The sequence below is a fragment of the Nostoc sp. genome, assembly GCF_036916575.1.
GTDB lineage: Bacteria > Cyanobacteriota > Cyanobacteriia > Cyanobacteriales > Nostocaceae > Nostoc.
Genome location: NZ_JBALGC010000086.1, coordinates 1 through 57,671, shown reverse-complemented (window position 1 = coordinate 57,671; position 57,671 = coordinate 1). Strand labels below are relative to the sequence as shown.

Sequence of the window (57,671 nt, the reverse complement as noted above, 5' to 3'; positions counted from 1 at the left end):
GCAGGTAAGTCCTCTATTCCGAATACGCTACCATCTCCAGTAATGTCGGCGAACTGGCCGTTGTAACGATTTTGAGGCTTGACTGTTGTTAACGAGAATAAAGGATTGACATATTTACTATTTGGATCATTATTGAATACCTGTTGAACGGTTCCCTTGGGAACCAACATGATTCCAAACTTATCCCCCGGATGCATGAATACAGGTTCCACACCATCATAAATACCAGAATTCAAATTGCTTTGTGCATTTAAATTCTCTTGAAATCTTGCGCCTTGATCGCGATCAAAGATCACAATATGTCCTAGTTCAGAATTACTCAAAGCTCTGCGGGTAGCTTCTTTGATAAACTCAGCAGACCCTACTTTATCGTTTAAACCAGATAAACTGAATATTGCCAGTTCGCCTTCATATCCGCCACCATCAAACAAATAATCGACGCTTACTTGGCCAGTCTTTCCAACGGTAAAGACTCCAGAAACAAAGCTTGCCGTTGGCGAATTATCGATTGTTACCTTGCCCAACTGAACCGACTTCAGCGTTGCCAGCAAATCATCGCCAGCTTTGAGCAGGGTATCGCCGTTTTGAATTTTAAAAGACAGCGCTTTGGAAGTTAGCCCTGTTCCCAAGCGAATTGTGTCGTTATTGCCAAAGCCAAAAATAGTAACCGCACCCTCACCCTTGACTAGCTCAAAGCGATCGCTACCACTACCGACATACACGGTGTCATCTCCAGTTCCAGCAGAGATAAAGTTGTTGCCTTCTAGAGCATAAATTATGTCGTTCCCTGCACCGCTATAAATCAGATCATCCGCAGCACCCGTATAAATCTGATCATTACCTGAACCTGTAAAAATTGTGTTCAATCCTTCCCCAGCATAGATGCGGTTATTACCATCTCCCGCTTTGATCACATCCCCTGCTGACCCAGTATAGATGAAGTCATCACCCAACCCAGTGATGGCAACGTTGACACCTTCTCCTAAATAAAGAGTGTTACTACCATCACCAGCAATCACATTATCATTTCCGGCTCCGGTATAAATCTGATCGTTTTCTGCTCCAGTCACAACAGTAGTATCAGCCTCACCGAGATAAAGAGTACTACCGCGTAGCAACAAAGGATCATTTGGGCTAACCTCTAACCCATACTGTGTTAAGGCATTAAGGCGACTGATGGCATCGGTCGCCCCAAATTGGCTAGCAGGGTCGAAACCTATAGCAGGATTGTCAAAACTCATAAATAATTTCTAGGGGTTAATTAACTTACAACAGTTTTCATTTATTTAACTCACACTGGTTGGCGTTGTTTTTTGCGCTTTTGCATGAGGTAAAAATGAGGTCTATTATGTTTGAAAATCGCTGTAAATTTACGTGCGATCGCAAAACATTGAAATGAGATTTATCAACGTCTTGCATAAATGTAGGATAGATATAACTTATACAAAAACTCTCGCTTCCAAATCACCTAATGTGCGTTAGCAACATCATTAGCAATTTCCCGCAACGTTAAACTTTTGCTATACTAGTACAGAAAATAACATTATATTACAAAAAAATACTTATCTTTACCGACAAACTGTAGTCAAGTTAACAGTCGTTAATTTTATCAAATTGTAAAGATTATATGTAGTATTATATTCGTATAAATACTGTGCTTAAAATAACTAATACTAAAGATAGAGTCTAACGATAACTGTAATGGCATTACACCCTCATCAACAGTGCGATGATCTCACGCAAAAGTTTGCTGAGGCAAACGAGCATTGGAACTTGGAGAAGTTGTATCAAAATATAGCGAATGCCAAGCAGCAAGAACGACGTAGGCAATGCAGACAAATAACTCCAACTGAGAAAGCTTGCTTGCGAGGTTTGTTGTGCGATTACAGTCCAACTGAGATTGCTACGGAACTTAATCGACAACCAAGTGGATTGAGGGTTGAACTTTCTAGCGGGACTTAAACATTTTTTCGGGACAAACAAGCCTCAAACCCATACAGGGTAAGAGAAATACACCAAATACTCAAAAATGGCTCAAACCCAGATATATCAAGAAACTAAGCCTAACGATGTCAAAGTCTTTGTGTATATAGATTTGAGGCTATTTTATGGATGTTTTTTGTTTAAGTCCCACTAGAGGTTTGTATCGATATATTGAAAGTTTGACGGGTGTATGTCTCAAAAGTTGGAGTAATGTTTCAAAACATTTGGAAAATGCCGGGTACAAACTTCACAATTACAGTAGGGAGGCTGTACATCAGGTTCCTACAATCCAAATAGATGCCGTAGTATCTACCCACACGGGAATCAAAAATAAAATCGATTGGGGAGAAGCAATTGATGTCTCTATTTTCTATGGTCGTACAGATGAACTAACTAAGCTGCAACGGTGGATTGAAAAAGATAAATGCTGCTTAGTTGCACTATTAGGGATGGGTGGAATTGATAAAACTGCTTTATCGGTGAAGTTGGCACAACTAGTGCAAGAGGAGTTTGAGTTTATAATTTGGCCCAGTTTGCGAGATGCTCCTCCCCTTGGTGAATTGTTAGAGATATTAATTAAATTTCAGTAGACCGAAAACTTTTGAAAGTTGACGAAATAATAAGAATTTTAGGCGATGCTTTTAGGCTTTCGATCACGACCACAAGCGAGTCATCACTCGTTGGGTTAGGAAGTATAAAGACGAAGGACGAAGGGGATTGCTTGAAGTCAAACATGCACCCGGAAAAGTTCCGCTCATCAGTGGAGAGGACTTAGAACGCTTGAAAAAGCGGTTGCAGGAGCCATCTGGGTTTCAAAGCTACGGTCAAATTCAACAATGGCTCAAGAGCGAATTAGGTCTATAAAGTTGTTCATAATGTCCAGATAACATTATCCCTATTTTTCAACCTCCTCACTCTCCTGAACTTAACCCAATTGAGCGGTTTTGGGAATTTCTCAAATCTAAACTCCAAGCTTGAAAATTGTAAAACCATCGCACAGCTACAGCAGAAGTTAACTGATACCCTCAAAGCAATTACACCTGAGATAATTGCTTCTCTTACTTCTTATGACTTTATCCTTGAAGCATTATTTAGCGCAGCTTCATAAATAATTGGTATGAGTTATATAGCCCTACTTAATCATTCGTGAAGAAGAAGATCCCCGACTTTTTAAAGAAGTCAGGGATCTGTAGGAAAGGGGCTTAATTGTCCTCCAAATCTACTAGCGAACCCCTACGAAACCAGCTTGCTCAATTGCCTTTTGCCCTTGGTCAGTTAATAAAAGTTTGGCATAGGCATCGCCAATCTGTTGTTCCCGACCTTTATTCTGCTTAATAATCACAAACAAGTTAGCGGGAATCGGATAGCTGCCATTTTTGATAGCCTGAGTATTTAGCTGGTTGCGCTGACGTGGACATTGCTCAGGCGACACCATCGGTTGGCGATAGGGGGAAATTAGCTGACTAAAAGTCCCACCCAATGGCAAAGCCTTTACACTACACTGAGGTACTACAGAACGGGCAGAAGCGTAATATACACCACCAGGGGTTTTCCTAAGTTGGCGCACTGCCTCTGTAGTTGAGTAGACATATTGCACATTAGAGCCAAGTGCTTGGTTTTTCAAGTCGCTGTTGCTAGGAAATATTACTGTATCTGCGTCCTTTGGCTGTTGGGAGAAAGGTGTGATGGGTAGGTTTGGCCCACCTACTTGATTCCAATTAGTAATTTGTCCCAAATAAATTTTCTGTAATTGATCAACAGTTAAACCTGACACATTGAGTGATGGGTTGACTACCACTGCTATCCCATCCTTACCCACCTGACGTTGCTCAAGGGTGAAGCCTCGCTCTTTTGCAATAGCTTGTTCTTCATCTGTAAAGGGACGGGAGGACTGAGCAAAGTCCAGTTGCCCATCAAGCAACATCCGAATGCCTGAGCTAGAACCAGGGCTACTATTAACAGGGTCTATGTAACGTAATTTTAGTTCAGGGCGATCGCTCTGGATCTGAGTATCTACCAATTGCCGGATAGATGCCCAAGCTGTACTGCCTCCGTAGTTAAATGAGTCAGTGGGGACATTAGCAACTGTCTGAAAAGTTGATCGATTATTTCCATTATTAGGGACGGTATTGGAATTTTGATTAGAGGAATCAACGCTGTTGCGGGACAATAAATTCGGCTTGAGTAACCACCAAAGAAGTCCGCCAATAACTATGAGTGTCAGCACTTTACCAATAATCAAACCTCTAAGAAAGAGGGCAATTTCGCTATGAATTATAGCTTTTTTTTGATTTGTATTGTCCATATTTTTTTATGTGGTTTCTTGGGTTTATATTACAGGAATTTCTAGGTATTTATCCTCTAAATAATGTCTAGATATTTAAGTTATAAGTAAATCTTTAATAAACCAGTTAATAGACAATTTTATGATTGCTAATACATGATTAATTCTTTCTCATGTAGTGAGATTCAATTTTCTTTTTGGTAGTTTTTGTAATGGTGGAATTGCTCTGATCAACTCCTCTATTAGCTGCTAATTTGGCTACTCGGCTATTCACATTAACATTAGTGAACCGTGGCTCAACCAATTTATCTAAAAAATTATTTAATTGAGTAGGTTGGTTTGAAGGCGATCTCCCTGTATTAATAAATGTATAGATTAAAACTATTACTATAAAACTAGTGATAGTACCAAGCCCTATTCCCAGCAGCAAAATAAAGTTTTTATAAGTTAGTAAATAGCTATCATCAGTGTTTTGGTTTATGGCAGCAGATTGTGAGGACTGTGACAACGCCAGAACAGAATTAAGCGCTTGCAAAGCTTCTGTGGCAGATTGGTAACGCTGGCTAAAGCGATCGCGAACCATTGTATCTAAAACATTTGCAAGAGCGTCACTTACCCGTGCCTGATCGCGCCAGATAACTTCTCCAGTATTGGGATCTTCTTGTAGTTGCTCAGGTATTAAACCCGTCAAAGCTTGAATGCCAATCATACCTACTGCATAGATATCGCTGCAAAGTTTTGGCTTTCCCTTAGCCTGTTCACTTGGCATATAGCCAGGAGTCCCAACAGCAATTGTTAAGCCTCCTCCCAAAGCACCAATTCTCTTAATACTCCCAAAGTCAATTAGCACAATCTTCTGATCGGAGTGCCGCCGCATTAAATTTTGAGGCTTAATATCTCGGTGAATAATATTGTGTTGGTGGACGAAAGCTAGCACTTCTAGGATGTCTTTTAATAAATTTAAGACTGCATTCTCGCTAAGACGTTGACCTAGTACAATTTCTTGAGTCAAGGCATCACCGTCAATAAATTCCTGGACTAAATAGAAATCCCCGTCTTCATTAAAATGGGCAAACAGTCTCGGAATTTGATTGTGGTCATTGCCTAGCTGGTATAAAACTTCTGCTTCCCGATCAAATAACTTTTTAGCGATAGGTAGAACAGCAGGATTAGAATCTTTTGGGTGGAAATGTTTGACGACACAATGGGGTTGTCCTGGTAAATCTCGGTCTACGGCTAAGTAGGTATCACCAGATCCTCCACTTCCTAAGTGTTTGACAATCTCAAAGCGATTCCGAAGTGTTTTTGTGACGAGAGAAGATTGCTCTTTGTTACGTATAGCACCTGCTAATAAGTAAGTGTTGCCAGAGCCTCGGCTTCGTAACAGTTTGACAGTCTCAAAGCGACTTCGGTGTGTTTTTCTGACTAGAGGGTTCTGGCTCATATGGCGTATACTATTTCCTAATTTCCTGACCATTCAGAGCTTGGGTGAGGTTATGAATGCCTGCCGCTAGATTTGTTGGTATTTGAGGCAGTCAGCTTCTCAGGCTTCATATGCTTTAGAGCAGTTTTATGGTTAGACGGTTAATTGCTTCATTTAATAGCTTTATAAATATCTTAATCTAAAATTTATTTTTGTAGTGCTTCAATAATATCACCTAAGTAAATTTAACACTAGTCCACAGTATTTAGAACTGCGGACAGAAGACTACATTCAAGAGTCAGGAGATTTATTTATTTTAACTGTTGGGTCTGATTACTGACAAAACCTTGAATAGGCGAATTAAAAGGTACAAATATTTTTACAATGTCCACTACAATTTTGTTACCAGATTTTAATCATTACTAACCGTGATCGCGTCGCCATATCAACGTGATTTCGACAAAACTAAAAAAGAGCAAGTAAGTTCTTGAGGTAAATATCGAGTAATAATTTTTGAGGCAAATAAGTGTTATTTGTCAATCACTAACATATCAAGTTACAGCATATTAACTAGTTATTCAATAGTTTCTACAAAACATCCAACTTTTCCCACCTTTCCCACCTTTTACTCGCGCCTGTATCACTTGCAATAACTTAGTTGAATTTAGCAAAACTCATAGTGGTAAAAGTCTATACTACTTTTAAGAGATTTTGTGTTACTGTTGCTAGGTAAAGGATAAAATTGTTTTATAGGAAATAAAAAACCGTTTAGATAACTTCCCAGATATTTAATCTTCTAGAAACTGTTCTAATTTAGGTTTTGCTGCCAGCCGATAGATAAAATAATCTGACATCAGGGCAGCTGCAACGGCAGCATTGTATAAAAAAAGCCCCCGACTGGGGGCCTATTAAGTTGTTCGCGTGGAGTGAACAACTAATAATTAATACTCACAGTAGATACAGTAATCCGAACAAAATAATCCAAATCACGTCAACGAAGTGCCAGTAGATTTCGGCTGCTTCAATGCCAAAGTGCTTTTCGTTACTGTAGTGACCCGGAAGGCGCGATCGCCATAACACGGCAATAATTGCCAAAACACCAATGGTAACGTGCAATCCGTGGAAACCAGTCAAAACGTAAAATGCACTGGCAAATAAATTGGTAGTTAAACCAAATTCTAAATGGGTATATTCATATACTTGACCTACCAAGAAAATAGCACCCATCGCAGCAGTAATTGCTAACCAGATTTGCGTACCCCGCGTATCGTTCTTTTTGATCGCAGTGTCAGCATTGTGCATGACAAAACTACTAGAAATTAGATTGATGGTGTTGACTCCAGGTAGCAATAGTTCTAACTCTGGGGTGCCTGCTGGGGGCCATGCAGGTAAGGTAGCACGGAAAGCCAAGTAGGCTCCGAACAGTCCCATAAAAATCATCCCTTCAGCAATCAGAAAGACAATTAGCCCAAATAGACGATGGTCTGGATGTTCTTCGTGATGACCGACGGACGCTTCTGCTGCGTGGTGATGATTCAGTTCGGTTTTAGCTGGGTCAATAGTTTGACTTTGCATGAATTTTTAATGCCTAGAGGAGAAGGGGGAGGAGGGGGGAGTTAGGAGCAAAGCCGGAGACTCCGAAGCTCCGGTTAGGAGTTAGAAATTTTGAACTAACAACTTTATTAAAGTCATAAATCATAACTTATAACTCATAACTTTATTTCCGGTCTTCGGGATTGGCAGCAACCACTGGGTCGGGTTCTGCTCTTAATACTGAGTTTGGGCCACCAGATAAGACTGGATTGGGATCAGATAAAGGTACGCCTTCTTTAGCGTTTTCCAAACCATAGTCGTAGGGGCCGGTAGCCAGTACTGGGGTTTGATCAAAATTCTCGATCGCTGGCGGTGAGGTTGTCATCCACTCTAAGGTAAGTGCCCTCCAAGGATTATTACTAGCTTTCTCGCCGTATAACCAACTCCAAATCGCATTGATGATGAAGGGGAATGTTGAAACTGCTAGTATGTAAGCGCCATAAGTGCAGATTTCGTTGATAAAGGTAAATTTGGGGTCATACTGGGCAACGCGGCGGTTCATACCCATTAATCCCAGTTTGTGCATTGGTAAGAAGGTCATGTTTAGACCAACTATTGTTAAGGCAAAGTGAACCTTACCCCAAAATTCGTTCAGCATCCGTCCCGTCATTTTGGGGAACCAGTGGTAAATCGCCGCATAAATGCCGAGAACACTACCACCAAACAGGACGTAGTGCAAGTGTGCCACGACAAAATAGGTGTCGTGAACGTGAATATCAAAGGGGACTGCTGCCAACATTACGCCACTGATACCACCAATCACAAAGGTGCCAACAAAGCCCATTGCGAATAGCATGGCGCTGTTGAGTTGGATTTTTCCACCCCACATGGTTGCTAACCAACTGAAAATTTTAATTCCCGTGGGTACGGCAATGATCATCGTAGTGATCATAAAAAACATCCGTAACCAACCGGGGATACCGCTGGTAAACATGTGGTGTGCCCAAACAATTAGCCCCAGAAAGCTAATGGCAAGAGAGGAATAGGCGATCGCTTTATAGCCAAAAATCGGCTTGCGGGAATGCACGGGGATAATTTCTGAAATTGCTCCAAAAAAGGGCAAAATCATGATATATACCGCCGGGTGAGAGTAAAACCAGAACATATGCTGGTACACTACTGGATCACCCCCCCCAGTCGGGTTAAAAAATGTTGTTCCGGCAATTAAGTCAAAGGAAAGCAGAATTAGACCTGCTGCTAACACTGGCGTAGATACCAAAGTCAGTGCCGAGGTAGCAAACATCGCCCAGCAGAACAAGGGCATTTGGTGAACCCCCATACCGGGGATACGCATCCTGAGCAATGTGACGAGGAAATTGATTGCCCCTAGAATCGATGACGTACCTAGTAGGAGGACGCTCATAATCCAAATTCCCTCACCTACTTGACCTGTTACCAAGCTCAGGGGAGGGTAGGAAGTCCAACCCGCATCCGGTGCATCGCCTACCACTAAACTAGTGATCAACAATAAACCCGCAGGGGGAATCATCCAAAAGGCAACAGCATTCAAGCGCGGGAATGCCATATCCTTGGCCCCAATCATCAAGGGGATCAAGAAGTTAGCAAAACCTGCACCAGCTGGCACAATCCACAAGAAAATCATGATTGTAGCGTGCAGCGTAAATAAGCTGTTGTAGACTTCAGGAGTAACAAAATCGACTTCTGGGGTTCGCAGTTCTGTACGAACCAAGTCAGCCATCACGCCACCAATGCAGTAGAAAATGAATGTAGTGACTAGGTATTGAATCCCAATCACCTTATGGTCGGTGTTGAAGCCAAAGTAGTCTTGCCATTTTCTCCTTGGTTCCTCAAGAAGGGCGGGGATATTGGCAGTTTCTTGCAATTGAGCTTGTGTCATAAGAGTTCTGAGTCTTGAGTCCTGTTAGCGATGGCGGGGCGTTTAGCCCCTTGCGAGTTATTACTTTTGACGTGGACTGTTGACTATTTGTGAATTTGATGTAACATTTCTGGCTGAATTCCCATGTCCTTGGTGTAAGGAGCAAGAAATTCATTTGGGGATAGATTCGCAGGGTTAACAGCAACAGCTTGATTTAGCATTTCTTTGCTGGCAACTAGCTGCTCTTGCTCCCATTTTTTAAAGGCTTCTTCTGTCTCAACGACTACTGATGCTCTCATCGCACCATGATATGGGCCACAAAGTTCAGCGCAGATCAAAGCATAATCGCCTGCTTTTTTGGGTGTGAAGCGAATCTCGCTTTGTCTACCAGGGATCGCATCTTGTTTCAGACGGAACTCGGGCACCCAGAAGGCGTGGATGACATCATTGGCTGTCATATTGATTTGCACTTCACGCCCGATGGGTACGTGCATTTCACCTGTAGTTATACCAGTTTCAGGATAAGTGAAAATCCAGGCATATTGTAGACCTGTAACGTTGACCCGCAATTCTGGTGGTTTGCCTGCTTTATCAGCACTGCCCCCAATTGTTGGAGCAACAACACCGACACCAGGGGCATTCCGCAGTTGGGGAATTTGGTCAGCATTGCGGACTTCTGCGGTAGCTGGGTCTTGCATTGCCTCTTCAGATTTTTCTTGATTGAGGTTGGGTTCAGTGCTGGGAGGAGTATCGTTTAAAGTTGCTGCTAGTGCGGTTCCATGCCCTGGCATTTTCATCGATTCCTGATTCGTCGGTGCTTCATGGATCGCATGGGGATCGAAGCCACCGATTTCGTTGTAGACATCAAAACTGTAAACAGAAATACCGATAACGATAATTGCTGGGATCGCCGTCCAGAGAATTTCTAAAGGTATATTGCCCTCAACTGGTGGGCCGTCTTCATTGTCACCTGCACGCCGACGGTATTTAAATGCAGAGTAAATTAAAACACCTTCGACAATTAGGAATATACCTGTAGAAACGATCATCATCGCGTTGAACAGACCATCCACCAATACAGCTTCATCCGTGGCTGCTGCTGGCAACAGTCCGTGATTTTGACCGTACCAAAGGCTGGCTAGCGTTAGCACGATGCCAATGAGTAATGTCCAGATTGAACTTGGAATCTTCACGGCTTACTTAATTGAATTTACTACGTTATCTCAAAGCTGCTCACTTACTAAGGTAGTCTAGGCTGTAAGACATGGAGTCCAAAGGTCTGAAATTTTTATTAATTTTTTTGACTATTTTACTAATTTTGAGTACAAGGTGACTATCAGCAAGCAGGAGGCAGCAGTAACTCACGTTTCAAAGCGTGGGATTGAAGCACTAGGTTTTATACCAGAACTAAAGTTTTCATTCATAATTCTTTCCTCCTGCCTTCTTTGATCAGCTACTGCCAAAAGTAGATATAAATCAGTCGAAAAATTTAAGGAAAAATTTAGAATGCTTAAATTAATTGTGATTAATCAATTTTTCACATGTTGAAAAATACCTAAAGCTTCAAGCAAAACCTTGCTGGAGTGATTCAAAGTATAAGTGAGTGCTAATCTGTAAACCCTTAGCCTATACGCTAGGGTGAAGATGGGACGCTAAAAGAAAATTGAAAATTTTAAGAGATCCACCAAGAGCGGGCAGAAGGTATCATTCATGAGCGAATTTGTCCTACAACAACAAAATGAAGCGGCACTTCAGCAGCAAAAGCCCAAGGAAATGATTCGTCGCTTGGTGTGGAAAATGTGCATAGCCACCTTAATTTTGATGGCAATAGGCTCTGCCACCCGCGTGATGAATGCTGGACTTGCTTGCCCAGACTGGCCCTTATGCTATGGCGAACTCGTGCCAGCCAAGCAAATGAATCTCCAGGTGTTCTTGGAGTGGTTTCACAGATTGGATGCAGCTTTAATTGGTGTAAGCGCGATCGCACTCTTCGGTTTGTCCTGGTGGCATCGTCGTTTCTTGCCCTCTTGGCTGCCTTGGGCATCCACATTCGCCCTGTTTTTAATCGTCTTCCAAGGCGTCTTAGGAGGACTCACCGTTACCGAATTGTTGCGGTTTGATATCGTTACCGCCCATTTAGGAACGGCGCTGTTGTTTTTTACTACCCTCCTGATTGTTGGCACGGCACTTACACCCTATCAGGGGAATGGAACCGTTGGTAAGTTGCCTTGGGTAGGTTTAACTGCCGCTGTTCTAGTTTACCTGCAAAGTCTCTTGGGTGCTTTGGTAGGGTCTCGCTGGGCGCTACACCAATGCCTCGGCGGTTCTCAACTTTGTACTGTGATGTACAGCCATATTGCTGGTTTGGTGCCGCCAACAGTGGCAACTTTGACAATGGTATTTATCTGTTGGCGTACACCAGCACTACATCCAGCTTTGCGACGACTGGCAAATATGGCTGGTGGGTTGTTGACCTTACAAATCTTGTTGGGATTCGCTACTTTCAAATTACATCTCCAAGTCGAGCCTCTCACCGTCTCTCACCAAGCTATAGGAGCTGCTTTGCTGGGTACTTTGGTGGCTTTCACAGCTCTGGCACTGCGTGACTCAGTTAGTGCTGAGTCACGTTAGCGATAGCGGGGCGTTTAGCCCGTGCTGAGTAAAGAATGAGGGACATAAGGGAGCACGGGGAGCAAGGGAAGAATTCCTAACTCTTAACTCTTAACTTCTAACTCAGTACTCAGCACTCATGAAAGCCGCAACGGCGAGTATTGCGACCCACGCAGGTGCAAAAAATCTGTGTTTTCGTTCGACCCAAAGAGCCAGCTTGAGCGGGGGCTGCATATAAGTTGTTGAAAAATAAGGAAGCAGAGCCAAAATGATTGAGACTAATGTCTCTCGCCACCACGAAACATTTTTACAAGTAATTCAAAGTTACTACCAGTTAACAAAGCCTCGGATTATTCCGTTGCTTTTGATTACCACGGCTGGGAGTATGTGGATTGCTGCTAAGGGAGAAGTAGATCCATTGCTGTTGCTAGTAACTCTGACTGGTGGCACTTTTGCGGCTGCAAGCGCCCAGACGATTAACTGTGTCTATGACCGGGATATTGATTATGACATGGAACGGACGCGCCATCGTCCGATGCCTTCCGGTAAGGTGCAGGCACGCGATGCTCTAATTTTTGCGATCGCTCTGGCGACGATTTCCTTTACACTCTTGGCAGTATTTGCCAACCTGTTAGCCGCCCTGCTAGCCTTCTCTGGTATCGTCTTTTATATTTTGGTTTATACCCACTGGCTGAAACGTCACAGCACCCAAAATATCGTCATTGGTGGGGCGGCTGGGGCAATTCCGGCGTTAGTGGGTTGGGCTGCTGTCACAGGCACATTAAGCTGGTCAGCATGGTTAATTTTTGGCATCGTCTTTTTATGGACACCGCCCCATTTCTGGGCGTTAGCTCTGATGATTAAAGATGACTACGCAAAAGTTGGGATACCAATGTTACCTGTGATTGAAGGTACTACGACAACCGTGAAGCAGATTTGGTATTATACCCTGCTTACCGTAGTTGCAACCGTGTTACTGGTTTATCCCTTGGGAGCGAGTGGAATTCTTTATGCTGCGATCGCCCTAAGTCTGGGAGGATTATTTATCCACAAATCTTGGCGTTTGTTGCAACATCCAGAGGATCGCACTATAGCTAGAGATTTGTTTCTCTATTCCATCTCTTACATGATGCTGTTGTGCTTGGGGATGGTGGTAGATAGTCTTCCCATTACTCATCATCTAATTAGTGCGGCGATCAATCAGCTGCATTTTATTGGTTAGGGGGAGAGAAGTTTTAGCGATCGCGTTGGTAAAAGGGCGCGATCGCGTTTTCAGAAATTAAAAAATATACATAATAATTAGAGTTTTGCGGATTTACGATGTCTACGACGGGCGTAGCTGCAGCAACTAAAGTTTTAGTCATAAGTGAATTTATTAAACATTAATTACACTCACTCATTTATCGCTATGGAAAAAGCAATACAAGTAATTCGTCACGAGTTAAACCAGCATGAGCAGCAACATCTCGCAGTATGGCGTTAAGTGTACCAATTTTAATCGGGTCATGAGCAGGAACCGTGATATGATGCTCACCATTCTGTTGAGTTGTTAACCGAATGTGGCTACCCTTTTGATGACTAATCTCATATCCTAGACCAGCTAAAGCGTTAACTAATTCTGAACCAGATAAGTCTCGTGGGAGTTTCAAGAAGCTATTACCTCATCACGGACTATATGTAACCGAATGATTTTAGGACGGTTATGTTCATTAGGAAAATGGCAGTGAACCGCATCACGGATCATTTCCCGTAGTGTTTCTATATCGTCAGCTTGAGTAAAAATTGACTCGCTTAAAGCTCTAGCCGTATAACCACCATCTGGATCATCTTCAACGAGAAATACAATTTCAGTCATGGCGAATCTTTCCATAACTACTAAATTTTATAATCTACAAGACCTGACAAGAGAGAAAAAATCCCCCAAGCGCCAGAATAACTAAAAATCAACTTCTTCCCTCTCCACCCCAGAAAGTGGTAAATGCTCCTTCTGGGGAATTTATAATAAATAGTAGTTCAGAATATTCTTTCCAGCAATTGTTTAGACGCCAACCGATGCGATCGCCTACTTTAATCCAATCACAGTCTAATTTTAACCAAATTTGTCTTTGAACACTAAAGCCAAAACGCCTGTTGCTATACTTTAGCCAAAGTTCATTAATCTTGCTGATATCTTGGCAATGTTGACAAATTACATTCGTACAGCAATGCACAAAGCAACCTACGAGTTGCTTGACGATGGAACTTTCTATGGCGAAATTCCAGAATGTCAAGGAATGTGGGCAAATGCTGCAACACTAAAAGCTTGCCGGGAGGATTTACAATATACTCTTGAAGGATGGATTGTACTAGGATTGCGTTTAGGTCATACTCTACCGATACTTGATGACGAAGTTACCTAATTATCGAAACTTGATCAAAAATGATTGCAATTACTCTCTGAGCAAAAATCAATTGAAGCCTAACAACTAGAAATGTTCAGATAACTTGTCTTCAGGACTGCGCTCATAGTCCATACCATTATTCATGTCATCATTGTAAACATCTCCTGAAGGTGATATTGTTCCCCTTATGTCCGCCTTCGGCTGTATCATACCATACTGGTCATTACCATAAAATTCAGTCCCAGTAAGGTTAGCGTCAGTTAAGTCAGCAGACTTCATATCTGTATCATCGAATTTGACATGACTAAGGTTCGTACCCTTTAAAGAGGAATTACTAAGATTAGCGCCTTTTAAATTAGCCCCACTTAAATTAATGCTATTGAGGTTAAAGCCGCTCAAGTTGGTGTAGCTCAAATCAGCACCAGTTAAAATGATATTACTTACATCAGTGTCTTTGAAGTTCGCTTGACTAAGATTGGCTTGAGTTAGGTTAGCTTGGCTAAGATTAGCTTCACTGAGATTTACTTTAGTTAGATTGGCATTAGTAAGGTCAGCATTGTTGAGATTGGCTCTGCTAAGATCAGCTTGACTAAGATTGGCTTTACTTAGATTGACTCTACTCAGATCAGTATCAGTTAGGCTGCTGGCTTCTAGCATCGCATCACTAAGATCAGCATTGATAAACTTAACTTCACGTAAGTCTACCCAACTTAGATTTGCCTGCCAGCACAGAATAATCCAGCAGAGCATATAAACCGGATTAAGTCAGCACCGTTAATGGAAATAACAAAAGAACAAGCGGCTGAAAGTGTGTGGATGATAACTGAGATGGCAAAAAAGGCGCAAGTTATTGTCGCACACAATGCTGAGTTTGATCAGAAGTGGTTTGGTTCTTCAAATAATGGAAAGAGTTTGTTACCTGTTTTGTCGAACTCTAACAATGAACCACTTCGTTGGCTTTGTACCTGTACTGAATTCAAATGGCCTCGTCAAATCCGATTTGGTCAATCTCTCATTGAATTAGCAGCAGCGCATGATGTTGGTATTTTTGGAAATCACAGGGCATTAACAGACTGCCAATTGATCGCATATCTTTTTGATCGGATGGAGAACCTAAACGCCATGTTTCAAATGGCGTTAAGACCCAAAGCTTGGTTTAAAGCTCTTGTAACCTATGACAATAGGGAACTTGCAAAAAAGGCAGGTTTTAAATGGATTCCTGAACGTCAGATATGGGTGATGAAAATGGCTGTAGAAGATACCAAAGAACTTCCTTTTATGGTAAGCCCAATTGAATTTTGTCAGTAATCTAGACGAAGTTCATGTATTTTCTCAAATAAAGTGATTGAGCCTATGTTATTCCAGCCGTTGGCTACAGCCACGAACAATTTTTAACCCTAAGTCTAGATACGGCTATCTTGCTTAAGATAGCCTGGTATCTATCCTTCAGGAGTCTACAGTCTCAACTCCCTTTTGCTAGCGTAGTGATATAGAGTTTATCGCTCCCCGGTAAGCGGCTGGAAGCAAAAGGATTAATATGGCTCATTTAAATCAACGTCGCTCCCAAAATGTCAACGGCGATTTTTATGTAGATACTACCTGTATTGATTGTGATACCTGTCGCTGGATGACTCCTGAAGTGTTTTCTCGTGTTGATGAACAGTCGGTGGTTTATCATCAACCAATCAATGATGCAGAAAGATTAGCAGCACTTGAAGCACTTTTGGCATGTCCTACTAGCTCTATTGGCACAGTTGAAAAACCAAAAGATATCAAAATTGCTCAACAACAGTTTCCAATATTAGTAGCGGAAAATGTTTACCACTGCGGCTATCATTCTGAAAAATCTTACGCTGCTGCTAGCTATTTAATTCAACTTCCAGAAGGTAACACATTGGTGGATTCTCCCCGCTTTACGCCGCCTTTAGTTAAGCGTTTAGAAGAGATGGGTGGAATTCGTTATATGTACCTAACTCATAAGGATGATGTGGCAGATCATCAAAAGTTTGCCGAGCATTTCCAGTGCGATCGCATCCTTCATGCTGATGATATTACTGCGGATACTCGCAATGTGGAAATACAGCTAACTGGTTCTGAACCATTTACTTTGACTCCAGATTTATTAATTATCCCAGTTCCTGGTCACACTAAAGGAGAAACTGTTCTACTTTATAAAAATAAGTTTCTGTTCACTGGCGACCATCTCGCTTGGTCAGAAAGCTTGCACCAACTGGCTGCATTCCACAGTGCCTGTTGGTATTCTTGGTCAGAACAGACTAAATCAATGCGTAACTTGGCTAATTACTCTTTTGAGTGGGTGCTACCAGGTCATGGGCGAAGGTTTCATGCTGATAGAGAAACCATGCGCCAGCAGATGCATAAGTGTATTGAATTAATGGAGTCTTTGGATTGACATTAGATAACTGACTTTTCTGACGCGATATGGAAAAACCTAACCCCCTAACCGACGCGGGCTACCGTGTATACACAAGTCGAATTACCCCTTTAATCCCACGCCACTTGCTACCCTGCGGGAACGCTAAGAGCGAACAAGTCGGCAGAGCCGCCCAACGCTGTGGCTCCCCGATATATTGGGGGGAAATAAGAAATCTTGTTCCCTCCCCAATCTTCGGGAGGGTTAGGCTGGGGTAAAACTGACGCGAAAAACCAGGTGAGTAAGCTATAAGAGACTTGTGTATACACCGTAGACCGACGCTCTAAGGGGGAAAATTCCAAGTCCTCTCCTTTTAGACTACGGTGTACACACAAGTATGACCAGTATAGGTTTCAACTCTTTTAGTAGTTTCGTAGGGTGCGTTATGGACACGCCGAAGTAACAAATGAGTTCCCCGAAATAACAAATGAGTTCCCCGAAATAACAAATCAGTACGCCGAAATAACAAATCAGTACGCCGAAATAACAAATGAGTATCCCGAAATAACAAATGAGTACGCCGAAATAACAAATCAGTACGCCGAAATAACAAATGAGTTGGCGTAGCCCGCACTTCTCTACGAGACCCTGCGCGTAGCTTGCTTCCCCAAAGGGGTACGCTTGGTGCAGTCGCCTGCGGAGGAGCCAGCGCGGGAACAGGGGGTTTCCCCCATGAGTGACTAGCGTTGTCAACCCTACCAAGAGCGCTGCTTCACCGCAAATCTTTGGTGGATGAAGTTTTTCCGACTTGTGTATACACCGTTGCTCCTTTTAAAAGAGAGATTTAGAGAGAGGTCAAACTATATTGCATAGAAACGAGAAGCGCTATAACCTGGAGTTTTAGCACCCTTTTAACCAAACACGGATTATGAAAAAGCTGATCAACAAGCCGGAAGACTTTGTGCAAGAAAGTCTAGAAGGTATGGCGGCGGCTCATTCCGATTTAATTAAACTCAACTACAATCCCGCCTTTGTCTATCGAGCTAATGCACCTATTCCGGGTAAAGTAGCAATTATTTCTGGTGGTGGCAGTGGACATGAACCAATGCACGCTGGTTTCGTGGGCAAAGGAATGCTGGATGCAGCTTGTCCTGGTGAGGTTTTTACTTCACCGACTCCTGACCAAATGCTAGAAGCAGCCAAGCAAGTAGATGGAGGCTCTGGTATCCTTTATATCGTCAAAAATTACAGTGGCGATGTGATGAACTTTGAAATGGCAACGGAGTTAGCCCGTAGTGAGGGTATTCGATCGCTAAATATTTTGATTGATGACGATGTAGCAGTGAAAGATAGCCTCTATACCCAAGGACGCCGGGGTGTGGGAACAACAATACTGGCAGAAAAAATTTGTGGTGCTGCGGCTGAGGTTGGGTATGATTTGCCACAACTAGCAGATTTATGTCGCCGAGTAAATCTGAATGGGCGGAGTATGGGAATTGCTCTAACATCTTGTACAGTGCCAGTTAATGGAACGCCGACATTTGAATTGAGTGCTCGCCAAATCGAATTAGGTATCGGTATTCACGGTGAGCCAGGAACAGAACGTACAGCAATCAAATCAGTAGATGAGATTACCGAAATTTTAACGCGATCGCTCATTGAGGATACACCATATAGCCGCATACTGCGCGAGTGGGATGAAGATAAAGGAGAATGGGTAGATGTAGAGCTAACAAGTCTACCATTTGCCAAAGGCGATCGCTTGTTAGCTTTTGTCAATAGTATGGGTGGAACTCCGGTTTCTGAACTATATATTGTTTACCGCAAACTTGCCCAAATCTGCGACCAGCAAGGATTGCAAATTGTGCGAAACTTGATTGGGCCTTATATTACATCTCTGGAAATGCAAGGTTGCTCCATTACCCTGCTGAAATTAGATGATGAAATGATCCGGCTATGGGATGCACCAGTCAAAACACCAAGTTGGCGCTGGGGAATTTCATAATTACGTTAGCGTAGCGTTAGCGAGTCTTCGAGTGTCATTACGAATTATGTTGATATGGTGACTCAAGTGCAGATATTACAATGGTTGCAGGCTTATGCAACCGAGATAGAGGAGAATAAAGCATATTTGACAGAATTAGATGCGGCGATCGGAGATGCTGACCACGGGATCAATATGGAGCGTGGCTTCAAAAAGGTAAGCACTCAGTTACCAACTCTTACAGACAAGGACATCAGCAGCATTCTCAAAACCGTGAGTATGACCTTGATTTCTTCTATTGGCGGTGCCAGTGGCCCTCTTTATGGCACTTGGTTTTTGCGAGCCAGTACAGCAGTAGTAGATAAGCAAGAATTAACAGAACAAGATGTGTTAGGGCTACTCCAAGCAGGCTTAGACGGAGTGCTGCAACGTGGCAAAGCGCAATTAGGAGACAAAACGATGGTGGATGTACTGTCTCCATCTGTAGCCGCTTTTGGGCAAGCTGTAGAAGAAAGTAAGGGGACAGTGGAAGCTATGCAACAGGCTGTAGCAGCAGCCCAAAGGGGGTTGCAAGAAACTATACTGATGCAGGCGAGAAAGGGACGAGCTAGCTACCTGGGAGAACGGAGTGTTGGGCATCAAGATCCAGGAGGGACTTCTGCTTATTTGATGTTGAAGAGTTTGTTATGGGTGTTGGAAAGTTCTGGAAAATAACGCTGGCTGTACTAGAACGCAAAGCTTGTTATTCTCATCGTGATTATACACTATGCCGATCATGTTTCGCCACGGTCTGAGGGTAGGAGAAGCTGTAGGATCTAAATGCGGTTTGCGCTGGAATGCACTGATGTGGCCCGAACGTCAGATTTTCATCATCAGGAAAAAGGGCAGTGACTCTGGGGTGCATCCCTTGAGAGATGATGAATTGGTTTTGCTTAAAGAACTCAGAGAGATGCTACCTGATAGCAAATACATTTTCGTTTCCGAGCGCGGTGAGGTAATGTCTACAGGACTTACGCAAAAATTGCCATAAACCTTGATTTATCGAACCGCTAAGACGCCTTCTGTGCCAGAGGCTCCGCCAACGCGAAGCGTCTCGAAGAGAAGAATGCCAAGAATTCGTAAAGCGTGCGTAAGTCTTAGTCTACTGATGCAGCGCGAAAACTGATTGGGCGGTTGGCAGCGCAGGCAGGGCTTGATATCAAAGTTCACTGTCACATGATGCGCCATGCTTGCGGTTACTATCTGGTGAATCAGGGTTATAACACTAGAAAAATTCAAGACTTTCTGGGACACCGCGATATCAAACACACTGAAAAATATACCAAGCTGAATGCTGGGCGGTTCCTAAATTTTGATTGGGGTGATTTGTAACATTCCAAGCGAATTAAAGAATCAACATCTAACTGGCGCAGCTGACAACGGAAGTAAGTTGCACCGATTTATGTAAACATGTTTTAAATTTTGTAAAGATTTGTGATATTTTTATTGAGGAGCAGAACTGTAAGCTATGTGTCTTGCTCCACGTTGTGTCAGTTGAAAACTTAGTGAGGTAATCCTCTATATGGCAATCACTATCGAATCCGCTCGTGGCATTTTCCCCAACACACTGTCGGCTGATGCCGTGCCAGCTCTAACTGCTCGATTCAACCAACTTAGCGCCGAAGATCAACTTGCATGGACATGGTTCGCTTTCTTGGAGATGGGTAAGACCGTGACGGTTGCGGCTCCTGGCGCAGCCAGTATGCAGTTCGCAGAAGAAATCCTGAAGCAAATCAAGCAAATGACATTTCCTGAGCAAACTCAGGTGATGTGCGATCTGGCAAACCAGGCAGATACAACCATTTGCCGTACCTATGCTACTTGGTCGCCTAATATTAAGTTAGGTTTCTGGAATCAGCTTGGAGAATGGATGGAGCAAGGAATTGTCGCGCCAATTCCGGCTGGCTATAAACTATCAGCTAACGCTAATGCTGTATTGGAAACTCTCAAAGGCTTGGATCAAGGACAACAGATTACCGTGTTGCGGAACTCTGTTGTGGACATGGGGTTTGATGCAAATAAACTAGGCGGCTACACCAGAATTTCTGAACCTGTGGTCGCGCCCAAACAAATGCAAGAGCGCACTCAAGTTACCATTCAAGGTATCGACAACCCAACTGTGTCGAGCTACATGAACCTATTGAATGCAAATGACTTTGATCAGCTGATCAAACTGTTCGTGGCAGACGGTGCTTTGCAGCCTCCCTTCCAGAGGCCGATTGTGGGCAAAGATGCGATCTTGCGGTTCTTCCGGGAAGAATGCCAGAACCTGAGTTTGCTCCCAGAACGCGGTGTCGCTGAACCTACAGATGATGGCTATACTCAGGTGAAAGTGACAGGCAAGGTTCAAACCCCTTGGTTTGGTGCAGCAGTAGGCATGAATATGGCTTGGCGATTCTTGCTCAACCCGCAAGGTAATATCTTTTTCGTAGCCATTGACTTATTAGCTTCTCCCAAAGAACTTTTGAACCTAGTTCGCTAGTTGTTCACTTTTGTTAACGAAAGCAATTTATTGGCAAAGGGGGAAAGGTTTATTTCCTTTCCCCTTTACCCGACTTACATACAGGCGTTGTTTCGGGGTTGGTGAACTACTAAACAGACGCTAGAGACAAGTAAATCGCCGATGCTCATACTGAGCGCTTTCTTAACCTAGAGCGCTCAAGACCGTCTGGGCAAACGGAACAATCCTAACCAAATAACTATCGCAGAAATTTCAGGTTGAATCATGCAAGCAAGTGAAGCTGAATGGACGGACATTGAGAAGAAGATAGCTCGAACTGCCTTTGATAAGGCCTACGAACGAGAAATTGAGGCTTTGCTTAAACAAGTTCAAAAGCAGGCAAGTACGCTTGTGGACTTGGGTGAACTCTGGCAGTTACACGATTTCTTGAGTGCTAAAAGGCATGAAATTGAGGGTAAGTATGACTACCAATACTCGGTTCTGCTGTTTGTCTTTGCTGGATTAGTTAAAGAAGGCTGGCTACATCTGAATGAACTCCAAGGGCTGGATAAAGACAAGCTATCCAAGGTTGCTGTTCTGTCACGGATGTAGGCTGTTATAGTCATTAGCAAATGGTACCGACAGTAAAGCATTCAGCCCCAGATTAACCTGCTCTTGAGCGCGATCGCGCTTTATTTGGCGTGTGCCTGTATGCCGCTGCCAGAATTAACCACAACTGCACTTTGCAGCGTGGAGATGTCATCGGCTCCAGGCTACTGTTAAGACCACACCCAGAACTAGCCCGTTCTCAACTTATTGGTTTAGTAATTGGCGGAATCATCCTTACCCTGTCGTAGACATCACCAAAAAATTCCAACTTATTTGATCAACAACCGATATACTCTGAATACGCCATTTACCTGTGTATCGAATCAAATCATATCGAACTCGCAACTTATCATTAGAAGAACCTTCAAACTGACCATTTTCATACAACTTTGTGGCTTCTTTGACTGTAGCTTCCACAGCAGCGCGATCGCTAAATAAATCAATTTTTTCTACAGACTCAATCTTCAGGCTATGATCGTACTTGCGGTAGCGGTTATTTACTTTGTCTTGTTGAGCAATCACCCGCCATTGAGACAAAGCTGAACCAGTTAAAATCTGATCTAAATTATTAATCTCATGATTCGGCCCGAAAGCTTCAGCTTTGGTAGATAGCCAAGTCCGAACAACTTCCTCTGCCGTTGCATCTGTTAAAGGGCCTTCTAGTGATTGTAGTTTACTATTTGGATCGGGAATAGCTATTGGTGGTTGATTTATTTGTACAAACAATTGTGAACCATCCGCAGATGGTGTAGGAAAAAACAGATTTTTTAACCATCCAAGAGCTGTTGTGACCAACACCCAGAAAACTAATAGACTCACCAAAGAAATAAACACCCTCCATACCAGCCGTGTTTTCCCTTCTATGGTGTTAGCAAAGGTTCGCCGCCGCCGAGGACGACGAGAATGAGGACGATTATCTGGTACACGCTCTCGGCTAGCAGATGGAGTAGGTTTTCTCCTTCTACGCTTTTGGTTATGACCAAGTGCAGCAGTTTTAGCTGAACCATTCAAATGCTGATTAGTGTTTCTGCTCATCCGTTCGGCAGTAGGAACCTCTGATTTTACACCCCCAGATGAATTCCACATGGGTGGTGATAAATTTGAATATTCGGGTGTTTCTTTTGTTGGTGTTTCTGGCAAATCTAGGTCAGGTGTTCTACTGTGATTAAATTGCCCTGAAGTCCTAGTTGAATTGTTAGGGAAAGGCGGATTATTTGTCTGGGGCTGGGGAAAATACTGGGGGTTAATTACAGCCCATTCATTAGTTGTTTCTGCATCCGTTGGCAGTGCTTCTAAATAAGCTTGCACCTGTTGGTTAGCAAAGTAATCTTTTAGGAAAGCTTGCTGGTTTGTTAAATCTCGAAAATGTGGAAATACTTCGTGTTGCAACCACTGTTCTGCATATAGACACAGCCCTGGTAACAAATCTGGAGAGTCTTGAGATTTTTCCCGAATAAAAGCTAAAGCTTCGTACTCCTGACTAAGTTCTAAAACACGAGTTGCTTCTTGGGTTTGTCCCAAGAGTAATGCACATAGCGACTGTTCTAAATGTACATCTTGGCGTTTGCCCAGACGCATGAGCATTTGCCTTGCTTGACGAATTAAAGCAGGTTGACGTTGAGCAAATCCGCGTGCTATCAAGGCATAAACAGCTAAATAAGTGGCAACAGCAGAAGGACGTTTGCTTTGGGCTTCAAATAACTTGTGCTGCTCTGCGACTGTTAAGTGGTTGCGTAACTGCTGGATAAATCGCAGAAAGTCATCTATATTTAAACCAGATTCATCATTGCTCGTGCCATCAATGCCACCACGATCTTCTAAGAGATTTTGCAATAATTCCAAGCCTTGGCGTCGTTCGGCAGTCTTTTCTTGAGGTAGTGCTAGCAACTCCAAAATTCGATATGGTCGCAATTTGTAAAGATCCGCCTGAATTTCTGCCTGTACACTGGAGAACAACCCTTCGCGTGCTAGCAGTTCTTGACCAGTTTCTAGGGATATGGCAGCATTTTCATAGTGACCTTGCTGCCACTGTTCCCGACCTAATTCTAGACAAGCAAGGGCAACAGTGAGAACAACATCTGGATGTTCAGCACTTTCGTGTATTTCTTCGTCTGCTAGATTATTGCCTTTTCTTGCACTTGTAGTACCATTTTTATTTACCAGGTACGGACGACCTAGTTTCAATACAAGTTCGTATTCCCCCAACTCTTGCAAAATTAATAAAGCGCCAACTAATTCGTCTGGGGTAATTTCGATCCCCAGACTCTGGGTGTCAATGCCCCTTTTGGTGCTTTCTGTACGATTTTCCAGTGCTACTGCAGCAGCAGCAAGGTTATCAGGGTCATAGGCGTGGGCAAGATAAAGCTGATCGTAGGTACTGCGTTCTTTTGGATCTGATAAAACCACGTAAGCTTCTTCTATGAGTTGTTTACGAGAAGAAATTGCTGCCTGAGAATACTCACGTCGTGGCAATTGTACAATGCGATCGCTGTATGCCTGCCGCAATTGTTCATCACTTGCCGCCAACGGTAGTCCTAAAATTCGGTAGTAATCTAGCGGAATTCGCACAGCCTACTTCCCCTGCACCGTGATCAACATAATTCACCTAGAGCTTTCTAGGCCTGTAAAACCGTGCCATGATAATCCCGTGTAGAATTTACTCTACAAGTGTATATTGCAACAACTTGTTTTGTACCTTCCCGAAATTTTGAGTCACATTCTAGTACTAATTTTTTGCTTTCGCCTAGAAAGCTTCAATTTTTTGTTTTAATTCTTAGTATTTTTGTTTAACACGACTATTATCAGCCTTCGATACCACAAACCACAACTACTGTTTTAGTGACAGCATAAATGTTGTGGTTGCAAGAATCTATTGATGATTTATTTGGGACTTCCCCAGTAGGCGGTCATTAAAATACCACTGTTCGAGGTTGACCCTGATAACAGGAGAAAAAAATCATATCATAATTAACCTTTAATTACAATTACCTATTTGGGTATAAAGACTTTTGCGTCCTTTTTTTTAAATTGTTAATGGATATGCAGAAAGCGGTCTATTTTGATTGCTAGTCTATGAAGGGGAATAGTGAGAGATAAAAACCCAAAGCGGCAGATGTTGTCGTTAGAGTCAAATCCTCAGGGGGGCATGGGCTGAAAAGTTAAAAAAAATCCGTTTTGAAAAGTTGAGCCACTGCGTTGGAGAGCCAGCACGGTCTTCTCCCATTCGTGAGAGGCTAGCGCCTTCTCTACCTTGGGATACGCCAACGCAAAGCGCAAGGTAGAAAAGGGGGTTTCCCCATGAGCGACTGGCGTCGGGTCTTTTGGCTTAAAGCAAGTGGCGTCTGATTTAAGCAAGCCTTAACTCAAACTTTCCGCAAAATGAAAAATTCAGCTATTCCCTAAGACCCTTTTTTGGTGCATAAATAAAGTTTGATTGTTGAGTCTTACAAACGCTAGCCTGTTAAAAGCTGAGGTGTTATCAGACCAACTTATTTAAGACCGTAACTTTAAGTTGTACAACAGGGATACTCAAAAATAATGGTTCAAGAGCGTACTTTACCCACATTTAATCCTGCTACTACGCACATTACTAAAGAAGAAGGGTTACGGTTGTATGAGGACATGGTATTAGGGCGCTTGTTTGAAGACAAGTGCGCTGAAATGTACTACAGGGGCAAAATGTTTGGTTTTGTCCATTTGTACAACGGTCAAGAAGCCGTTTGCAGTGGTGTTGTGCAGTCAATGCGACCGGGTGAAGATTTCGTTTGCAGTACCTATCGTGACCACGTTCATGCTCTGAGTGCGGGAGTACCAGCAAAGGAGGTAATGGCAGAATTATTTGGCAAAGCCACAGGTTGCAGCAAAGGGCGCGGTGGTTCCATGCACATGTTTTCTGCTGAACATCGCTTGTTGGGTGGCTATGCTTTTGTGGCTGAGGGAATTCCTGTGGCAGCTGGAGCGGCTTTTCAAAGCAAATACCGCCGCGAAGTCCTAAAAGATGAAAGCGCTGACCAAGTGACAGCTTGCTTTTTTGGTGACGGTGCAGCTAACAACGGTCAGTTTTTTGAGACGCTAAATATGGCAGCCTTATGGAAACTGCCAATTCTGTTTGTAGTCGAAAATAATAAGTGGGCCATTGGGATGTCTCACGAGCGAGCGACTTCCCAGCCAGAGATTTATAAAAAAGCCAGTGTATTTAATATGGTGGGCGTGGAAGTAGATGGCATGGATGTACTAGCAGTCCGAGCCGTAGCACAAGAAGCTGTAGCCCGTGCCCGTGCAGGTGAAGGCCCAACGTTAATTGAGGCGCTTACCTACCGCTTCCGGGGTCACTCCTTGGCAGATCCTGATGAAATGCGAAGCAAAGCGGAGAAAGAATTTTGGTTCGCCCGTGACCCAATTAAGAAGTTGGCAGCTTATTTGCTGAAGCAAAACCTAGCGAATCAGGAAGAACTTAAAGCCATTGACCATAAAATTCAAGGTGTAATCGACGAGGCAGTTAAATTCGCCGAAAGTAGCCCAGAACCAGACCCCAGCGAGTTATATCGTTTCGTTTTTGCAGAAGACGAATAAATTCTGGGGATTGGGGACTGGGGACTGGGAAAGAGTTATTTTAATCCTAATCCCTAATCCCTAATGCCTAATCCCCAATCCCTAATCCCTAATCTCCAATCCCAGGACTAAACTTGTGTTTACCATTGCAGTTCAACAGCAACAATACAAAACCTACATCCTTTCAGATGAAACCGCTGGTTCTCAACTGGAAGTTGTGCCAGAACGTGGTGGTATCATCACTCGTTGGCGTATACAGGGGCAAGAAATTTTCTACTTAGATACTGAACGTTTTGCTAATCCTGATTTGAGCGTCAGAGGTGGAAATCCTATTTTGTTTCCCATCTGCGGCAATATACCGGATAATACTTATACTCACAATGGGCAGCAGTATACTCTTAAACAACACGGCTTTGCCCGTGATCTACCGTGGGAAGTAACTGACCAAGTTACTCAAGATAAAGCTAGCCTCACCCTCGTTCTCAACAGCAACGAGCAAACACGGGCAGTTTATCCTTTTGACTTTCAAGTGCTGTTTACTTATGAACTCCAAGGTAATACTTTAAAAATTCGCCAGCAGTATAAAAATCTTTCATCCACTTCACTGCCCTTTTCAACGGGTTTCCATCCTTATTTTTTGACAGATGATAAAGCTGGGCTAGAATTTGAAATTCCTTCACAAAAGTATCAAGACCAGATAACCAAGGAAATTTATCCCTTCAATGGTAATTTTGACTTTAGCCGCGATGAAATTGACGTTGCCTTTAAGCAGCTAACCAGTCAATCTGCTGCTGTGACAGACAACAACCGGAGGTTAAAACTGACTCTAGATTATAGCAATGAATATCCAATTTTGGTGTTTTGGACGCTCAAAGGCAAAGATTTCTATTGTTTAGAACCGTGGAGCGCTCCCCGCAACTCCTTGAACACTGGTGAACATCTGACTGTGTTAGAACCAGGAAGCAGCTACACAGCATCTGTGCGCTTCAGGGCAGATTTTTTCTAAAGCCTTTACAAATCTACAGATATTTATGCTATAGTAGCAAAGTTGCGAAAAGCAAAAAAGGGTCGCTAACTCAACGGTAGAGTACTCGGCTTTTAACCGATTAGTTCCGGGTTCGAATCCCGGGCGACCCATATTAAAGGAAAAAATGCTTGCTAAGTCTTTGAGGATAAAAGTCGTCGAGGCTAGCTATATCGCTATTAAGAAAATTGTGAATGCGATCGCTCTGGGGAATAAAAAATTCTCACATGAGCGTAGGCGTAGCCCGTCGTAGACATCGCTTTTTGCTGAAGATAAAAAAAAGATTACAGGTTAAGGGAAATTAACTAACTTGTCAGCGTATTTCAGTAATTTTACGGTTATTTAAGTGCAGGCTGAAGGTGAATAACTGAATTTAAGCTTTTCAACTGGAAGTAACAGATGCAGGTAAATTTTGAGCAAAAAGCTTTTATTTCCTTAGCAAGTCTGGAAACTAAAAACTTACCGACAAAGCAAATACGATTACAGGGTTTGTCTGGGAGCGATTACACTTACTTTTGGCAGTTATGGGAGCAGTATCGAGATTATCTTTACAGTCGCTGCTTACAGTGGATGGGAGGTAATCGTCATGATGCCGAAGACTTGTTCAGCCTGGCAATGCTCAAAGCCTGGAATCAATGGCCAGACTATGCCAATAAAATCACCAAGCCCAGAGCTTGGTTGAGCCGACTCATCCACAACCTCTGCATGGATCTACATCGAGAACGCAAGCGAGAGGCGCAAAGGATCAAAAACGTTGAGGACATTCAATTTAGAGATCATCCAGTAGTTACTTTCAGGCTTGAATCTCCTGAGTCAAAGATGTTTGGTGATGAACTGAGGGCATACCTTCGCCATAAAATTGAGTCCTTACCCACGAGACTGCGCGAACCTTTTATCCTTCGCTACTGCCAAGAAAAGTCTTACAGAGACATTGCCAAGCAACTCGCCCTTTGTGAAGACAACGTTTACAAACGGGTTCAACAGGCGCGAACTATTCTGCAAAAGCAGTTAAGCAAATATCTGGCCGGGGAAGATGACACTTCCTTAGATTCCTTCCCACCCCGATTCAAATGGGTGGTTCCGATGGTGGAATTTAAACCTGATCAAAGGGTGATATCTGACTGGGAAGTGCCGATAACAACAAGCATCGAAGAAATTAATTACAAAGTAACTGTTACATGTCTGGAAACCTTGCAACATACTTGGTACAGTTCCCCCAGCCTTCTGGGGTGGAGATGAATGTTCATCTGGTTTTAGACGAAAAGCCAACTAGGCAAGATCAGAAGTTAAAAACATTAAGTAAGTACATCCAAAAGTATCCCCAAGGATGGAAAAAACGATTAGAATTGGCTGATTTGCTGTACGCAATGGGAAGCTGGGAGCAGGCGATCGCAGAGTATCGCCAAATTATTGAGCGATCGCCTCAATTGATCAATGTGCGGCTGCAACTGGGGAAAATCTTACAGATGATGAAACGAGAGGCAGAGGCTATAGAGGTATATGAAAGCGCCTTACCACTGTCCTGCAATAGAGCAACTCAGCACCACATAGGCGGATTAATTGCTGTCTGTAAAAGTGAGACTCAAAAAGCAATCATAGCTTTTGATTCAGCGGCTGACCTACAACCTGACAAAATAGTTCACTGGCTGGCATTGGGACAAGTGCAGAAGGGGAGAGAAAATCCGATTGAGGCTTTACGAGCCTTTTCACGGGTTTTGTCGCTCAACTCAGATGATATTGTGGCTTTGATTCACAGCTATGATGCACTGATGGCAATGGGGGACTTTCGAGAAGCTAGGCAGAGGTTAAGTAAAGCGATCGCTTTAGCTCCCGATGATTTCCAGGTACTCCAACGACAGTTAGATCAGCGTTGCGGGATGAGATTGGTATCCGGTGAAGAGGGAAAGCAGACTAAAAAGCTGATTGGTTCTTTGCTGCGACAGGCTCCTCACGCGGATGAAGCTTACAAATCACTAGCGTATTATCACCTTTATCGGGGGGATTGGACGCAAGGGGTAAGGGTGTTAGCAGAGTTTGCCCAGCAACACCCCAATCATCCTAGCGGTTGGTATTACTATGGGCAGTGCTTGTTCCATACAGGGGAATATCAGGCGGCGACTGAGATGATACTGAAAGCTTATGGTTTGTATCCCAACGATTGTGAAATCTATCGGGCGTTGTGTGAGATATTGCCTGTTGCACCTCACCTTCTACCCGATGAGGAGAGGGGAGTAAGAAAAGAGGGGAATAAGGCAAATCTTGCTGCGATAGTGGAAGAAATGCTTGAGCGGTTTCCTGAACGCTGGAGTGTTTGGGCGACGGCGGGACGGGTGCTGGTGGAAACTTTTAAAGATATGGAACGGGGGTGTAGTGTTTCTTTTCAAGGGACGCAACTACAGCCCCAGTTACCTGATGCTTGGTTTCGTTATGGGCGGGTGTTGGCTTTAGCGCTCAAACACCAGGAAGCCGTGGAAGCGCTACAGCAAGGATGGCAGTTATTACCAGCAGTGGGGGGTTATCTGCAATCTACACCTGCTGCGGTGTGGCTAGGAGAGAGTTATCAGGTACTGGGGGATGATGCAGCAAGTCGGAAGTGGTGGAAAATGGCTTGTCAGCAAACCAAAGAACTGATGGATTTCGACCTTTCTACTGCTCATTACTGGCAGGGAAGAGCCTTAGAGGGGTTGGGGGATACTTTGGGGGCTATACAGGCTTATCGAAATGCTTTGAATTTGCAGTTGTTTTATCCTCGTCGCAGAGAGGTTGAGGCGGCTGTGAAACGGTTGCAAGCTATGGTGCCAAGAAGTTCTCGTACTTGAAGTTGGTTTGATGGGATGAATTTAGGGAAGACCAAAAAATAAATTATCCCAAATTTATGATTATTAGGGTGCATCAGTCAGACAGATCTATGAATATCAAGAGATTATTTCTACTGACGCACCCTACTAAGAGGATATTTTTTTATTTGTTAGTCCTGTATCTGAAAAAAACACCTCTAACTCGAAAAATTCCAAAATCGACCACTGGAAACGTCTTATAGATGTGAAGAATAAAAAAAGGCATTCAGATGCTTATAAACAGAGTGCCTTTCTGAACACAACACCAAACACAAGAGGCCAAGAAATTTATGACAAGGGTAAAAGTCGAATTAGTTAACGTTTATTGCCGAGATACCGAAGATGTAACCGGTGCTGACGATTTTTATCTCGTCGGTGGTTTGGTTGGAGGACAAACCACCAAGGCAATTCTGACAACTCCGATTAAAATCAATGATAAGCAAACCAAATCTTTCAAACCAGACCAAACCGTTTTATTTGAAGGCGAAATCCCACAAGGACAAAGTGTCAAAGGCGGACTAAAGGCTTACGACGAAGATGCTGGAAAAGACTGGGCTAAGTACGGTGACACAGTTAAAAAGATTAGTAGTGCTATTTCAGGTGCTATAGCAGCAACAGGTCCACAAGGAGCTGTTGCGGGAACGATACTTTCAGCAGCTACAACCGCAGGAGGCATTCTTGCTAGTTTAGATAAAGATGACTTACTGGGTAGTACCGAATTAGACATTTCCTCCACAGGACCCTCCCATGAAGAGCGAGCTTGGAAAATGTCCAAAACAAGCAGTATAGGCTGGTCTACCTGGGACTACACACTTACCTATCGTATTAGCCGTTCCTAGAGAACTGATTAATACCAGTACAGTGGCCTAGTCTGTTAGGGTGCGTTGCGAAGAAAGTTAACGCACCTTATTAACTAGCTATGCGATCTCTACGACGGGCTGTGACGCTCCTGCGTCGCTAACGCTACGCTATCGGCGTCACGTCTTTGTTAGGCTTTGAATTGAAACAGCTTTGAATATGTAGAAAGAGTGATCGCTTATCTTACCCAAGGAAGTGCGATCGCTCCTGTTTTGGGTTGGGGGATACTTTAGAGGCGATAAAGGCTTATCAAAGTGCCTTGAATTTGCAGTTGTTTTATCAGGCTTGTGGGGAAGTTAAGGAGACTTTGATACGGTTACAAGCGACGGTGCGGAAAAATTCTCGTGCTTGAGTCTGGTTTGATCGGGTGGATTTATTTTAGAGAAAAAATGCCTCTAACTCGAAAAATTCCAAAATCGAGTAGTGGAAACGTTTTATAGATGTGAAGAATAAAAAAAGGCATTCAGATGCTTATAAACAGAGTGCCATTCTGAACACAACACCAAACACAACAGGTTAAGAAATTTATGACAAAGGTAAAAGTCGAATTAGTTGACGTTTATTGCCGAGATACCGAAGATGTAACCGGTGCTGACGATTTTTATCTCGTCGGTGGTTTGGTTGGAGGACAAACCACTAAGGCAATTCTGACAACTCCGATTAAAATCAATGATAAGCAAAGGAAATCTTTCAAACCAGACCAAACCGTTTTATTTGAGGGCGAAATCCCACAAGGGCAAAGCGTCAAAGGCGGACTAAAGGCTTACGACGAAGATGCTGGAAAAGACTGGGCTAAGTACGGTGATACAGTTAAAAAGATTAGTAGTGCTATTTCAGGTGCTATAGCAGCAACAGGTCCAAATGGAGCTGCTGCGGGAACGATACTTTCAGCAGCTACAACCGCAGCAAGCTGGATCGGTTCTTTGGATAGAGATGATTTACTGGGTAGTACGGAATTAGACATTTCCTCCACAGGACCCTCCCATGAAGAGCGAGCCTGGGTAATGTCCAAAAAAGGGGGTACAGGTTGGTCTACCTGGGACTACACACTTACCTATCGTATTAGCCGTTCCTAGAGAACTGATTAATACCAGTACAATGGCCTAGTCTGTTAGGGTGCGTTGCGAAGAAAGTTAACGCACCTTGTTAAGTATCTATGCAATGTCTACAACAGGCTACGCTTATGCTCTTTTTAATCACAGTCAGTGCGATCGTCGTTGGCAGGGTTTAAGAATGATACAGCGATCGCATCGCAGCTTATCCCTCTTGTGTCACTTTCCCTAGAGAAAAAGATGTAACACTTGCTAGACAAGAGTTTTAGCTTAAAGCAATCATTATATCCATCATATTAGAAAATAAAGCCACAAACCCAATTCCAGTGAGAGTTTTAAAAGTTGCCTTCGATTTTTGTTTTCGGAGAGTGATAGAAGCGTCCGAGGAAAGCAATCGCATTCCCTATGGATGTAAAGAAACATTTCTGTTTCCTAGAAGAGGGTTATTGCAGTTCTTTGACTCAAAGCAGCTAAAACATAAGTTACCAATGCTTTCTGGGAGCTGAGAGTGGATTTTTGGAGAGAAAAAATGCCTGTAAATTAAAAAATTTCCAAATTGGGGTTAGCAATCGTCTTATAAGAGTAGACGAAAATCATGCATAAGTTCTAAATTATTATTTTTTAGGAAAAAATCAATTGTGTCAAAAAATAAAATTGTTAGCTTAAGTGACATACATATTAGTACGAATCATCCCACAAGCTGGTATCAAAAAAACTTCCATGAACCATATTTTGCAGCTATTCTCGACTATGTAATTAGTGAGGCTGACTCAATTCAAGAACTAATTTTACTCGGTGATATATTCGATTTCTGGACTTATCCCCCCAATCATCAACCCCCTGAATTTACTGCTATTTTAAACGCTAATCCCAATATTTTTGGAGTTAATGGAAAGTTAAATCAGGCTTTAACGGCTTTGAAAGGAAATGTGACTTATGTAAATGGCAACCATGACATGAACGTCACTAAAAATGATTTGCATCAAATTGCAAATTCATCGAATTACCAAATCAAATATTCTCCAGACCCAATTTATTACATTCACACTGCGGGAGGAAAAAAGATTGCCTTTACTCACGGGCATATATTTACGATGTTTAATGCCCCCTACCTCCAGAGTGAAATTAGCCCATTACCTCTAGGCTATTTCGTTACCCGCGCAATAGCTTATATGTTAAATAAAACCCTGAAACCTGGACAAACCGTCGCTGATTTGACAGGTCAAGGCGCTCCTAACGGGATGAATTTAGAAGGCTTAGTCTCCTCAATTCAATCCGCAATTGATTCTGGCTCTATGGGCTTAGTTGATTTAGTTCTCGACTACATCACAAACGTGACTGAAATACCACAGAAGGAACCGATTATCTTACCTAACGGTCAAACAACAACAATAGCAAAAGCAAAAGAATTATACCGTCTTTTGCAAGATCAGTGGATTGCTGATTGGGGAGGAGGTAAAAATGGTATATTAGCCACAGTCAAATCGGCAATAGCCGATTTAGATGGCACTTATATTCCTTGGTTTGCCCAACACTCTGCTCTAACCTCTGACTCAGACTTGATTGTTTTAGGACATACCCATGCACCCAAAGTAGGCATCACCAATGGTTTGGTTGGATATGCTAATAATGGTTTTGAATGTCCTTCAACTCCTGATATTCCCTCACAAACATTTACTTTCACAGTGGTTTATACAGATAAATGCCTACCCAGTGTTTATCAGGTAGTTAAGCAGAATACTTCCTATCAAGTTATTCCCTATGCTGCTCCTCAAGACTCAGTAATTGCTTCTATTTCAATGGATTTTTCTTGTTATGTGATTATTGACAACACCAATGGAAATTCTAAATTGGATTTAATTGAATCCAAAGCTAATGATGGTTATTATGTCGTCAATCCTCCTAAGCAGATTCTACCAGGAGAGCAAAGAGAGTTCTGGATACAGGATTATCCGGGGTTATTCGGCACAAAGGGTAGCGTAACCTATTCGGTAAATGGTCAACCTCTGAATTTGACCTATTCTTGTCCTACGGGTATATCCAGTAATAAATGTTCTGGTGCTAACTTCTACACTTCCAATAATGGAGTCAATTGGGTTAAGCTAAATGAAATCAAAAAGAGTGGACATCCCTTTTTTGTGAAGTTTGTACTGTAATGCGATCGCTTGATCTTGTAGGGTACGTTAGATTTGGCTAACGCACGTTGTTAATTGTCAGTGCAATGTCTACAACGGGCTATTCGGCATGCCCCTTTATGGTGAAATTTCACTAATTCCGTAGGCTATGCATAATTTAATCCCAAATGCAATAGTCAGGGCAAAACAGCCTCAGAGCATCAGAAATTAGTACCGTTAAGTTCAAGCGATCGCTTTGACAATGACCATTTTGAATACTGGGCTACTAGAGCTACTAACTGTAGGGTAACTAAATGTACAGCAATACAGAGCAAGTATGGAGCATAGTACAGCAGTAGACAGCAAATATAGAACATATATTATATTAACTATGGCGTAAACTTTTTCAACATAGACACACGACAGTAGTTATAATTTCCTATAAGTTGAAAAAACTCTTAAGATTTAGCGTGATTATTACGCTTCTCTCACACCAACTAGCTGACAACCACATTAGGAGGACTATCTATGGCGCTTGTACCACTGCGGCTGCTGTTGGATCACGCAGCTGAAAACGGTTACGGCATCCCAGCTTTCAACGTTAACAATTTGGAGCAGATTCAGGCGATCCTGAAGGCTGCTGTCGAGACAGATAGCCCCGTAATTTTGCAAGCTTCACGCGGCGCTCGTAATTATGCAGGAGAAAACTTCCTCCGCCACTTGATTTTGGCAGCGGTAGAAACCTATCCTCACATTCCCATTGTCATGCACCAAGATCATGGTAATGCTCCTGCTACCTGCTACTCAGCAATTAAGAACAACTTCACCAGCGTGATGATGGATGGTTCTTTAGAAGCTGATGCTAAAACTCCTGCCAGTTTCGAGTACAACGTCAGTGTTACCCGCGAAGTCGTAAATGTAGCTCATGCCTTGGGCGTCAGCGTCGAAGGTGAACTGGGTTGTTTGGGTTCTCTAGAAACTGGTGCTGGTGAAGCTGAAGATGGTCACGGGTTTGAAGGTACACTCGACCACTCACAACTGCTAACTGACCCCGATGAAGCTGTTGACTTCGTAGAAGCAACTCAAGTAGATGCTTTGGCTGTTGCTATTGGCACAAGCCACGGTGCTTACAAGTTTACCCGCAAGCCGACTGGGGAAATTTTGGCCATCAGCCGCATCGAAGAAATTCACCGCCGTCTGCCTAACACCCACCTGGTAATGCACGGTTCTTCTTCTGTACCAGAAGATTTACTTGCACTAATTAACCAATATGGTGGTGCAATTCCTGAAACCTACGGCGTGCCTGTAGAAGAAATCCAAAAAGGTATTAAGAGTGGTGTACGTAAAGTAAACATCGACACCGACAACCGTTTGGCTATTACTGCTGCTGTACGTGAAGCTTTGGCTAAAAAACCAGAGGAGTTTGACCCCCGTCACTTCCTCAAGCCTTCTATTACATATATGCAGAAGGTTTGTGCTGAACGCTATCAAGAATTTGGCACAGCTGGCAACGCAAGCAAGATCAAGCAAATTTCTTTGGAAGATTTTGCTGCTAAGTATGCTAAAGGTGAACTCAACGTTATTACCAAGGCAGCTGCTAAAGTTTAATTTTGACAACAAATAAATAGGGGCAAACTGCTGCTATGCTCCTAAAAGACTGAGGATTCTTATATTGGCATAAACCGGGTGGTTACCCGGTTTTTTATTTTATTCTTAGGTAATGGGCATTGGGCATTGATTATTCTCCTGTGCTTCTCATCTCCTCATCCCCCTTGTCCCCAGAGCCTAGAAGACTCGATGTTGTAAAGAGGGCATTTGACGGCGGACTTGTTCGAGCCTAGTGGGCTTGATTTGTGCGATCGCAATTCCCGGCTTTTCTCCAACATCGGCTAAAATTACGCCCCAAGGGTCGATAATGACCGCGTGGCCGTGGGTTAGACGGCGGGCGTAGTTATTACCTGTTTGGGCAGGAGCAATGACGTAGGCGGTATTTTCGATGGCTCTGGCTTGTAGTAGTACTTGCCAGTGGTCTTTGCCAGTAAAGGCGGTAAAAGCGGCAGGAATAAAGATAACATCAGCTCCTTTATTTGCCAGATGACGGTACAGTTCAGGGAAGCGGACATCATAACAAATAGAAAGTCCTAGATTACCGAATTTTTCTGAGAAATAAACGGGGGGTAATTGCGTACCAGCCACAACCGTGCTGGATTCCCGATAGGTGTTGCCGTCGGGAACATTAACATCAAATAAGTGTACTTTGTAGTAGCGGGCAAGTTCTTGACCGTTTGGGTCGATGAGTAGAGTGGTGTTATAAACTTTGCCTGTATTGTCTACGGGAACTGGAAAGCTGCCGCCTAAGATTGTAATTTGAAAGCGTTGAGCCATTTTTTTAAGGAATTTTTCACTTTCAAGAGCGATCGCATTGCCTTGGGCGAGTTTGTCTTTTTCTTCTCCCATATAGGAAAAGTTTTCTGGCAAACCTACCAATTCAGCACCTTGACGCACGGCAAGCTCTATTAATTCTTCTGCCTGTGCCAAATTTTTCTGTAGATCCGGCACACTGGTCAATTGAATAGCGGCGGCTAAATAAGACTTCATAGATTCAACAACGAATAGTTGATTTATGGAAGATAGATTATCAAAATATATCGCTACTTCAACATCTGTGGAACTTAATTAGAAATGTATCAGCCAAGATTTTCTTTAACAGACTTGTTTTATTACTGATCTTAATCTTCCTCTGGGTTCTAGCAAACTGAGCAAGATCAGGATTAGGTTGTGATCAAACCCTAATAAAAACTGTCTGCTGTGGATATTTCTATTCTCATTCAAACATTTATCGCTGTGTTTGTCCTAGCAGATGCTGTGGGCAATATACCAATTGTTTTAGTTTTGACTAAGGGCATGATGTCAGACCAAAGAAATAAAGTTATAGATAAAGCAATTATCATTGCGATCGCAGTTCTTTTACTATTTGCCTTTGGTGGGCAAATAATTTTAAATTATTTAGAAATCAGTATCGGCTCTTTGCGAGTAGCAGGAGGACTATTGTTGCTGTTAATTGCTTTGCAAATGCTACGGGGAGAGTTAGATCAGCCGATTATTGAGGAAGGACGCGATGTTGCAATTACTCCACTAGCTTTACCACTGCTAGCGGGACCGGGGACTTTAACAACGGTGATGTTGCTGATGTCAAAATCACAAAGTCCGCATATTGCTGTGGTGGTGGGTATATTAGGGGCGATGTTTGTCACTTGGTTAATTTTGCGTTTAGCAAATCTGATTGACCAGTGGATTGGTGCAGAAGGTGGAGTGATTGTAACTCAGCTTTTGGGTTTTCTGTTAGCGGCGCTAGCGGTAGAAATTGGTAGTGCGGGAATTAAAGAGTTGTTTTTGAGGTAGAAAACTCCTAAAAATATTTTGAAACTGTATACAAATGTAAACAAGTTTAAGAGACGATAAATTCGTGCCTCTCAAACTTGTTTATAAAAATTAACCTAAAGTTACAACAACATGGATAACTCAAAAGGATTTTATTGCCGATTGAGTTTCAAAGATACTTTTCGAGAGTGGAAGCTAATGTAGTTTTAGGCACAGCGCCGACTACCATATCAACTTTTTGTCCACCCTTAAAAATCATTAATGTGGGAATGCTGCGGATGCCGTACTGACTAGCAACATTAGGATTTTCATCTGTATTGACTTTTACGACCTTTATTTGACCTTTGTACTGTTCGGAGATTTCATCGACAACAGGAGCTACCATACGGCATGGTCCGCACCAGGGTGCCCAAAAGTCAACTAAAACTGGTACATGGCTGTCGAGTACTTCTTGCTTGAAACTAGAATCGGTAACTTGTGCGGCTGTTGACATGCCTAAAACCTTCGCCAATAATATCTGAACTTGGTGAAAATTCTACCATAGCAAAAACCTCAGCTTGAGAGTGCGAGGATGTACATTTGCAAAGAAGCTCTAGAATTTATTTATAAACATAAGGAACCGCCCGAACAGTAGTCCGGGCGGAGTGTGGTGTGAGGAGTGAACGGAAACATGCGTCTCCGCTATTTCTATTGTAAGCGACATATCGAATTTTTCCAGCAATTGTTTAGGGGCCTAGAAAAATTTATTGAAGGATTAGGGATTAGGAATTGGGAATTAGGGATTGGGATTGGGGATTAAAATAACTTTTTCCCAGTCCCCAGTCCCCAGCTTTATTTCCCCATACCTAATTGTTGAGCTTTTTGATAAACTTTACCCTCAGTTAATAAAGAAGGCGCAATCACAACTTCCACTTGTTGCATTTCTTTAATATTTTTAGCTCCTAAGGTGCCCATGCTCGTCTTTAAGGCTCCTAAAAGATTGTGAGTGCCATCATCTAGTCCTGCTGGCCCAACAAGTATTTGCTCTAGGCTACCAGTGGTGGCAACGCGAATGCGGGTGCCACGAGGTAGGACTGGGCTGGGAGTTGCCATACCCCAATGATAACCTCGTCCTGGGGCTTCGGCGGCTCTGGCAAAGGGGGAACCAATCATCACACCATCAGCACCGCAGGCGATGCATTTGCAAATGTCGCCACCAGTGATTAAACCGCCATCAGCTATGATGGGGATATAGTTGCCAGTTTCGTTGTAGTAATCATCTCGTGCCGCAGCACAATCAGCGATCGCAGTCGCCTGTGGTACACCTACACCCAACACGCCACGGGACGTACAAGCCGCACCAGGCCCAATTCCTACCAGTACCCCAGCTGCCCCAGCTTTCAACAAATTCAAAGTGACTTCGTAAGTCACGCAATTACCCAACACCACGGGGATGGGCATGGAACGGCAAAATTCTGCTAAATCAAGTGGTACTAAAGACTCTGGTGACAGATGTGCAGTAGAAACTACCGTAGCCTGTACAAAAAATAAATCTGCCCCAGCTTTTGCCACCGCCTCACCGTATTTACTTGCACCGGCTGGAGTTGCACTCACTGCCGCAATGCCACCTTGTTGTTTAATTTCCTGAATACGTTGTTCAATTAATTCCGGCTTTATTGGTTCGGCATAGAGTTCTTGCATCAGGGCAACAAATTCATCTTTCCCCACAGAGGTAATCCGATCTAATATTGGCTCTGGGTCAGCATAGCGAGTTTGAATACCCTCTAAATTGAGGACACCTAATGCTCCTAACTGTGACAAAAGTACAGCTAGGCGAACATCTACTACGCTATCCATCGCACTGGCAATTATCGGGATTTCTCGCTCAATATTGCCAATACGCCACTTAGTATCTGCCAAACTGGGGTCTAGTGTTCTGTTACCGGGGGCTAGAGCAATTTCATCTATTCCGTAAGCTCTACGAGCTGTTTTTCCCCGCCCAAGTTGAATTTCCACGCTTTAATTTTTCTCAAATCTGTTTAAGCTAGGGTATCAAATTGTGGAGGGAATTGGGGCGTTTTTTTACCCGAACTACACAGATAAATTCGAGTTCCCCAAACCGCCGCTCGAAACATTGATGGACACAAAGTATGCACCAAGGAAGCAAGTGAGCAAAAGTTGTTAATTGGTTTGTATGTTGTGTTGTTTGAACGTTAGTGTTGCGCTAGTTTTTCGACAATTGTACTTTGATGTGTCTGTTATTACTGAGTTAATCTCAAGATTATTGGCATTGATTCTTTTAATTTACCTGTATTGACTAAGATCAAGCTCATGCAAATTCCTATAAATGATCCCAAATTGAAATAGTTTGTATTGTTTCAAATCGATAAACCTTCTGAATATGAAGATTTTCATTTCCATTATCTAAAATCCAAAATTGGTTTGATTTACCGTTTATTTTTAGCTGCATCTACACCAGTATAACCAGTTGCTAACCAAAGTATCGCTCTAGCTCCATCGCGAATAGATTTTTCGATAGATTCAGGGGGTTTTTCTGAAGGAACCGGCACTGGTTTTAAATCAATACCTCGACTACCTAAAATAATTTCGCCGATGACACAAGCCCGGCGCATATGGAAGTCTGAAGTAATCAAATAAATGCTCTTGATGCCGCGAGCTTGCAAATCATCCACCAAGGTAGTAAAATTAGTAACTGTATCTACGGCTTCATAGTCCAAGTGTAAACGTTTGGGATCAACACCAGCTTTGGTAAACACTCGTTGGGTGAATCTAGGTGGACTACCTCCAGTAATCCAAATTGGTATATTTGGATGCTCACGAACAAATTTTGCTGTAAACTTCTCTCGCTCTAAATGTCTCGTTGAACCACCTAACACTACAACTGCTTGCGGTTGTACAAATTGGTTTTGTACTTCTTTGTATCCCCACCAGATGATTAAGGGTAGGAAAAAAGCTATAAAACGAAAAGATTTACCTGTAAAGAGTAGCTTATTCAAGGCTGGATAACTTTAATTTACTGAGTCCTTAATTTTCTTTGGCTATAAAAAAACGACAATTGATCTGTAGAGTAGCAAACTCTTCAAAAATCTGCCCAAATTTATATTTGAATGGTTTTCATGTTACAGCGCGATTAAGCGTGCTTAAAGTTTTTCCTCTAATTGATGGATTATCCTAACCTGTATCAGACAATCTATCAAAGGGTTGTAGCAGCTTGTTGGAAAACCCATTTAATGGTACATTGTATTTTTTTTAATCGCCCGCTGTTGCAAAACCCAGAGTTACAACTTATTCCCTGGCTGGTCGAGCATCAGCGCTTTATGGGCTTGCTTAAAGCTGTTCGTCAACGACATTCACACAACGCCGCAGGTTCTTGACATTCTGGGCTGATGCTTTAACTTGGCACCAATCGCGAGACACTTTGAAGTTCTGAATGCTAGAAGCCGCCGCTTAGACTTCTTTCCATCCCACAAGAAATAGTTGGATATTTTTTTACTTAGAACCGCCTAACTAAAAACAACTTTGTTAGGAAACATTCCCCTTAAAAGATGAAAATATAATTAGCATCTATTCTACTCCATTGGTGAGAGGTTAAGATAATCTTACTTTTGTCAATTAGAAATTATGCTGAATTTTTTGAACTAGCAGAGGTATTAAGTTAACTATTGTACTGAACCAATGGCGTGAGAATGAAAGATGCGTATTAAAATTACGCGATCGCCTGTTCAAAAATTGTGTTTTCAACCCCAATTCTAGCCCAATTCTAGCGATATTTTAAGTATTATTGCTTATTGACAAATAGTACCTGACCTTAACCTCTCACGAATGATTCTACTCACTAGTTGCTGCTTCCAGCCAGACTTCCACATCATCTGCTAATAACTTCTGTGCAGCCTCCAGCATTGATGCTGTTATGTCTTTGAGGTCTTCGCGGTTGTTCAAGTAAGTTTTCAAGGCTTCCATTGGGTCGATGCTGCTACTTGCACTCAATTCCGGAATCCGGGGCCTGGCTAATTGACTCACTAATTCTGCTTGAATGGTGTAGGTATGAGCGAGACTTAAAGCAGTATGTAGAGAAGAACTGTCAATTAAATCCATCTGTTCGGAGCGGAGTTTGTAAATTAGCCGTACTACAGTATCTTGAATATCATATTTAGCGATCGCTTTCATTAACACCGCTTGGGGATCATTTGCTTTCGAGACATCCACTTCAATAGTGCGGAAAGTCCGAACTGTTAAGGGACAAAATTCCCATTCAGCCCTCCCCCGCTCCAGTTCTAGCATCACATAGCCTTTATCTTCTTTTTCTTCACTAAAATCTACCCGCTCAATGCTTCCTGGATAAATCACCGGTGGGTTGTTGGATTTATTCAAATTTTGGTGACGGTGGACGTGTCCCAATGCTACATAATCAAAACAAGGTCGCGTCAACAAAGATAGGGGTAGAGTAAAGCCTTTACCTACTGCCAAAAAGCGTTCTGCGCCCAAGGTAGTATTGTCAGACATCAAGTGAGCCAGAAGGACAGTTGGCACATCGGGGTCAAGACGGCGAATTTCCCCTTCCAAGACAACTCGCAGGCGTTCCGTTAACAGTTGGTTGACTTGTGCCAAAGACAAACCTTCAGTCTCTTGGCGAGTCATCAAAGTGGAACGGGTTAGCCAAGGGAGGGTAATTACTTGCACTTTGCCATTGCGGGTTTGGATGCAATGAGTAGTTAATGTATCACCTACTACAAATCCTGGTACTCCCAAAGTGCGGTAAATATTTAAACTCGCTCCTCCCTGTCCTTGGGAATGTTGGTCATGGTTGCCCACCAACAGCACTGTTGGAATATTACCATCCACCAGACGACGAAACTGGCTAGCAAAAGCCTGCTGTACATAAGGCGGTGGTGTAGCATCCGGGAAAGCATCACCACCAAATATCACCATATCGACGGCATCTGTCAGCGCTCGGTCAATACATATAGACAGTGTATTGACAAAATCCTCCAGTCGTGTATTTAATCCCGTCGCGGGATTAATTCGTCCGTGGGAGAAGCCACTTCCCATGTGGATATCGGAGAGGTGAAGAATTTTAATCATACATATCTTAATTTAACTATATGAGGTTAAATTACCACGCCAATCATAGTATTGCTTATAGCAGTCTGCATTTTAATAAACTATAGCTTAGAAGCTTTACATATAACGTCGCTAAAATTGAGATTTTTAAAAGTGTCGTCTACTTGAATAATAATCGCTGTGTCTGCAATTTGTAACAAATGATGATTTTTATAATACATATTACTTACAATAGAAGTATTAAAATACAAGCTTAGTCTTGTCGATCACTACCAATTCAAACCGAATGAGTATCTCGGACACTCAGGCAATCCAAGAAAAAATCAATATTTGGAAGAAAAGACTTGCTGGCGACTCTAACAGTAATCCTTTACTTGATTTTCGCAAAAATAAAAAACCAGTAATTGATATTCTTACAACCTCTTCAGTTTTATATAAAAACTTTGTAGGAGAAGAACCCACTCCATTTCCTTTTAGTCAACTCACAAGCAAGCAGAGTGATACTGACCGGATCAGGCTATTAGATGAACTTCTTAAAGGTGCGAAATCAAGCTTGGAGGAGAAGGGTTTTAATAGTCTCTTTCTAATTTTTGGTACTTTAACATGGTTTGACCCCCAAAAACCCCAGGAAAAGTATGTTTCTCCAATGCTGCTTGTTCCTGTCAAATTGGAAAAAAAGGGCAGAAAGTTGCCAGAGTTCACACTCTACTCTACTGATGATGATATTTCTGTTAAATTTATTTTAGTCAACAAGTTACGTGAAGATTTTAATATTGTACTGCCTGAGAGTGATCGCATTCCAAAATTGAGTTATGAGAGTTTTTTTGATGCTATTCGTGGTGCGATCGCTAAACAACCTAACTGGCATGTAGAAGAAACAGCACACATTACTTTGTTCCAGGATGCAAAAGCAGCAATGATTAAAGACTTGGAACACAATCAGCAGAAGATAGCTAATCATCCTATCTTGAAAGAACTAGCTATAAAACGAACACCTGATAATGTCAATAAGCCCCCCATTCCTCAAGAGCAAGAACTTGAGAAAATAGACCCCTCATCAATTTATCAAATACGTGACGCAGACTCCAGCCAGCAAGTAGTTATAGAAGCTGTAAAGGCAGGACTTAGCTGTGTAGTGCAGGGGCCTCCTGGTACAGGAAAAAGCCAAACTATTGTTAACATCATCACTGAGTTAATCGGCAAAAATAAGAAAGTGCTTGTAGTTGCCGAAAAGCAAACTGCTCTAGAAGTCGTCTTTGACAGGCTTAAAAAAAGTAAGTTGGAGGATGCTTGTCTAAATTTACACCATCAAGTAACAACAAAAGCAAAAGATTTCTTCAATCAACTAGGCCAAACTGTCACTCAGCTTTCAGAAAGAAACGAAGCACAACAGCAAGATTGGGATACATTCTTTAAACCTTTACGTGACTATCAACAAGTTCTCAATGATCATGTAGTAGGTCTACATAAACAGGAGCAACCATTAAATAAATCTGTTTTTGACCTGTATGGCGCAATTCTCCGGTTAGAACGAAAAGAAACTCCTGTGCTAGAGTTTAATCTTGATAATCTGGACGATTGGTCAGAAACCAGATTATTGGAAGCAAAAATCCCACTGGAAAAACTTGGTCAATTCGAGGCTATATTTCGGGGAAGGCAAAAAACGATATGGTCAAATAGTCCACTAAAATCTGAATCTTGGTCGTCTAATATCAATAATTATTTACGTCATAATATTGACAATCTCAGTCAAGGAATAAAACTTGCTCAGGATACTGTAGCTTCATTGACGCAACTGCTAAAAATAACAGAACCACTCGAAACATTGTATGATTTGGAACGGTTACAGCCAGCAGTAGCTCATATTCTTGATGCTCCATCAGGAATTGAAACTTGGTCTTTTTCAACAGATTTAGTCGATTTAAGACAGTTGTATTCTGATTTTGAAAAAGAGACCAGAAAGTATCAATCTATTAATTCTACACTAAATGCTGAGTATGCTCGTGAATTTTTAACTTTTGATTTGTTAGAACTTAGGAGACTTTTTACAAAAAGATTTACAGGTATTTTTCGCTTCATTCAACTAGCTTATTGGCAATGGCGTAATGCTAAGAGGCGGGAACGTCAACGTCTCATAGCTCTACGGCAAGACCAAAATAGAGTTTCTGAGCAAAAATTAATTGCAGATATTGAAGAAGCAATTGAGCGCCAAAATATTTTAAGTATATTAAAAGATCCACAATATCAAGCTCGTACAGCTTTTGGTTCTTCATTTAATGAAGAAATGACAGATTTACTAGGTATTGAACGGGGTCTTGAATGGTTGGAAATAATAAATCAACAGCGCCAATTAGATAAAGAGACAATAGCCACAGTTATTGCTTCAAGAGAACGCTATCAGGAGCTAAGAACATTTTTAAAAAATTTGGAATTATCCTTAAATCAGATTAAAGAAGGCTTTAAATTCTTAAGAGACAACTTTCCTCAAGAACGAGTAACAGCATTAGGTGTATTGCAAAAAACACCCTTAAAGGAAATTGAAAATTTCCGACAACAAGCCCACAATGAGATTGATTTATTCCAACAGTGGTTGGACTATCAACAAATTGTACGTCAATTAGAAGTTATTGGAACCAAAGATTTTTTATCTAAGCTACGAAATTCTAACTTCCTACCAAATGATTGGTTTTCAGTTTTACAAAAAGGCGTATATGAAAATTGGCTGCGACATATACATAATGATAATTTAGAGTTACGAAATTTTAACCAGGATTTCCACGAGCGGAAAATAAATGAGTTTTCCGAAAAAGATAAACAACAGTATGAAGTTGCAATAGAACGTTTGAGACAACTCCATGCCAAACGTTGGCAAGATTGGTTAACACAGGCGGAAGCAGTACAACAAGTGAAGTCTTTTAAAGATGAAAGTAAAAAGCAAAGGGGACAACAAAAAATTCGTCAATTTATCAAAAATGCACCTCAACTTGTTACTACCCTCAAGCCATGTTGGTTGATGAGTCCTTTAGGGGTTAGTCAATATGTAGATGCAGAGGCAGTGGAGTTTGATGTTGTTATCTTTGACGAAGCTTCTCAAGTTCGTACTGAAAATGCAGTATCTTCTATTATGCGAGCAAAACAGCTAATTGTTGTTGGAGATAACCAGCAGCTACCGCCAACTTCTTACTTTGAAAGTGCAGCTTCCGATGATAGCAACGATGAAGAAGAAGTTTATGAAAATTTGCTTGATGAGTGTTCCCCTTTATCAATTATGAAAGAATTTACTTTGAGGTGGCACTACCGCAGCCAAAATGAGAGCCTCATTGCCTTTTCAAACCAAAAATTTTACAATTCAAAACTCATTTCTTTCCCCAACCCTGTGAAAGATGTTAGCCGAGGAGTGCATTTCCATCCTGTTGAAGGAGGAATATATGACCGTGGTGGTAAGCGCAAAGATAATATCCGTGAAGCGGAGGAAATTGCAAAGCTAATAGTGCAGCATTTTCAGCGACACCTTAAGCAAACTTTGGGTATTATTACCTCAAGTAAACAACAGGCAAAAGCCATTTGGGAGCAAGTTAACCGTATCACTGTTCAGTATCCAGAAATACAAGAACTTTGTCAAGATAACTCAGACAAGTTCTTTATCAAACCAATCGATGAGGTTCAAGGTGATGAACGAGATGTGATTTTTTTCAGCTTTGGCTTTGGTTATGATAACGAACAACCGGATAAGTTAAATCACAACTTTGGTTACTTTAGTAAAATTCAACAGGATTTAGGAAGACGAAGATTAAATGTTGCAATAACTCGTGCTAAATGTAAGTTTGTTTTAGTCGCCTCAATTAAATCAGAAGATTTTGACGCAGAAAAAGGTCAACAAGCTGCATTGCTTAAAGAGTATTTTGCATACGCTCAAAGCAGCGGTCAAAAACTAAATGAAAAGGTTGCTGATGAGGTATCTCACTCAGATTTACACTTTGAAGAAGATATCTATCAGGTTCTAACAGAAAGGGGATATACAGTTAAGAAACGGGTAGGTCGTTCAGCTTACCCGATTGATCTAGTGTTGATAGATAACCTCAAGCCAGAAACAGAGGAGTATTTTTTAGGCATTGTATGTGATGGAGCAACGTATCGTGACTATCCAACAGCACGCGATCGCGATCGCCTCCGCCAAGAAGTTCTACAAAAATTAGGCTGGCGCATTTACAGAATTTGGTCTCGTGAATGGAATCGCGACAGAGACACTCAAATAAACCGACTAGTTGAGTATATAGAGAATCTACGCAATCAGAAATAAACACAGTTGCTAGTGTAGCTTTATAAACAGAGATTTAAATAAAACTTGGATTTTCTATGATAGTAGCACTAATTGAAGAACTGTTAACTAAAATTCAACAGTTGCAATTAATTATGATTGCGGTTTCTACTGGAGAGTTGAAAATTCACGAAAAAGAGAAAGAGTATACACTACTTTATGAAAATATTACTGACCTGATGGAATCTATTGAAGAGGAAGGGGTTTACATCGAAAATCCTAATAACTTTAAATCTCTTTCAGATTGGCGCGATCGCTGGTCATCTTTAAAAAGTGGATATGCTTCAAAAGCAGGATATATTCACGACCTATACACTAACGTTTTAAATCAAATTGATATTATTTCGTGCCAGCATTATATCAAAGAAAAATCTCAAGAAGAATTAGTTGACGAGTGGCAAATATCACGATTTGAATATCTGATAGCAAAGATTAAACAGTTAAAGTTAACTATGCTTTCGGTAGCTACTCAAGGACAGCCTGTTGAACTAGTTAAGTCTGAAGATGAGGGCTATAAAAAGCTTTATTGGGAGGTGAGATTACAAATAAGTATCCTTCAAAAATAGGTATAAATACTCAAAATTCTAATCAATTTCAATCTCTTTGGCAATGGTATAATTACTGGTCATTTAAGCTAGATAATTCAAAAACTGTACGAGAAGAATATATTGAGAATCTATATGAAACTTTGCTTAAAACAATTGAGAAAGCCTTAAAAAAACACTATCTTCAAAAAACTTCACTAGAAAAGTTTATTCAGGATTTGAAGCGTCGATTTAATCAGACCACTTATACCCAAGTTACTACAGATTCTATAATCATAACTCCAATTTTAAGTAAAAATGTGCAAACATATAATCTAAAATTAGATGACATATTTCAGCAACAAACATCGAAACATCTCGCTGATTCATTCTCTGTCGCAGCTACCCAAACTGTTGATAATTCCTTATTTGTAACTGAAAATTATAGCTCAATTTGGACAAATGAGAAATTCATGAACCCGGAAATCTTTTTAGAGCAAAATGATGTTATATATTTAGAGGAAAGTCTAGAAAAATTTTTTGCTACAAGGTTTGATAATGCAAGTAGTTGGAGAAGTGTATTTAGCTCATCTGGTGTTGAAGATTCGTTTATTAGACCCCTAAATTTTATTAATAATCCTGTAGAATTCAGCAACAGATTAGTAGCAAAATTTAAAGATTATAAAGTTTATAATCAGCGAATAAATTATCACCCGATGATAAATTTGTTGCAATATTTACTCAAGCGACGAGAAAGTTATGAGTTAGAAGACCCAGATATAGACTTATTCACTAAATTAGCTGAACGAGGTCGGGAAAACTTCAACGCTTTAAAGGCTCGTAACACTGTTTGTAGAATCGAATCACCCAAAGGAATGGGTATTGGTACAGGAGTATTGGTAGGTAAAAATATATTACTAACCTGCAATCACATTTTTAGCAAAACTCAAGTTAGACAAGCTTGGGTACGTTTTAACTACAATACTGACAGTCATCAGTTAGACAAAGATTTATTTGAACTAGATATGACTTTTGTCAGCTATCATAATCGCCCTGACTACGCTTTAATCAAAATAAAAGATAATCTTCAGCAACAAAAATCTATTTGTAGCGATGAAACATTAGATAGCGGTCAAGATATTCGTATTATTCATCATCCCCAAGGAAATCCAGTGATAATTTCTGACCTTGGACAAATTACACAAGTAGGAGAAGATTACATTGACCATAATCTAAAAACTGATGACAGTTGCTCTGGCGCACCAATTTTTAATCGCCAATGGGAATTGATTGCAATTCATCAAGGAAATCCCGGTATAGGACGTACCGTGACTCCAGGTTCAACAGGAGGTATTCCCATTCGTGCTATTTGGAATCAGATTTCACCGCATTTAGGTTGATGTAACAGAGGAATAATTTCATGAGCTTTTTCCAGAGTTTATCTGAAACTTTCAGCCGTGAGGCTCCAAAATATAAAACCCTTTCTCTACCAAAACATCGAGTTGATGTAGACTATGATGAAAAACCCATTATTGCAGGTGAAGCCTATTGTCGTATGTGGCTAGTGGAGATGCGCTTGGCTAAAGATGTAGAATGGTTCAAGCAAAGATATCCGGTGGTTCATGCTGCTGTCCGCTTCAATCACGGTGGAAAATCCGTAATAATTCCTTATCTAGCTGCACCTGGACAACTAGAAAAATCAATAGCAGATAATCTGGATAAAGTCATTCAATGCAACTATCCTCTCACATCTTTATTTCCCTTTAATGATGGATTAGTCGAGTTACAAACAGGCTTATTTAGCATAGCTAATAATGACTCCATCGGTAAATTTATTAAGACGATGGGCAGATTTTCTGAATTGTTACCTGTGCCAGAACTTTCAAGTGTTATAAAGCTAGTAGAACCAGTATATCGGGGTATTGAAGATTTACTCGATATTGGTGAGCGTCGATTAGAACTAGGCTACCAACAAACATTTTCTGAAGCCGATGGAGGTGGTAGTAATTCCCTGAAAGCAGGTTATTTTGCTGCAATTTTGGCGCAGGATAATAAGATAAACAGCGATAATCTTTGTATTGTCAAGGATAGCCTCTGTCTTGGTTCACCTGGAACAACAAAAACTTTTGAGCGTGATGGTAAACCCCTAGAAGGCTACAGCTATATGCTGTTTCGTATAGAAAAGCGCAAACAGCAAGATTGGGAGTCATTAAAAACTATAAAAGAGTTAGTTAGTCAAGCTAAAAATGCTATTTCTTCGGGCGAATATGAGAAAGTAAGGAAATTTGTTTTACCTGCTATTGAAATAGCTATTCTCCAAAGTCCTGATCTAACTAAAGCTGACCGACGCAATATGAGATTAAAAATTGGAGAAGAATTGAACGAACTCGGTTTGCAATCTACAAAAGTGCAAAGGCGATCGCTTTACTCAATTATGCAGCGACCTTTGCCAGAGATTGACGCAGTGACGGAAGCTGAATTAGCTTCTCTAGAGCAGCTTTTCCAGCAAAGTGGTTAATAAACTAGCCTCTAAATTTGTTGTGTAACAGTGTTATCTAACCGCAGAGGCGCAGAGTAAGCACAGAGGGGAGAGTCGGGAGCAATTCTTCTTTTCTTCTATTCCCTACTCCCTACTCCCTACTCCCTATCCCTACTTACCCTTAAATATGAATTCCACATTCTGTTTTATCACTTCCCCGCCAGCGTCCGGCGCGTTCGTCTTCGCCTTCGCCTACTTTGGTGGTGATCGGTTCGTCGCCTATGCTGGGATAACCTTTGTCGTGTAAAGGGTTGTAGATGACTCCGTGTTCAGCCACGTAAACCCAGCTGTCTTGGCGTGTCCAAGTGGCTATGGGATTTACTTTCAGCCGACCTTTATTATCTAATTCAAATATGGGCATATTCGCACGGGTGACTGCTTGGTCACGGCGGCGTCCGGTGATCCAAGCGACGCTGTTGAGTTCGTCTAGACCCCGTAGCAGTGGTTCAATTTTTGTAATCTGGTGGAATTGGGCAATATCCTTGTCCCAAAGTTTGTCGCCGTATTTGGCTTCAAAGGCTTCGCGGGTGTCTAGGTCTGGAGTTTTGTAAGTTTGCAAATCCAGGTTGTAGACTTGTTTGGCTTTGGCAACTAATTCTAGGCTTTCAGGGAAGTGATGCAAGGTGTCGAGAAATATCACAGGAACAGGATGCTTCAGTTCACTGTAAAGAATATGGGTAATTATCATGTCATCGACGTTAAAGGCGCTCGTTTGCACCAATTCTGTTGGGATATTCTCTACAGACCATGCCAGTATTTCTTTGGGAGTGGCAGTTTCAAATTGCTGATTTAATTTTTCTAAGTCAAAAGCGATCGTTTGGTTTCTAGATGCCGTGGAAACTGTCATGATAATCTTCTGTTCAAATATTTCTACCTTGATTAAGATTTATTTTAGCTCACAAAGGCGCGTATTCCGCTCGGAGTTCAGGTAATTATTCTATTCGGGAATTACTACATTACTGGGGAGTGGGGAGTGGGGGAGATGAAAAATATGGGATGTAACCAATGCTCAGTAAAAATCATTACATAAGTAAAAAACCCAGTATTTACTAAGAAACTTTACGAATATTTAAGTTTTCAAGTTATTTTATCGATATTTATACTGATTTTGATATGGTTAAAGAACTATTAACAAAAAGGATTTTACTTAAATGAACAATTCAAAATTCCCCAATCCCTTAGGTGAATCTATAATTATGGGCGCTTTAATGATGTTGACCAGCGTTAGCATTATTACAATAATGAACTTTTTCTAAGATAAAAATTTCTAATTTTAGCAATAAGACTTCACATAGTCCTGCTCAAAACTGAGTGGGACTTTTACTTTTCTGATCCACATATATCGGTTTATATTAAGCTTTTTGTGTGACTTCCGGTAGAAAAGAATTTTGAAACCGTGTTTTTACGTAGTTTTGCAATAATAGAATCTAAATGACAAAATTGGGATGCGATGGCTACGCCCGCCGCAGGCATCGCTATTTACTCTACCCCTAGTGACCGACCGGCGCTTTCGCTCCGGCACCGCCTTTACCCAGGAATAGTAACAGAGGTAATGAGCAAATGAACGCTACGCCTACGACTCGAAAGCAATCTGCGTAAGATAAAACAGCAGCTTGGGTATCTACTATTTGACTTAATAAAGCTAGTGCTTGTTGTTGAGCGGTTGTCGCATCCATGCCTTGACTTTGGAGTGCCCCGTTGAGTGCATCGAGGCGCTGATTGGTTTCGGGGTCATAAGGACTAAGTTTTGCTAACAGGATGGCTCGATGAAAAGCCTCTCGTCGGTCAAGCAGAGTGGTGAGTAGGGCAATGCCGATGCTACCACCTAATTGTCGGGTGAGGTTGTAGAAACCAGACCCAGCAGAAACATCTTGTTTAGGTAGCGGGCCTAAAACTGCTAAACTCAAAGGGAGAAACATCAACACAGTAAAAGCCCCACGCCATACCAATGGCCAAAATAAATCATCTGTACCGGTTTGTGGGGTTATTGTTGCTAGTTGAAACATGACTCCAGATGAACCGACAGCGCCCATTGCAATTAAAAATCGGGCATCAATTTTACTCGACAGTTTGCCTAATAAAATCATAACGATCGCAGATGCTAAAGCCCCAGGTGCTAATAATAGTCCTGTCTGTGTTGCCGTAAATTGCAGAATACTCTGAGCAAATATCGGCACAGCAAAGAGTGTGCCATAAAGCCCCATACCCACCACCGCTGAGAGAACGCTTCCCGCAGCTAAAGAACGGTGACGCAAAACTCTCAAATCCACAGCAGGGTGATCTGTTTTCAGTTCTCGCCAAATAAACAGTCCCAATCCAATAATACTAGCGATCGCCAACGTAGTGATGAAACCAGAGGAAAACCAGTCGTCTTCCTCTCCTTGCTCTAACAAAGTTTGCATACAGCCGATAGCGATGACCAAAAACCCAATCCCGAACCAATCAACGGCTTGGCTTTGTGTCTGGCTCTTGTCTTTGTCTTTGAGCAAAAATACAAAGGACATCGCTACTGCAATGATCCCGAAGGGAATATTAACAAAGAAAATCCATCGCCAGCCTAAACCATCTACCAAGAATCCCCCTAAAGTTGGGCCAATTGCTGGCCCAGAAATTACACCTACCCCAAAAACTGCTTGAGCCAGACCTTGTTCAGCAGGTGGAAAAGTCTCGAACAAAATCGCTTGTGCTTTAGCTAGCAATCCGCCACCACATAAACCTTGAAGAATTCGAGAAAAAACCAGCATCGGTAGATTAAATGCCAACCCGCATAAAACCGAGGCAAGGGTAAAGCCAATCAAGGAGAAGATAAAGTAGGTTTTGCGCCCAAAGTAATCTCCCAGCCATGCAGATAAGGGAATTAAAACGACGTTGGCGATCGCATATCCAGTCACTACCCAACCTACTTCACTGACAGTTGCACCAAGGCTGGCTTGGATGTCAGTCAGGGCAACGTTAACAATACTGGTATCAATCACTTCTAAGACTGCACCAATGGAAGCCGTGAAAGCGATCGCCCACTTCAATGGCCCCTGGACATAACCAAATTGGTCAAAAGTCGAACTTTTTATGTTAGTAGCCATTGTTACATCAATAATATTTAGGGGGATGTCAAAATAATTGATAATACTCGTCTTTGGCGAGAAGTAAGCTACGCGCAGGTTTCGTAGAGAAGCCATGCCGCAGGCTTTACGCTGCGCTATCAGTGCTTGCTCTGTGCGAAAGTTGGCCACCAAAATCTCTAATTTGGTGGGGCTTATATCCTCTTAATTACGAATTAGTAATTATTTGGTTAAAGCGATACCTGGGTTAGGCTATGCCTACGCCAAAGCTAAAATTAAACAATACATGTATGTATACGCTACGGTAGCGTATCATATTAAAATGGTCAAGAGACTTGAATAAAAAGCAGCAGAAATACCTATACTAAAGATGGATGGTCACTCCTGCTGTCTTCGTGTGTGAGAACTGGGTTATAGGGCTTATTTGTTTCCCATAGGCGATGTTCTATGCCCAAAGGTAGAAGCAAATTGTCAAGAAGATATTGCTTGGGGATGATATTTTTATGAATAAGCAAATCAACAGCCCCTCTGGACGCCCACGCAGCATTCACGCTGACCAAGCAATTCTCCAAGCAACCTTAGACTTGCTTGCAGAGTTAGGATATGAAAGCATGAGTATAGAAGCGATCGCTTCTCGTGCTGGAGTTGGTAAAACGACCATTTATCGGCGTTACACTTCCAAAGAAGAATTAGTTGCAGACGCTATAGAAAGTCTCAGAGATGATTTAGCGATCCCCGATACTGGCAGCTTTTGGGGAGACATGGATATCCTAATCAATAATGCCGCCAAAAAAATACATAGTCCCCTTGGTCGTCAGACACTTGCCCTGATAATTAGTACAGCGTCTAGCAATCCTCAGTTTGCAGAGGTTTACTGGACAAAATATACGAAACTCCGACGTGAAGCCTTTTCTAAAGTACTTAAGCGTGCCAAGTCTAGAGGCGAAATTCACAAAGATGCAGACGTAGACCTAATTATCGACCTTGTGAGCGGGTCACTATATTATGCACTGATCTTCAAACCCACAACCGAGCCAGTAGAAGTATACATGCGCCGCACTATGAATCTCCTCTTGAAAGGCATTGGTACTACTTAAAAGGGCATGGGGCAAACAGGGCATTGGGCATGGAGGAAGAATTCTTATAACTTCTAACTCCCAAATCCCAACTCCTAACTCCCCATTCCCCTTTACAGATTTGAAACTTGTTGCCAAAATAACTTTTCATAAACGCTCGTAAATGAGATGATGGAGTAATTAGAGAAAAAGGTAAAGAATTGTTATTTTTCTTTTTCCGCTTCTTGTTGCAGAATCGCATCACAGTATTGAATGAGAGTTGTCAAGCGATCGCTAATCGTCTGAAGTCTCGTTTGTGCAGTAGAAGCCTGCCGCGCTCCTTGCAAAAACATCACATCTATTTCCAACAGGCGCAGTTGCTTGCTCATCTCCGTTTGATAAGACTGCACTCGCCAGTTTTCATCAGCCAAAGGCACAATTTGCTGCCCGAAAAATTGCTGCAACGAGGCTACACGCACTCGCAGTTCGGGCGCAACGATTTGGGTAGTCGTGGCATCGGAGCGTAATTGCTCTAACAAGGTTACGAGTGCCAGATATTTCTCACGATTTAAAGACATCTAGTACTAATTAAGATATATTAATGTCAAGTAATTTTTCTTCTACAATAAACTTTCTTAAAGACTTATCAGCACTAAAAGCCTCAAATCAGGATTTGAGGCTTTGTTTCCCATCAATGGATTTTCTTTATGATCCTTGAAACTTCCACCGGATGACTACCAACGGCAATTGGAGAATCATCCTTACACTGTTTTTTTTACCCGTCTCTAGGCGACAGCATCTTCTTCGGGCGATGCTGCCAGTTTTATTTATCATTCACATTATCTACCGATCCACTCTAAACCCAATTGTATGAGCAGCCTAGCTATAAATTCATCAGTTGATCTAAGCATTCCAGAATGGTTAAAAAAATGTTTGAAGGAGTCATCAACAATTAGCACTGAAGCGGCAGATGACCGAAGGCATAATGATGCAGTCTTAATTGGTCGAGCATTTGAATTTGCTTACCAACTGCATCAAGGTCAATACCGCAAATCTGGAGAACCATATATTGCTCATCCCATCGCTGTAGCCGACTTGCTGCGTGACTTGGGAGGTAGTGCTACTATGATAGCAGCTGGATTTCTCCATGATGTCGTTGAAGATACAGAAGTTACAAGTCAAGAAATAGAAGAACGCTTTGGCCCAGAAGTGCGGCAATTGGTCGAAGGTGTCACCAAGCTTTCTAAAATCAATTTCACAAGCAAAACCGAAAGCCAAGCGGAAAACTTCCGGCGGATGTTTTTGGCAATGGCGCAAGATATTCGGGTGATTGTGGTGAAATTGGCAGATCGTTTGCATAATATGCGAACTTTACAATACATGTCAGAAGCCAGCCGCCGTCGCAGTGCCCAAGAAACGCGAGATATCTTTGCACCCTTAGCCAATCGCTTGGGGATTTGGCGGATTAAATGGGAACTGGAAGATTTGGCTTTTAAATATTTGGAACCAGAAGCTTTTCGCCAAATGCAGGAGTACGTTTCCGAAAAACGGACGGCGCGAGAAGAGAAATTGGCCAAATCTACAGAGATTTTGCGAGAACGTTTGCAGCAAGCCGGAATTCACTGCCAGGAAATCAGCGGTCGTCCCAAGCACCTTTATAGCATTTACCAAAAAATGCAACGGCAGCAAAAGGAATTTCATGAAATTTATGATTTAGCAGCGCTGCGGATTATTGTTCAAACAAATGAGGAATGCTATCGGGCTTTGGCGATGGTTCATGATGCCTTTCGCCCAATTCCTGGAAGATTTAAGGACTATATTGGACTGCCAAAACCTAACCGTTACCAGTCGTTGCATACTGGAGTGATTGGACTAACTGGTCGTCCTTTAGAGGTGCAAATTCGCACGCTCGAAATGCATCATATCGCCGAGTATGGGATTGCCGCTCATTGGAAGTACAAAGAAACAGGAGGTTCTAGTATTAGCCATTTGACAGCGACAGATGACAAGTTTACTTGGCTGCGGCAGCTGCTGGAATGGCAAACTGATCTCAAGGATGCACAAGAATATCTTGATAGCGTCAAAGATAATCTATTTGAAGATGATGTCTATGTCTTCACCCCTAAGGGGGATGTTGTTCCTTTAAGTCCAGGTTCTAGCACTGTAGATTTTGCTTATCGCATTCATACGGAAGTGGGAAACCACTGTGCAGGGGCGCGGGTGAATGGGCGAATGGTAACTCTGTCAACGCGGCTGCAAAATGGCGATATTGTAGAGGTTATTACCCAAAAGAACAGTCATCCGAGTTTGGATTGGTTGAACTTTGTCAGGACTTCGGCGGCGAAATATCGGATAAAACAATGGTACAAGCGATCGCGCCGCGAAGAAAATGTTGCCCGTGGACGGGAATTGTTAGAAAAAGAACTTGGTAAAACTGGTTTTGAGAGTCTGCTAAAGTCGGATGCGATGGAGACTGTCGCCGAAAAGTGTAACTACCACAGCGTGGATGATTTACTCGCTGGCTTGGGTTACGGAGAAGTGACGTTGAACCTAGTATTAAATCGCTGGCGAGAAGTAGCGAAGGGACAACAACCAGTTTCCACTGTGCCGCTATTTGTCCCCAAAGAATCAACTACATTAAAAGCTTTGCGAGATGCACCTGCAACTACCTCCCGCCCCGTAGATTCGCCAATTATTGGGGTTGAAGGTTTGGTATATTATTTAGCTGGCTGTTGTACCCCGATTCCTGGCGAACCAATTATTGGTGTGGTGACGCGAGGTAGGGGGATTTCGATTCATCGCCAAGGCTGCCATAATCTGGAGAGTGTGGAGTATGAGCGCTTAGTACCAGTTAGGTGGAACCCAGCCGCCGAAAATAGTGGTCGTCCGCACACGTATCCAGTGGATGTTCAAATTGAAGCCCTTGACCGCGTAGGGGTGCTAAAGGATATTTTGTCACGGTTGAGTGACCAAGGGATCAATGTCCGCCATGCTCAGGTGAAAACTGCTACTGGTCAACCTGCATTGATCGACTTAGGAATAGATATACGCGATCGCTCTCAATTAGAGCAAGTGTTCGTCCAAATTAAGAAAATGAGTGACATTTTGAATATCCGCCGCGTTGGTCAAATTGACGAGTAGGTGTCCCAATTGATAGGTGCGTTAACGCAGTGTGACGCACCAGTTTCAGTTCATCGGTGAGAGATTAAAATTAAGTACATTTTATCAACCAGTAAAAATACTTAAATTAGTTTAGTGGTTATGTTTCTACGCTGGCTCTTTATGGATTCCAGGGATATAAAGCTATCAAAGAGAAATGAAACCCTTGCCTAGTGAAGCTTAGAGGTTTAGCATCTACCTATGAAACTGAAACACTTAGCTGGTAACGAGTAGGAGACTTATTTATTAAGCAGATCGCTGGAATCCATAAAGAGCTAGATCGAGAGTCCTGCTGGAACTGGAGAATAACCGATATCTAGAGAAACACTAGCTTTTATTGTCTGAGGGCTACCAATTATAGGAGTTATAGCACTTAGTGCAACAGCTTTATCTGCTGCTACATTAAACACCAAAGGAGATGGGCTAGGATTGTCAGCTGAGTTAATATTAATGTCAATAATCTTTCCTGGGGTTAACTTCAAGGTATTAAAAACAGCCCCAGCCTGAGCTTGGGCGTCTTTAACCGCTTCGCTAAGAACCTGCAAACGTGCCTGCTGCAATGCTTTGTCTGAGGCAGTGAAG

53 protein-coding genes, 1 tRNA gene and 1 pseudogene (1 of these 55 running past the window's edge) are annotated in these 57,671 nt (G+C 42.1%); 33 read left to right on the top strand and 22 right to left on the bottom strand.

Features of this window, described 5'->3' with window-relative positions; translation table 11 throughout:
* Positions 1–1,241: the beginning of a S8 family serine peptidase gene (locus tag V7L29_RS18005; protein ID WP_334736342.1), read on the bottom strand. 3,874 nt of this gene lie to the left of the window's left edge; the window shows 1,241 of its 5,115 coding nt (coding positions 1–1,241); its start codon is at positions 1,239–1,241; its stop codon lies off the left edge, out of view.
* A 460-nt stretch (positions 1,242–1,701) separates the two neighbouring features.
* Here V7L29_RS18005 and V7L29_RS18000 point away from each other — a divergent pair, with 460 nt between their 5' ends.
* From V7L29_RS18000 to V7L29_RS35540, 4 genes are all read left to right on the top strand, one after another.
* Entirely contained in the window at positions 1,702–1,962 is a 261-nt protein-coding gene (locus V7L29_RS18000; protein ID WP_334736341.1) for a hypothetical protein, read from the top strand.
* 146 nt (positions 1,963–2,108) lie between these two features.
* Positions 2,109–2,573, top strand: a complete 465-nt coding sequence (locus tag V7L29_RS17995; RefSeq protein WP_334736340.1) for a hypothetical protein — start codon at positions 2,109–2,111, stop codon at positions 2,571–2,573.
* 82 nt (positions 2,574–2,655) lie between these two features.
* Positions 2,656–2,847, top strand: a complete 192-nt coding sequence (locus V7L29_RS17990) for a helix-turn-helix domain-containing protein (protein ID WP_442944212.1) — start codon at positions 2,656–2,658, stop codon at positions 2,845–2,847.
* A 24-nt stretch (positions 2,848–2,871) separates the two neighbouring features.
* Entirely contained in the window at positions 2,872–2,961 is a 90-nt protein-coding gene (locus V7L29_RS35540; protein ID WP_442944211.1) for a transposase, read from the top strand.
* Positions 2,962–3,205: 244 nt separating this feature from the next.
* Here V7L29_RS35540 and V7L29_RS17985 read toward each other — a convergent pair whose 3' ends face one another.
* The 5 genes from V7L29_RS17985 to V7L29_RS17965 all read right to left on the bottom strand — a co-directional run bounded on the left by V7L29_RS17985 (position 3,206) and on the right by V7L29_RS17965 (position 10,313).
* Positions 3,206–4,288 carry a PstS family phosphate ABC transporter substrate-binding protein gene (locus tag V7L29_RS17985; protein ID WP_334736338.1) on the bottom strand — a complete coding sequence of 361 codons (1,083 nt, stop codon included), beginning with the start codon at positions 4,286–4,288 and terminating at the stop codon, positions 3,206–3,208.
* A 139-nt stretch (positions 4,289–4,427) separates the two neighbouring features.
* Positions 4,428–5,711 (bottom strand): serine/threonine-protein kinase, encoded by a 1,284-nt coding sequence (locus V7L29_RS17980; RefSeq protein WP_334736337.1) that lies wholly within the window; start codon positions 5,709–5,711, stop codon positions 4,428–4,430.
* Positions 5,712–6,638: 927 nt separating this feature from the next.
* Positions 6,639–7,265 carry a cytochrome c oxidase subunit 3 gene (locus V7L29_RS17975; RefSeq protein WP_334693845.1) on the bottom strand — a complete coding sequence of 209 codons (627 nt, stop codon included), beginning with the start codon at positions 7,263–7,265 and terminating at the stop codon, positions 6,639–6,641.
* A gap of 142 nt (positions 7,266–7,407) precedes the next feature.
* Entirely contained in the window at positions 7,408–9,141 is a 1,734-nt protein-coding gene (gene ctaD / locus V7L29_RS17970; RefSeq protein WP_334693846.1) for a cytochrome c oxidase subunit I, read from the bottom strand.
* An 83-nt stretch (positions 9,142–9,224) separates the two neighbouring features.
* Positions 9,225–10,313, bottom strand: a complete 1,089-nt coding sequence (locus V7L29_RS17965; protein WP_334693847.1) for a cytochrome c oxidase subunit II — start codon at positions 10,311–10,313, stop codon at positions 9,225–9,227.
* 517 nt (positions 10,314–10,830) lie between these two features.
* Between V7L29_RS17965 and V7L29_RS17960 the strand changes: the two genes are divergently transcribed.
* Together V7L29_RS17960 and V7L29_RS17955 are read left to right on the top strand one after the other, a co-directional pair.
* Positions 10,831–11,751 carry a COX15/CtaA family protein gene (locus V7L29_RS17960; RefSeq protein ID WP_334693848.1) on the top strand — a complete coding sequence of 307 codons (921 nt, stop codon included), beginning with the start codon at positions 10,831–10,833 and terminating at the stop codon, positions 11,749–11,751.
* Positions 11,752–11,998: 247 nt separating this feature from the next.
* The gene (locus tag V7L29_RS17955) at positions 11,999–12,952 is read left to right on the top strand and encodes a heme o synthase (protein ID WP_334736336.1); all 954 of its coding nucleotides are present in this window, start codon (positions 11,999–12,001) and stop codon (positions 12,950–12,952) included.
* 13 nt (positions 12,953–12,965) lie between these two features.
* On the opposite strand, the gene V7L29_RS17950 is transcribed toward V7L29_RS17955, so the two are convergent.
* The 4 genes from V7L29_RS17950 to V7L29_RS35535 all read right to left on the bottom strand — a co-directional run bounded on the left by V7L29_RS17950 (position 12,966) and on the right by V7L29_RS35535 (position 13,940).
* The gene (locus V7L29_RS17950) at positions 12,966–13,094 is read right to left on the bottom strand and encodes a hypothetical protein (protein ID WP_334736335.1); all 129 of its coding nucleotides are present in this window, start codon (positions 13,092–13,094) and stop codon (positions 12,966–12,968) included.
* A gap of 42 nt (positions 13,095–13,136) precedes the next feature.
* The gene (locus V7L29_RS17945; RefSeq protein WP_334693850.1) at positions 13,137–13,379 is read right to left on the bottom strand and encodes a type II toxin-antitoxin system HicA family toxin; all 243 of its coding nucleotides are present in this window, start codon (positions 13,377–13,379) and stop codon (positions 13,137–13,139) included.
* Positions 13,376–13,585, bottom strand: a complete 210-nt coding sequence (locus V7L29_RS17940; RefSeq protein ID WP_273763671.1) for a 2-oxoisovalerate dehydrogenase E1 subunit beta — start codon at positions 13,583–13,585, stop codon at positions 13,376–13,378. Before V7L29_RS17940 ends, V7L29_RS17945 begins: the two co-directional genes overlap by 4 nt.
* 88 nt (positions 13,586–13,673) lie before the next feature.
* On the bottom strand, positions 13,674–13,940 hold the full coding sequence (locus V7L29_RS35535; protein ID WP_442944208.1) for a GUN4 domain-containing protein: 267 nt from the start codon (positions 13,938–13,940) through the stop codon (positions 13,674–13,676).
* Here V7L29_RS35535 and V7L29_RS17935 point away from each other — a divergent pair.
* On the top strand, positions 13,908–14,129 hold the full coding sequence (locus tag V7L29_RS17935) for a type II toxin-antitoxin system HicB family antitoxin (protein WP_334736334.1): 222 nt from the start codon (positions 13,908–13,910) through the stop codon (positions 14,127–14,129). The two genes, V7L29_RS35535 and V7L29_RS17935, sit on opposite strands and share 33 nt — an antisense overlap.
* 66 nt (positions 14,130–14,195) lie before the next feature.
* On the opposite strand, the gene V7L29_RS17930 is transcribed toward V7L29_RS17935, so the two are convergent.
* The gene (locus tag V7L29_RS17930; protein WP_334736333.1) at positions 14,196–14,861 is read right to left on the bottom strand and encodes a pentapeptide repeat-containing protein; all 666 of its coding nucleotides are present in this window, start codon (positions 14,859–14,861) and stop codon (positions 14,196–14,198) included.
* Between the two features lie 27 nt (positions 14,862–14,888).
* On the opposite strand from V7L29_RS17930, the gene V7L29_RS17925 reads away from it, so the two are divergent.
* The gene (locus V7L29_RS17925; protein ID WP_334693853.1) at positions 14,889–15,419 is read left to right on the top strand and encodes a hypothetical protein; all 531 of its coding nucleotides are present in this window, start codon (positions 14,889–14,891) and stop codon (positions 15,417–15,419) included.
* A 229-nt stretch (positions 15,420–15,648) separates the two neighbouring features.
* On the top strand, positions 15,649–16,524 hold the full coding sequence (locus V7L29_RS17920; protein WP_334693854.1) for an MBL fold metallo-hydrolase: 876 nt from the start codon (positions 15,649–15,651) through the stop codon (positions 16,522–16,524).
* A gap of 110 nt (positions 16,525–16,634) precedes the next feature.
* Here the strand turns inward: V7L29_RS17920 and V7L29_RS17915 are convergent, their stop codons facing one another.
* Entirely contained in the window at positions 16,635–16,847 is a 213-nt protein-coding gene (locus V7L29_RS17915; protein WP_334693855.1) for a hypothetical protein, read from the bottom strand.
* A gap of 566 nt (positions 16,848–17,413) precedes the next feature.
* Here V7L29_RS17915 and dhaK point away from each other — a divergent pair.
* The 6 genes and pseudogenes from dhaK to V7L29_RS17885 all read left to right on the top strand — a co-directional run bounded on the left by dhaK (position 17,414) and on the right by V7L29_RS17885 (position 21,560).
* A complete protein-coding gene (gene dhaK, locus V7L29_RS17910) occupies positions 17,414–18,490 on the top strand; it encodes a dihydroxyacetone kinase subunit DhaK (protein ID WP_334693857.1) in 1,077 nt (358 codons plus the stop codon).
* Between the two features lie 54 nt (positions 18,491–18,544).
* A complete protein-coding gene (dhaL, locus tag V7L29_RS17905; RefSeq protein ID WP_334693858.1) occupies positions 18,545–19,183 on the top strand; it encodes a dihydroxyacetone kinase subunit DhaL in 639 nt (212 codons plus the stop codon).
* A 52-nt stretch (positions 19,184–19,235) separates the two neighbouring features.
* Positions 19,236–19,499 (top strand): tyrosine-type recombinase/integrase, encoded by a 264-nt coding sequence (locus V7L29_RS17900; RefSeq protein WP_334693859.1) that lies wholly within the window; start codon positions 19,236–19,238, stop codon positions 19,497–19,499.
* 128 nt (positions 19,500–19,627) lie between these two features.
* Positions 19,628–19,840, top strand: a pseudogene (locus V7L29_RS17895) (tyrosine-type recombinase/integrase); the annotation flags it as partial.
* 190 nt (positions 19,841–20,030) lie between these two features.
* Positions 20,031–20,990, top strand: a complete 960-nt coding sequence (locus V7L29_RS17890) for an orange carotenoid-binding protein (RefSeq protein WP_334736332.1) — start codon at positions 20,031–20,033, stop codon at positions 20,988–20,990.
* A 243-nt stretch (positions 20,991–21,233) separates the two neighbouring features.
* A complete protein-coding gene (locus V7L29_RS17885; protein ID WP_334693861.1) occupies positions 21,234–21,560 on the top strand; it encodes a hypothetical protein in 327 nt (108 codons plus the stop codon).
* Positions 21,561–21,791: 231 nt separating this feature from the next.
* Here the strand turns inward: V7L29_RS17885 and V7L29_RS17880 are convergent, their stop codons facing one another.
* Positions 21,792–24,125: an IMS domain-containing protein gene (locus V7L29_RS17880; RefSeq protein ID WP_334736331.1), complete on the bottom strand. Its 2,334-nt coding sequence runs from the start codon at positions 24,123–24,125 to the stop codon at positions 21,792–21,794.
* Between the two features lie 969 nt (positions 24,126–25,094).
* Here V7L29_RS17880 and pdhA point away from each other — a divergent pair.
* The 10 genes from pdhA (at position 25,095) to fba (ending at position 35,601) form a co-directional block, all read left to right on the top strand.
* Positions 25,095–26,129, top strand: coding sequence for a pyruvate dehydrogenase (acetyl-transferring) E1 component subunit alpha (pdhA, locus tag V7L29_RS17875; protein WP_334736330.1), 1,035 nt, complete (start codon positions 25,095–25,097; stop codon positions 26,127–26,129).
* 115 nt (positions 26,130–26,244) lie between these two features.
* The gene (locus V7L29_RS17870) at positions 26,245–27,114 is read left to right on the top strand and encodes an aldose epimerase family protein (protein ID WP_334693864.1); all 870 of its coding nucleotides are present in this window, start codon (positions 26,245–26,247) and stop codon (positions 27,112–27,114) included.
* A gap of 59 nt (positions 27,115–27,173) precedes the next feature.
* Positions 27,174–27,245, top strand: a tRNA-Lys gene (locus V7L29_RS17865).
* A gap of 286 nt (positions 27,246–27,531) precedes the next feature.
* Entirely contained in the window at positions 27,532–28,371 is an 840-nt protein-coding gene (locus V7L29_RS17860) for an RNA polymerase sigma factor (RefSeq protein ID WP_334736329.1), read from the top strand.
* Complete coding sequence (locus tag V7L29_RS17855; RefSeq protein ID WP_334693866.1) at positions 28,311–29,951, top strand: tetratricopeptide repeat protein; 1,641 nt, start codon at positions 28,311–28,313, stop codon at positions 29,949–29,951. Before V7L29_RS17860 ends, V7L29_RS17855 begins: the two co-directional genes overlap by 61 nt.
* Before the next feature lie 308 nt (positions 29,952–30,259).
* A complete protein-coding gene (locus tag V7L29_RS17850) occupies positions 30,260–30,808 on the top strand; it encodes a hypothetical protein (RefSeq protein ID WP_334693867.1) in 549 nt (182 codons plus the stop codon).
* 546 nt (positions 30,809–31,354) lie between these two features.
* A complete protein-coding gene (locus V7L29_RS17845; protein WP_334693868.1) occupies positions 31,355–31,903 on the top strand; it encodes a hypothetical protein in 549 nt (182 codons plus the stop codon).
* A gap of 85 nt (positions 31,904–31,988) precedes the next feature.
* Positions 31,989–32,111: a hypothetical protein gene (locus tag V7L29_RS17840; protein ID WP_334693869.1), complete on the top strand. Its 123-nt coding sequence runs from the start codon at positions 31,989–31,991 to the stop codon at positions 32,109–32,111.
* A 406-nt stretch (positions 32,112–32,517) separates the two neighbouring features.
* Complete coding sequence (locus tag V7L29_RS17835; RefSeq protein WP_334736328.1) at positions 32,518–34,035, top strand: metallophosphoesterase; 1,518 nt, start codon at positions 32,518–32,520, stop codon at positions 34,033–34,035.
* 486 nt (positions 34,036–34,521) lie between these two features.
* Positions 34,522–35,601, top strand: coding sequence for a class II fructose-bisphosphate aldolase (gene fba / locus V7L29_RS17830; protein WP_334693871.1), 1,080 nt, complete (start codon positions 34,522–34,524; stop codon positions 35,599–35,601).
* Positions 35,602–35,778: 177 nt separating this feature from the next.
* Here the strand turns inward: fba and V7L29_RS17825 are convergent, their stop codons facing one another.
* Positions 35,779–36,591 (bottom strand): carbon-nitrogen hydrolase family protein, encoded by an 813-nt coding sequence (locus tag V7L29_RS17825; RefSeq protein WP_334693872.1) that lies wholly within the window; start codon positions 36,589–36,591, stop codon positions 35,779–35,781.
* A gap of 210 nt (positions 36,592–36,801) precedes the next feature.
* Between V7L29_RS17825 and V7L29_RS17820 the strand changes: the two genes are divergently transcribed.
* A complete protein-coding gene (locus V7L29_RS17820) occupies positions 36,802–37,395 on the top strand; it encodes a MarC family protein (protein WP_334693873.1) in 594 nt (197 codons plus the stop codon).
* A 148-nt stretch (positions 37,396–37,543) separates the two neighbouring features.
* Here V7L29_RS17820 and trxA read toward each other — a convergent pair whose 3' ends face one another.
* The 3 genes from trxA to V7L29_RS17805 form a co-directional block, all read right to left on the bottom strand.
* On the bottom strand, positions 37,544–37,867 hold the full coding sequence (trxA, locus tag V7L29_RS17815; RefSeq protein ID WP_334693874.1) for a thioredoxin: 324 nt from the start codon (positions 37,865–37,867) through the stop codon (positions 37,544–37,546).
* 338 nt (positions 37,868–38,205) lie between these two features.
* The gene (locus tag V7L29_RS17810) at positions 38,206–39,369 is read right to left on the bottom strand and encodes a GuaB3 family IMP dehydrogenase-related protein (protein WP_334736327.1); all 1,164 of its coding nucleotides are present in this window, start codon (positions 39,367–39,369) and stop codon (positions 38,206–38,208) included.
* A gap of 431 nt (positions 39,370–39,800) precedes the next feature.
* Positions 39,801–40,370 carry a YdcF family protein gene (locus V7L29_RS17805; RefSeq protein ID WP_334736326.1) on the bottom strand — a complete coding sequence of 190 codons (570 nt, stop codon included), beginning with the start codon at positions 40,368–40,370 and terminating at the stop codon, positions 39,801–39,803.
* A 165-nt stretch (positions 40,371–40,535) separates the two neighbouring features.
* Here V7L29_RS17805 and V7L29_RS17800 point away from each other — a divergent pair, with 165 nt between their 5' ends.
* Complete coding sequence (locus V7L29_RS17800; protein ID WP_334736325.1) at positions 40,536–40,748, top strand: hypothetical protein; 213 nt, start codon at positions 40,536–40,538, stop codon at positions 40,746–40,748.
* Between the two features lie 454 nt (positions 40,749–41,202).
* On the opposite strand, the gene V7L29_RS17795 is transcribed toward V7L29_RS17800, so the two are convergent.
* Complete coding sequence (locus V7L29_RS17795; protein WP_334736324.1) at positions 41,203–42,456, bottom strand: exonuclease SbcCD subunit D; 1,254 nt, start codon at positions 42,454–42,456, stop codon at positions 41,203–41,205.
* 265 nt (positions 42,457–42,721) lie between these two features.
* Between V7L29_RS17795 and V7L29_RS17790 the strand changes: the two genes are divergently transcribed.
* Genes V7L29_RS17790 through V7L29_RS17775 form a run of 4 tightly spaced genes read left to right on the top strand, consistent with a single transcriptional unit; the run spans position 42,722 to position 49,795 of the window.
* Positions 42,722–46,735 (top strand): AAA domain-containing protein, encoded by a 4,014-nt coding sequence (locus tag V7L29_RS17790; protein WP_334736323.1) that lies wholly within the window; start codon positions 42,722–42,724, stop codon positions 46,733–46,735.
* A 56-nt stretch (positions 46,736–46,791) separates the two neighbouring features.
* Positions 46,792–47,319 carry a hypothetical protein gene (locus tag V7L29_RS17785; protein ID WP_334736322.1) on the top strand — a complete coding sequence of 176 codons (528 nt, stop codon included), beginning with the start codon at positions 46,792–46,794 and terminating at the stop codon, positions 47,317–47,319.
* Complete coding sequence (locus V7L29_RS17780; RefSeq protein WP_334736321.1) at positions 47,280–48,677, top strand: trypsin-like peptidase domain-containing protein; 1,398 nt, start codon at positions 47,280–47,282, stop codon at positions 48,675–48,677. Before V7L29_RS17785 ends, V7L29_RS17780 begins: the two co-directional genes overlap by 40 nt.
* A 20-nt stretch (positions 48,678–48,697) precedes the next feature.
* Positions 48,698–49,795, top strand: a complete 1,098-nt coding sequence (locus V7L29_RS17775) for a hypothetical protein (RefSeq protein ID WP_334736320.1) — start codon at positions 48,698–48,700, stop codon at positions 49,793–49,795.
* A 142-nt stretch (positions 49,796–49,937) separates the two neighbouring features.
* On the opposite strand, the gene cysH is transcribed toward V7L29_RS17775, so the two are convergent.
* The gene (gene cysH, locus V7L29_RS17770; protein ID WP_334693881.1) at positions 49,938–50,663 is read right to left on the bottom strand and encodes a phosphoadenosine phosphosulfate reductase; all 726 of its coding nucleotides are present in this window, start codon (positions 50,661–50,663) and stop codon (positions 49,938–49,940) included.
* 643 nt (positions 50,664–51,306) lie between these two features.
* Positions 51,307–53,046 (bottom strand): DHA2 family efflux MFS transporter permease subunit, encoded by a 1,740-nt coding sequence (locus V7L29_RS17765; protein ID WP_334693882.1) that lies wholly within the window; start codon positions 53,044–53,046, stop codon positions 51,307–51,309.
* A gap of 332 nt (positions 53,047–53,378) precedes the next feature.
* Here V7L29_RS17765 and V7L29_RS17760 point away from each other — a divergent pair, with 332 nt between their 5' ends.
* A complete protein-coding gene (locus V7L29_RS17760) occupies positions 53,379–53,972 on the top strand; it encodes a TetR/AcrR family transcriptional regulator (protein ID WP_334736319.1) in 594 nt (197 codons plus the stop codon).
* Between the two features lie 182 nt (positions 53,973–54,154).
* Here the strand turns inward: V7L29_RS17760 and patD are convergent, their stop codons facing one another.
* Positions 54,155–54,508, bottom strand: coding sequence for a heterocyst frequency control protein PatD (patD, locus tag V7L29_RS17755; protein ID WP_334693884.1), 354 nt, complete (start codon positions 54,506–54,508; stop codon positions 54,155–54,157).
* Positions 54,509–54,800: 292 nt separating this feature from the next.
* On the opposite strand from patD, the gene V7L29_RS17750 reads away from it, so the two are divergent.
* Complete coding sequence (locus V7L29_RS17750) at positions 54,801–57,071, top strand: RelA/SpoT family protein (protein WP_334736318.1); 2,271 nt, start codon at positions 54,801–54,803, stop codon at positions 57,069–57,071.
* A 293-nt stretch (positions 57,072–57,364) separates the two neighbouring features.
* On the opposite strand, the gene V7L29_RS17745 is transcribed toward V7L29_RS17750, so the two are convergent.
* Positions 57,365–57,671: SIMPL domain-containing protein (locus V7L29_RS17745; protein WP_334736317.1), on the bottom strand; the 307-nt coding region annotated here is incomplete at its 5' end.

Bases quoted from the DNA above. Each gene is read 5' to 3' on its own strand.
- V7L29_RS18000 (WP_334736341.1), top strand. From the start codon at position 1,702: ATGGCATTACACCCTCATCAACAGTGCGATGATCTCACGCAAAAGTTT.
- V7L29_RS17995 (WP_334736340.1), top strand. From the start codon at position 2,109: ATGGATGTTTTTTGTTTAAGTCCCACTAGAGGTTTGTATCGATATATT.
- V7L29_RS17985 (WP_334736338.1), bottom strand. From the start codon at position 4,288: ATGGACAATACAAATCAAAAAAAAGCTATAATTCATAGCGAAATTGCC.
- V7L29_RS17980 (WP_334736337.1), bottom strand. From the start codon at position 5,711: ATGAGCCAGAACCCTCTAGTCAGAAAAACACACCGAAGTCGCTTTGAG.
- V7L29_RS17975 (WP_334693845.1), bottom strand. From the start codon at position 7,265: ATGCAAAGTCAAACTATTGACCCAGCTAAAACCGAACTGAATCATCAC.
- ctaD (WP_334693846.1), bottom strand. From the start codon at position 9,141: ATGACACAAGCTCAATTGCAAGAAACTGCCAATATCCCCGCCCTTCTT.
- V7L29_RS17960 (WP_334693848.1), top strand. From the start codon at position 10,831: ATGAGCGAATTTGTCCTACAACAACAAAATGAAGCGGCACTTCAGCAG.
- V7L29_RS17955 (WP_334736336.1), top strand. From the start codon at position 11,999: ATGATTGAGACTAATGTCTCTCGCCACCACGAAACATTTTTACAAGTA.
- V7L29_RS17950 (WP_334736335.1), bottom strand. From the start codon at position 13,094: ATGACTAAAACTTTAGTTGCTGCAGCTACGCCCGTCGTAGACATCGTA.
- V7L29_RS17940 (WP_273763671.1), bottom strand. From the start codon at position 13,585: ATGACTGAAATTGTATTTCTCGTTGAAGATGATCCAGATGGTGGTTAT.
- V7L29_RS17935 (WP_334736334.1), top strand. From the start codon at position 13,908: ATGTTGACAAATTACATTCGTACAGCAATGCACAAAGCAACCTACGAG.
- V7L29_RS17930 (WP_334736333.1), bottom strand. From the start codon at position 14,861: ATGCTCTGCTGGATTATTCTGTGCTGGCAGGCAAATCTAAGTTGGGTA.
- V7L29_RS17925 (WP_334693853.1), top strand. From the start codon at position 14,889: ATGGAAATAACAAAAGAACAAGCGGCTGAAAGTGTGTGGATGATAACT.
- V7L29_RS17920 (WP_334693854.1), top strand. From the start codon at position 15,649: ATGGCTCATTTAAATCAACGTCGCTCCCAAAATGTCAACGGCGATTTT.
- dhaK (WP_334693857.1), top strand. From the start codon at position 17,414: ATGAAAAAGCTGATCAACAAGCCGGAAGACTTTGTGCAAGAAAGTCTA.
- dhaL (WP_334693858.1), top strand. From the start codon at position 18,545: ATGGTGACTCAAGTGCAGATATTACAATGGTTGCAGGCTTATGCAACC.
- V7L29_RS17900 (WP_334693859.1), top strand. From the start codon at position 19,236: ATGCCGATCATGTTTCGCCACGGTCTGAGGGTAGGAGAAGCTGTAGGA.
- V7L29_RS17890 (WP_334736332.1), top strand. From the start codon at position 20,031: ATGGCAATCACTATCGAATCCGCTCGTGGCATTTTCCCCAACACACTG.
- V7L29_RS17885 (WP_334693861.1), top strand. From the start codon at position 21,234: ATGCAAGCAAGTGAAGCTGAATGGACGGACATTGAGAAGAAGATAGCT.
- pdhA (WP_334736330.1), top strand. From the start codon at position 25,095: ATGGTTCAAGAGCGTACTTTACCCACATTTAATCCTGCTACTACGCAC.
- V7L29_RS17860 (WP_334736329.1), top strand. From the start codon at position 27,532: ATGCAGGTAAATTTTGAGCAAAAAGCTTTTATTTCCTTAGCAAGTCTG.
- V7L29_RS17855 (WP_334693866.1), top strand. From the start codon at position 28,311: ATGTCTGGAAACCTTGCAACATACTTGGTACAGTTCCCCCAGCCTTCT.
- V7L29_RS17850 (WP_334693867.1), top strand. From the start codon at position 30,260: ATGACAAGGGTAAAAGTCGAATTAGTTAACGTTTATTGCCGAGATACC.
- V7L29_RS17845 (WP_334693868.1), top strand. From the start codon at position 31,355: ATGACAAAGGTAAAAGTCGAATTAGTTGACGTTTATTGCCGAGATACC.
- V7L29_RS17840 (WP_334693869.1), top strand. From the start codon at position 31,989: ATGTCTACAACAGGCTACGCTTATGCTCTTTTTAATCACAGTCAGTGC.
- fba (WP_334693871.1), top strand. From the start codon at position 34,522: ATGGCGCTTGTACCACTGCGGCTGCTGTTGGATCACGCAGCTGAAAAC.
- V7L29_RS17825 (WP_334693872.1), bottom strand. From the start codon at position 36,591: ATGAAGTCTTATTTAGCCGCCGCTATTCAATTGACCAGTGTGCCGGAT.
- trxA (WP_334693874.1), bottom strand. From the start codon at position 37,867: ATGTCAACAGCCGCACAAGTTACCGATTCTAGTTTCAAGCAAGAAGTA.
- V7L29_RS17800 (WP_334736325.1), top strand. From the start codon at position 40,536: ATGGATTATCCTAACCTGTATCAGACAATCTATCAAAGGGTTGTAGCA.
- V7L29_RS17795 (WP_334736324.1), bottom strand. From the start codon at position 42,456: ATGATTAAAATTCTTCACCTCTCCGATATCCACATGGGAAGTGGCTTC.
- V7L29_RS17790 (WP_334736323.1), top strand. From the start codon at position 42,722: ATGAGTATCTCGGACACTCAGGCAATCCAAGAAAAAATCAATATTTGG.
- V7L29_RS17785 (WP_334736322.1), top strand. From the start codon at position 46,792: ATGATAGTAGCACTAATTGAAGAACTGTTAACTAAAATTCAACAGTTG.
- V7L29_RS17775 (WP_334736320.1), top strand. From the start codon at position 48,698: ATGAGCTTTTTCCAGAGTTTATCTGAAACTTTCAGCCGTGAGGCTCCA.
- cysH (WP_334693881.1), bottom strand. From the start codon at position 50,663: ATGACAGTTTCCACGGCATCTAGAAACCAAACGATCGCTTTTGACTTA.
- V7L29_RS17760 (WP_334736319.1), top strand. From the start codon at position 53,379: ATGAATAAGCAAATCAACAGCCCCTCTGGACGCCCACGCAGCATTCAC.
- patD (WP_334693884.1), bottom strand. From the start codon at position 54,508: ATGTCTTTAAATCGTGAGAAATATCTGGCACTCGTAACCTTGTTAGAG.
- V7L29_RS17750 (WP_334736318.1), top strand. From the start codon at position 54,801: ATGAGCAGCCTAGCTATAAATTCATCAGTTGATCTAAGCATTCCAGAA.